At 72.3% G+C, this 44,246-nt stretch carries 42 protein-coding genes; 18 read left to right on the plus strand and 24 right to left on the minus strand.

The features are described from left to right. Nucleotides 1-210 precede the first annotated feature (210 nt). Nucleotides 211-405 (plus strand): DUF5999 family protein, encoded by a 195-nt coding sequence (locus ACFZCP_RS11120; RefSeq protein WP_362700371.1) that lies wholly within the window; start codon nt 211-213, stop codon nt 403-405. Nucleotides 406-411: 6 nt separating this feature from the next. On the opposite strand, the gene ACFZCP_RS11125 is transcribed toward ACFZCP_RS11120, so the two are convergent. Beyond that, the gene (locus ACFZCP_RS11125; RefSeq protein WP_362700369.1) at nt 412-810 is read right to left on the minus strand and encodes a RidA family protein; all 399 of its coding nucleotides are present in this window, start codon (nt 808-810) and stop codon (nt 412-414) included. Then, nucleotides 807-1,943, minus strand: a complete 1,137-nt coding sequence (locus ACFZCP_RS11130) for an acyl-CoA dehydrogenase family protein (protein ID WP_391426111.1) — start codon at nt 1,941-1,943, stop codon at nt 807-809. The genes ACFZCP_RS11125 and ACFZCP_RS11130 overlap by 4 nt, the downstream gene beginning before the upstream one ends. 178 nt (nt 1,944-2,121) lie before the next feature. Between ACFZCP_RS11130 and ACFZCP_RS11135 the strand changes: the two genes are divergently transcribed. After that, nucleotides 2,122-3,714: an AMP-binding protein gene (locus ACFZCP_RS11135; RefSeq protein ID WP_391426113.1), complete on the plus strand. Its 1,593-nt coding sequence runs from the start codon at nt 2,122-2,124 to the stop codon at nt 3,712-3,714. Nucleotides 3,715-3,729: 15 nt separating this feature from the next. After that, nucleotides 3,730-4,542: a PaaX family transcriptional regulator C-terminal domain-containing protein gene (locus ACFZCP_RS11140; protein ID WP_391426115.1), complete on the plus strand. Its 813-nt coding sequence runs from the start codon at nt 3,730-3,732 to the stop codon at nt 4,540-4,542. 22 nt (nt 4,543-4,564) lie between these two features. On the opposite strand, the gene ACFZCP_RS11145 is transcribed toward ACFZCP_RS11140, so the two are convergent. Genes ACFZCP_RS11145 through ACFZCP_RS11155 form a run of 3 tightly spaced genes read right to left on the minus strand, consistent with a single transcriptional unit; the run spans nt 4,565 to nt 8,312 of the window. Next, complete coding sequence (locus tag ACFZCP_RS11145; RefSeq protein WP_391426117.1) at nt 4,565-5,068, minus strand: hypothetical protein; 504 nt, start codon at nt 5,066-5,068, stop codon at nt 4,565-4,567. A 49-nt stretch (nt 5,069-5,117) separates the two neighbouring features. Further along, on the minus strand, nt 5,118-7,478 hold the full coding sequence (locus ACFZCP_RS11150; protein WP_391426119.1) for a bifunctional salicylyl-CoA 5-hydroxylase/oxidoreductase: 2,361 nt from the start codon (nt 7,476-7,478) through the stop codon (nt 5,118-5,120). 6 nt (nt 7,479-7,484) lie between these two features. Beyond that, on the minus strand, nt 7,485-8,312 hold the full coding sequence (locus ACFZCP_RS11155) for an enoyl-CoA hydratase family protein (RefSeq protein ID WP_391426122.1): 828 nt from the start codon (nt 8,310-8,312) through the stop codon (nt 7,485-7,487). Nucleotides 8,313-8,608: 296 nt separating this feature from the next. Here ACFZCP_RS11155 and ACFZCP_RS11160 point away from each other — a divergent pair, with 296 nt between their 5' ends. After that, nucleotides 8,609-9,061: an ATP-binding protein gene (locus ACFZCP_RS11160; protein WP_362700357.1), complete on the plus strand. Its 453-nt coding sequence runs from the start codon at nt 8,609-8,611 to the stop codon at nt 9,059-9,061. Here ACFZCP_RS11160 and ACFZCP_RS11165 read toward each other — a convergent pair. From ACFZCP_RS11165 to ACFZCP_RS11175, 3 genes are all read right to left on the minus strand, one after another. Then, the gene (locus ACFZCP_RS11165; RefSeq protein WP_391426125.1) at nt 9,021-10,466 is read right to left on the minus strand and encodes an amino acid permease; all 1,446 of its coding nucleotides are present in this window, start codon (nt 10,464-10,466) and stop codon (nt 9,021-9,023) included. The two genes, ACFZCP_RS11160 and ACFZCP_RS11165, sit on opposite strands and share 41 nt — an antisense overlap. Before the next feature lie 139 nt (nt 10,467-10,605). Then, nucleotides 10,606-11,637, minus strand: coding sequence for an ornithine carbamoyltransferase (argF, locus tag ACFZCP_RS11170; protein WP_391426128.1), 1,032 nt, complete (start codon nt 11,635-11,637; stop codon nt 10,606-10,608). A gap of 86 nt (nt 11,638-11,723) precedes the next feature. Then, nucleotides 11,724-12,947, minus strand: a complete 1,224-nt coding sequence (locus ACFZCP_RS11175) for an arginine deiminase (protein ID WP_391426130.1) — start codon at nt 12,945-12,947, stop codon at nt 11,724-11,726. 130 nt (nt 12,948-13,077) lie between these two features. On the opposite strand from ACFZCP_RS11175, the gene ACFZCP_RS11180 reads away from it, so the two are divergent. Then, nucleotides 13,078-14,265, plus strand: a complete 1,188-nt coding sequence (locus tag ACFZCP_RS11180) for an SPFH domain-containing protein (RefSeq protein ID WP_391426132.1) — start codon at nt 13,078-13,080, stop codon at nt 14,263-14,265. Further along, a complete protein-coding gene (locus ACFZCP_RS11185; RefSeq protein WP_391426133.1) occupies nt 14,262-15,149 on the plus strand; it encodes a hypothetical protein in 888 nt (295 codons plus the stop codon). Before ACFZCP_RS11180 ends, ACFZCP_RS11185 begins: the two co-directional genes overlap by 4 nt. A 225-nt stretch (nt 15,150-15,374) precedes the next feature. On the opposite strand, the gene ACFZCP_RS11190 is transcribed toward ACFZCP_RS11185, so the two are convergent. The 6 genes from ACFZCP_RS11190 to ACFZCP_RS11215 form a co-directional block, all read right to left on the minus strand. Then, nucleotides 15,375-15,914 carry a DUF5825 family protein gene (locus tag ACFZCP_RS11190; RefSeq protein WP_391426135.1) on the minus strand — a complete coding sequence of 180 codons (540 nt, stop codon included), beginning with the start codon at nt 15,912-15,914 and terminating at the stop codon, nt 15,375-15,377. After that, nucleotides 15,911-17,767 carry a RiPP maturation radical SAM C-methyltransferase gene (locus ACFZCP_RS11195; RefSeq protein ID WP_391426137.1) on the minus strand — a complete coding sequence of 619 codons (1,857 nt, stop codon included), beginning with the start codon at nt 17,765-17,767 and terminating at the stop codon, nt 15,911-15,913. Before ACFZCP_RS11195 ends, ACFZCP_RS11190 begins: the two co-directional genes overlap by 4 nt. Before the next feature lie 198 nt (nt 17,768-17,965). After that, the gene (locus ACFZCP_RS11200) at nt 17,966-20,569 is read right to left on the minus strand and encodes a polynucleotide kinase-phosphatase (protein WP_391426139.1); all 2,604 of its coding nucleotides are present in this window, start codon (nt 20,567-20,569) and stop codon (nt 17,966-17,968) included. Beyond that, a complete protein-coding gene (locus ACFZCP_RS11205; protein ID WP_391426141.1) occupies nt 20,566-22,032 on the minus strand; it encodes a 3' terminal RNA ribose 2'-O-methyltransferase Hen1 in 1,467 nt (488 codons plus the stop codon). Before ACFZCP_RS11205 ends, ACFZCP_RS11200 begins: the two co-directional genes overlap by 4 nt. A gap of 77 nt (nt 22,033-22,109) precedes the next feature. Next, nucleotides 22,110-23,048 (minus strand): hypothetical protein, encoded by a 939-nt coding sequence (locus tag ACFZCP_RS11210; RefSeq protein WP_391426143.1) that lies wholly within the window; start codon nt 23,046-23,048, stop codon nt 22,110-22,112. A gap of 283 nt (nt 23,049-23,331) precedes the next feature. Further along, complete coding sequence (locus ACFZCP_RS11215; RefSeq protein ID WP_362700334.1) at nt 23,332-24,255, minus strand: LLM class F420-dependent oxidoreductase; 924 nt, start codon at nt 24,253-24,255, stop codon at nt 23,332-23,334. 237 nt (nt 24,256-24,492) lie between these two features. On the opposite strand from ACFZCP_RS11215, the gene ACFZCP_RS11220 reads away from it, so the two are divergent. Beyond that, nucleotides 24,493-24,657: a hypothetical protein gene (locus ACFZCP_RS11220; protein ID WP_391426145.1), complete on the plus strand. Its 165-nt coding sequence runs from the start codon at nt 24,493-24,495 to the stop codon at nt 24,655-24,657. A gap of 121 nt (nt 24,658-24,778) precedes the next feature. On the opposite strand, the gene ACFZCP_RS11225 is transcribed toward ACFZCP_RS11220, so the two are convergent. Continuing rightward, nucleotides 24,779-24,955 (minus strand): hypothetical protein, encoded by a 177-nt coding sequence (locus tag ACFZCP_RS11225; protein WP_391426147.1) that lies wholly within the window; start codon nt 24,953-24,955, stop codon nt 24,779-24,781. Nucleotides 24,956-25,021: 66 nt separating this feature from the next. Here ACFZCP_RS11225 and ACFZCP_RS11230 point away from each other — a divergent pair, with 66 nt between their 5' ends. The 4 genes from ACFZCP_RS11230 (at nt 25,022) to ACFZCP_RS11245 (ending at nt 27,024) form a co-directional block, all read left to right on the plus strand. Continuing rightward, nucleotides 25,022-25,549, plus strand: coding sequence for a hypothetical protein (locus ACFZCP_RS11230; protein WP_391426149.1), 528 nt, complete (start codon nt 25,022-25,024; stop codon nt 25,547-25,549). A 314-nt stretch (nt 25,550-25,863) separates the two neighbouring features. Continuing rightward, on the plus strand, nt 25,864-26,211 hold the full coding sequence (locus ACFZCP_RS11235; protein WP_391426151.1) for a hypothetical protein: 348 nt from the start codon (nt 25,864-25,866) through the stop codon (nt 26,209-26,211). Continuing rightward, nucleotides 26,208-26,414: a hypothetical protein gene (locus ACFZCP_RS11240; RefSeq protein WP_391426153.1), complete on the plus strand. Its 207-nt coding sequence runs from the start codon at nt 26,208-26,210 to the stop codon at nt 26,412-26,414. The genes ACFZCP_RS11235 and ACFZCP_RS11240 overlap by 4 nt, the downstream gene beginning before the upstream one ends. A gap of 73 nt (nt 26,415-26,487) precedes the next feature. After that, complete coding sequence (locus ACFZCP_RS11245) at nt 26,488-27,024, plus strand: hypothetical protein (protein ID WP_391426155.1); 537 nt, start codon at nt 26,488-26,490, stop codon at nt 27,022-27,024. Nucleotides 27,025-27,067: 43 nt separating this feature from the next. Here ACFZCP_RS11245 and ACFZCP_RS11250 read toward each other — a convergent pair whose 3' ends face one another. Further along, nucleotides 27,068-27,268: a hypothetical protein gene (locus ACFZCP_RS11250; protein WP_391426157.1), complete on the minus strand. Its 201-nt coding sequence runs from the start codon at nt 27,266-27,268 to the stop codon at nt 27,068-27,070. A gap of 78 nt (nt 27,269-27,346) precedes the next feature. Next, nucleotides 27,347-28,021 (minus strand): Scr1 family TA system antitoxin-like transcriptional regulator, encoded by a 675-nt coding sequence (locus tag ACFZCP_RS11255; protein WP_391426159.1) that lies wholly within the window; start codon nt 28,019-28,021, stop codon nt 27,347-27,349. A 162-nt stretch (nt 28,022-28,183) separates the two neighbouring features. On the opposite strand from ACFZCP_RS11255, the gene ACFZCP_RS11260 reads away from it, so the two are divergent. Beyond that, entirely contained in the window at nt 28,184-28,978 is a 795-nt protein-coding gene (locus ACFZCP_RS11260; protein WP_391426161.1) for a hypothetical protein, read from the plus strand. 59 nt (nt 28,979-29,037) lie between these two features. Here ACFZCP_RS11260 and ACFZCP_RS11265 read toward each other — a convergent pair whose 3' ends face one another. The 5 genes from ACFZCP_RS11265 to ACFZCP_RS11285 form a co-directional block, all read right to left on the minus strand. Next, entirely contained in the window at nt 29,038-30,609 is a 1,572-nt protein-coding gene (locus ACFZCP_RS11265) for a recombinase family protein (protein ID WP_391426162.1), read from the minus strand. A gap of 471 nt (nt 30,610-31,080) precedes the next feature. Further along, complete coding sequence (locus ACFZCP_RS11270; protein ID WP_362700330.1) at nt 31,081-31,566, minus strand: DUF6099 family protein; 486 nt, start codon at nt 31,564-31,566, stop codon at nt 31,081-31,083. Between the two features lie 210 nt (nt 31,567-31,776). Further along, nucleotides 31,777-32,121 carry a nucleotide pyrophosphohydrolase gene (locus tag ACFZCP_RS11275; protein ID WP_362700328.1) on the minus strand — a complete coding sequence of 115 codons (345 nt, stop codon included), beginning with the start codon at nt 32,119-32,121 and terminating at the stop codon, nt 31,777-31,779. Continuing rightward, complete coding sequence (locus tag ACFZCP_RS11280) at nt 32,118-33,407, minus strand: AAA family ATPase (protein WP_391426165.1); 1,290 nt, start codon at nt 33,405-33,407, stop codon at nt 32,118-32,120. The genes ACFZCP_RS11275 and ACFZCP_RS11280 overlap by 4 nt, the downstream gene beginning before the upstream one ends. Nucleotides 33,408-33,516: 109 nt before the next feature. Beyond that, nucleotides 33,517-33,906, minus strand: a complete 390-nt coding sequence (locus ACFZCP_RS11285) for a cell division protein SepF (RefSeq protein WP_362700324.1) — start codon at nt 33,904-33,906, stop codon at nt 33,517-33,519. 225 nt (nt 33,907-34,131) lie between these two features. Here ACFZCP_RS11285 and ACFZCP_RS11290 point away from each other — a divergent pair, with 225 nt between their 5' ends. Next, nucleotides 34,132-35,904 (plus strand): hypothetical protein, encoded by a 1,773-nt coding sequence (locus tag ACFZCP_RS11290; RefSeq protein ID WP_391426168.1) that lies wholly within the window; start codon nt 34,132-34,134, stop codon nt 35,902-35,904. 145 nt (nt 35,905-36,049) lie between these two features. On the opposite strand, the gene ACFZCP_RS11295 is transcribed toward ACFZCP_RS11290, so the two are convergent. After that, entirely contained in the window at nt 36,050-36,565 is a 516-nt protein-coding gene (locus tag ACFZCP_RS11295; RefSeq protein ID WP_391426171.1) for a YceI family protein, read from the minus strand. Nucleotides 36,566-36,674: 109 nt separating this feature from the next. Between ACFZCP_RS11295 and ACFZCP_RS11300 the strand changes: the two genes are divergently transcribed. The 4 genes from ACFZCP_RS11300 (at nt 36,675) to meaB (ending at nt 42,289) form a co-directional block, all read left to right on the plus strand. Beyond that, nucleotides 36,675-37,187 (plus strand): MarR family transcriptional regulator, encoded by a 513-nt coding sequence (locus ACFZCP_RS11300; protein WP_391426172.1) that lies wholly within the window; start codon nt 36,675-36,677, stop codon nt 37,185-37,187. Between the two features lie 109 nt (nt 37,188-37,296). Then, nucleotides 37,297-39,105 (plus strand): methylmalonyl-CoA mutase family protein, encoded by a 1,809-nt coding sequence (locus ACFZCP_RS11305; protein ID WP_391426175.1) that lies wholly within the window; start codon nt 37,297-37,299, stop codon nt 39,103-39,105. Then, on the plus strand, nt 39,105-41,279 hold the full coding sequence (gene scpA, locus ACFZCP_RS11310; RefSeq protein ID WP_391426177.1) for a methylmalonyl-CoA mutase: 2,175 nt from the start codon (nt 39,105-39,107) through the stop codon (nt 41,277-41,279). Before ACFZCP_RS11305 ends, scpA begins: the two co-directional genes overlap by 1 nt. 5 nt (nt 41,280-41,284) lie before the next feature. Next, a complete protein-coding gene (gene meaB, locus ACFZCP_RS11315; RefSeq protein WP_362700314.1) occupies nt 41,285-42,289 on the plus strand; it encodes a methylmalonyl Co-A mutase-associated GTPase MeaB in 1,005 nt (334 codons plus the stop codon). Between the two features lie 87 nt (nt 42,290-42,376). Here the strand turns inward: meaB and ACFZCP_RS11320 are convergent, their stop codons facing one another. After that, on the minus strand, nt 42,377-43,117 hold the full coding sequence (locus tag ACFZCP_RS11320; RefSeq protein WP_391426180.1) for an alpha/beta fold hydrolase: 741 nt from the start codon (nt 43,115-43,117) through the stop codon (nt 42,377-42,379). Nucleotides 43,118-43,467: 350 nt separating this feature from the next. On the opposite strand from ACFZCP_RS11320, the gene ACFZCP_RS11325 reads away from it, so the two are divergent. Beyond that, on the plus strand, nt 43,468-43,908 hold the full coding sequence (locus ACFZCP_RS11325; RefSeq protein ID WP_391426182.1) for a hypothetical protein: 441 nt from the start codon (nt 43,468-43,470) through the stop codon (nt 43,906-43,908). The last annotated feature ends 338 nt before the right edge of the window (nt 43,909-44,246 follow it).

Genomic DNA, 44,246 nt, shown 5'->3' on the forward strand with positions numbered 1-44,246 from the left:
TGAAGCCTCCACTGGTACCGGCTGGCCCCGCCGCCGGGCGTGACCGTCACTCCATCGGTGGCGCGTCATGGAACCGTCCGGGAGTTGTCCGCAAGTTGTCACGCTTCACCGCAGGCGGTTCCGGGGTGTTCACGACAGGAGGATGGTCTGGGTGTGCGGGGCCGCGGCCGAACCCGTCGGCCCCCCTCACATCCGATGTGGAGGTGCGCCATGTGCTCCTACCGAACCTCGTGCTCCGCGTCCGACCCCGGTACCCCGCACCCCGTGGCCGCCCACCCCGAGCAGGGCTGGACCCTGCTGTGCGACGGCTCGATCGTCTTCGACGACACCGGGGAGCTGCACCCCGACGGCAGCGTGGTCCCGCCGCGCCGGGTCCCGGCCGGGCGGCTCCCCGTGGCGGCCTGACACCGGCTACGGCAGCACCGCGAAGCCGTCCAGCTCCACGAGCGCCTGCTCGTCCCACAGCCGTACGACCCCCACGACCGCCATCGCCGGATAGTCCCGCCCGGCCAGCTTCCGCCAGATGCGGCCCAGTTGGCGGGCGTGGGTGCGATAGTCGGCGACGTCGGTCGCGTAGACGGTGACCCGGGCCAGGTCGGCGGGGGTGCCGCCGGCCGCGCCGAGCGCCGTGAGCAGGTTGGCGAGCGCCGTCTCGAACTGCTCGGGCAGGGTGGCGCCGGTGACCTTGCCGTCGGTGTCGAGGGCCGTCTGGCCCGCCAGGAAGACCACGCGGGAGCCGGCCGCGACGACGGCGTGCGAGAACCCCGTGGCCGGGGAGAGCCCGGGCGGGTTGATGCGCTCGGTCGTCACCGGGCCTCCCCGTTGTGTGTCATGGCGTACAACTCCTTCGCGATGATGCCCCGTTGGACCTCACTCGCCCCCTCGTAGATCCGTGGGGCGCGGACCTCCCGGTAGAGGTGTTCGAGAAGATGGCCGCGGCGCAGGGCGCGGGCGCCGTGCAGCTGGACGGCGGCGTCGACGACGTACTGGGCGGTCTCGGTGGCCAGCAGCTTGGCCATCGCGGCCCGTCCCGGCACACCGGGGGCGCCGTCGTCGTAGGCGGTCGCCGCCGCGTACACCATCAGCCGGGCCGCCTCCGTGCGCAGGGCCATCTCGGCGACCTGGTGGGCCACGGCCTGGAGGTCCATCAGCTTGCCCCCGAAGGCGTCCCGCCCGCGGGTGTGCTCCACGGTGGCGTCCAGCGCCGCCTGGGCCATGCCGACCGCGAAGGCCCCGACGCTGGGCCGGAAGAGGTTGAGGGTGCCCATGGCGACGGCGAACCCGCGGTCGGTCTCCCCCAGCACGTCGTCCGCGGTGACGGGTACGGCGTCGAAGTCGAGGGCGCCGATGGGGTGCGGCGAGATCATCTCCAGGGCGGAGCCGGTCAGTCCGGGCCGGTCGGCGGGGACCAGGAAGGCGGTCACCCCGCGGGCTCCGGCGCCCGGGGTGGTGCGCGCGAAGACGGTGTAGAAGTCGGCCTCGGGGGCGTTGGAGATCCAGCACTTGGCACCGGTGAGCCGCCAGCCGTCGGTGCCGTCCGGCTCGGCGGCGAGGGCGAGGGCGGCCGCGTCCGAGCCCGCCTCCGGCTCGCTCAGCGCGAACGCGGCCACCGCTCTGCCGTCGGCCACCCGGGGCAGCCAGTGCTCGCGCTGGGCGGCGCTGCCGTGCGCGTGCACCGGGTGGGCGCCCAGCCCCTGAAGGGCGAGCGCGGTCTCGGCCTCGGTGCAGGCCCGGGCCAGGGACTCCCGCATCAGGCACAGATCGAGGGCACCGGAGGTGAACAGGCGGGTGAGCAGCCCGAGGTGGCCGAGTTCGGCGAGCAGCGGCCGGTTGACGCGGCCGGGCTCGCCCTTGTCGGCGAGCGGGCGCAGCCGCTCGGCGGCCAGGGAGCGCAGCTCGGCACACCAGGCGGCCTGCTCCGGTCCGAGTGAGAATGCGGTCATCTGCCGGTCCTCCCTCCGAGGCGGATCGCCGTGACCCGTCCCCGTCGCCCTCCGACGTTATCGCGCACAGTTGACTGCCGTCACCAACACGATACGCTCGATGTGCGAGCCCACCAGGACGCCCGTGGTCATCAGGACGCCCGTCTCGACGCTTGTCACGGCAAGGGGGCGAACCGCCATGCACGTCTCGGCCCACGTCGACACCTTCGCGCGCGACCATCTGCCCCCGCCCGACGAGTGGCCCCGGCTGTGCTTCGACCTGCCGGAGCTGAACTACCCCGAACGGCTCAACTGCGCCGCCGAACTCCTCGGCCACGCCGGGGCCGCCCGCCCCGTCTTCCACACCCCGGACGGCCCCACCTGGACCTACGGCGAGCTGCGCGCCCGCGTCGACCGCATCGCCCATGTCCTCACCGCCGAGCTGGGCGTCGTACCGGGCAACCGGGTCCTGCTGCGCGGTCCCACCACCCCCCAGCTGGCCGCGTGCTGGCTGGCCGTGCTGAAGGCGGGCGCGGTCGCGGTCACGGTGCTCGCCCAGCAGCGTCCGCACGAACTGGCCACCGTGTGCGAGATCGCCCGGGTCCGGCACGCGCTGTGCGACATCCGGGCCGTGGACGACCTCGCGAAGGCCGAGACACCCGGGCTGCGCATCATGACGTACGGCGGTGACGGCCCCGACGACCTGCTGCACCGGCCGGCGCCCGGCACCCCGTTCCCCGCGGTCGACACCGCCGCCGACGACATCGCCCTGATCGCGTTCACCTCCGGCACCACCGGCCGCCCGAAGGGCTGCATGCACTTCCACCGGGACGTGCTGGCCATAGCCGACACCTTCTCCCGGCATGTGCTGCGCCCCCGCGCCGACGACGTCTTCACCGGCAGTCCCCCGCTCGGCTTCACCTTCGGCCTGGGCGGTCTGGTGATCTTCCCGATGCGGGCCGGTGCCAGTTCCCTGCTCCTGGAGCACGCCGGGCCCCGGCAGCTGCTGCCGGCGATCGCCGGGCACCGGGTCTCGGTCCTGTTCACCGCACCGACGGCCTACCGGGCGATGCTCGACGAGCTGGGCGGGTACGACCTCTCGTCGCTGCGGCGCTGCGTGTCGGCCGGCGAGAACCTGCCCGCGGCCACCTGGCGGGCCTGGCACGAGCGCACCGGCATCCGCATCATCAACGGCATCGGCGCCACCGAGCTGCTGCACATCTTCATCTCCGCGGCCGACGAGCGGATCAGGCCCGGCACGACGGGCGTCCCGGTGCCGGGCTGGCAGGCGCGCGTGCAGGACGCGGCCGGCAAGGAGCTGCCGGACGGCGAGCCGGGTCACCTCGCGGTCCGCGGCCCGGTCGGCTGCCGCTACCTTGCCGACCCCCGGCAGCGGGAGTACGTGCGCGGCGGCTGGAACGTCACCGGCGACACCTACGTCCGCGAAAGCGACGGCTACTTCCGCTATGTGGCCCGCGCCGACGACATGATCATCTCGTCCGGGTACAACATCGCCGGGCCGGAGGTCGAGGACGCGCTGCTGCGCCACCCGGACGTGGTCGAGACGGCGGTGATCGGACGGCCCGACGAGGCGCGCGGCCAGGTGGTGGTGGCGTACGCCGTGCTGCGGGACGGCGCCCGGCGCGACCCCGAGGCGCTGCGCGCCTTCCTCACCGGCGAACTCGCTCCCTACAAATGCCCGCGCGAGTTCGTCTTCCTCGACGCGCTCCCCCGCACGGCCACCGGGAAGCTGCAGCGGTTCCGTCTGCGCACCCAGGGTGACCAGCAGTGATGCCGACGACCTAAAATGATCAACGTGTCCGAGCAGCACGCCCCCAGGTCCCTCATCGTCACGCTCTACGGGGCGTACGGCCGTTCCCTGCCCGGCCCGGTGCCCGTCGCCGAGCTGATCCGGCTCCTGGCCGCGGTCGGGGTGGACGCGCCGTCCGTGCGGTCGTCGGTGTCCCGGCTCAAACGGCGGGGCCTGCTGCTGCCGGCCCGCACCGGGAGCGGCGCGGCCGGCTACGGACTCTCCCCCGAGGCACGCCAGTTGCTGGACGACGGCGACCGCCGCGTCTACGCGAGCGCACCCCCCGGGGACGAGGGCTGGGTCCTCGCGGTCTTCTCCGTCCCGGAGTCGGAGCGCCAGAAGCGGCACGTGCTGCGCTCCCGGCTGGCCGCTCTGGGCTTCGGCACGGCCGCGCCCGGGGTGTGGATCGCCCCGGCCCGCCTGTACGAGGAGACCCGGCACACCCTGCGCCGCCTGCGCCTGGACCCGTACGTCGACTTCTTCCGCGGCGAGCACCTCGGCTTCGCCCCCACCCCCGAGGCCGTCGCCCGCTGGTGGGACCTGACCGCGATCGCCAAGGAGCACGAACGCTTCCTGGACGCGCACGCCCCCGTCCTCAACGCCTGGCAGCACCGCGCGGACACCCCGCCCGAGGAGGCCTACCGCGACTACCTCCTCGCCCTCGACTCCTGGCGTCACCTCCCGTACACCGACCCCGGCCTCCCCACCCCCCTGCTGCCGGCCGGCTGGCCCGGGGTGCGCTCGGCGGAGGTGTTCCGGGCGCTGCACGAGCGGCTGCGGGACGCCGGAGCCGGGTTCGTGGGGGTGTGAGGGTGCCGAGGGGCCGGGACGGTCACACGCAGCAGGAGCAGTACAGCCGCGCACCGGCCGCCCTGGCCCGGCGGGCCATCGCCACGAACGTACGGACGCTCTCCTGCGCGTCCAGGTAGTCGGCGAAGCGGATCTCCTCGATGTCGAACCACTGGAGCGCGAGCATGGGCACCGCGTCCTCGACGACCCCGGCGAGGGTGTCCCGCCAGTTGTCGGGAAGCTCCTGGAGGATGCGGTCGCTGTCCCAGGGGGACGCCGTGCCCGGCGCCGGCTGCCGGCCGTAGGGCCACTCCACCGGGTCGGGCCAGACCAGTTCCGGGTCCTCGACGCTGCCGAACGGTATGCCTGCGGCGAAGGAGACCAGCTTGCCCAGGACGACGTTCGGGTCCAGGCCCTTCACCTCCAGCCGGTCCGCGCACTCCGCGTCCAGCGCCCCGCCGTGCAGCCAGTCCCCGTCCGGGCCGATCGCCCAGTCGACCGCCGTGGCCCGGTCGGCCGCCCAGAAGTAGTCGTACACCACGCTCATGATCTCTCCGTCGTCTCGCCGTCTCGCACGCGAGTACAGCAGACGGGCCTCAGCCGCCGAGCGTCAGGCGGGGTTTGGGGGCATCGGTACGTCCCGTCCGGGGGCGGCGGCTGCCCGCCCGGTAGGGGACGGGCCAGGTCACGGCGGGGCCCTCGTACCCCTGCTCGGCGGCCGCGTGCAGGGTCCAGTGCGGGTCGTAGAGGTGGGGGCGGGCGAGGGCGCACAGGTCCGTGCGTCCGGCCAGGATCAGGGAGTTGACGTCGTCCCAGGAGGAGATCGCGCCGACGGCGATCACCGGGATGCCTGCCGCGTTGCGGATGCGGTCGGCGAACGGCGTCTGGTACGACCGGCCGAACGCGGGCTGTTCCTCGGCCACCACCTGCCCGGTGGACACGTCGATCGCGTCCGCGCCGTGCGCGGCGAAGGCCCGGGCGATCTCCACCGCGTCCTCGGCCGTGGTGCCGCCCTCGGCCCAGTCGGTGGCGGAGATCCGGACGGTCATGGGCCGCTCGTCCGGCCACACCCCGCGGACGGCGTCGAAGACCTCCAGCGGGAACTTCAGCCGTCCCTCCAGGGAGCCGCCGTAGGCGTCGGTGCGGTGGTTGGTGAGCGGGGACAGAAAGCCGGAGAGCAGGTAGCCGTGGGCGCAGTGCAGTTCGAGCAGGTCGAAGCCGGCCCGGGCGGCGCGCCAGGCAGCCGCGGCGAACTGTTCGCGGATGTCGGTGAGCTGGGCGCGGGAGAGCTGACGCGGGGTCTGGCTGCCCGGCCGGTAGGGCAGTGCGGAGGCGGCCACCAGCGGCCAGTTGTCCTCGGGCAGCGGCTCGTCCATGCCCTCCCACATCAGCCTGGTGGAGCCCTTGCGGCCGGAGTGCCCGAGCTGCACGCCGATCGCCGTGCCCGGCGCCTGGGTGTGCACGAAGTCGGTGATCCGCTTCCAGGCCTCGCCCTGGCGTCCGGTGTAGAGGCCGGTGCAGCCGGGGGTGATCCGGCCCTGCTCGCTCACGCACACCATCTCGGTCATCACCAGGCCCGCCCCGCCGAGGGCACGGGAGCCGAGGTGGACGAGGTGGAAGTCGCCGGGGACGCCGTCCACGGCCGAGTACATGTCCATCGGGGACACGACGACCCGGTTGCGCAGGGTCAGTCCGCGCAGCCGGAACGGCGTGAACATCGGGGGCGTGCCGGCCGGGCAGCCGAACTCGCGCTCGACGGCCCGGGTGAAGCCGGCGTCGCGCAGCCGGAGGTTGTCATGGGTGACGCGGCGGCTGCGGGTGAGCAGGTTGAAGGCGAACTGGCCCGGCGGCTGGTCGAGATACAGCCGCAGGTCCTCGAACCATTCGAGGCTCGCCCGGGCGGCACGCTGGGTGGAGGTGACGACGGGTTTGCGCTCCTCCTCGTAGGCGGCCAGCGCCGAGAGGATGTCGGGCTGCTCCTCCAGGCACGCCGTCAGGGCGAGCGCGTCCTCCACGGCGAGCTTGGTGCCCGAGCCGATGGAGAAGTGGGCGGTGTGGGCGGCGTCGCCGAGGAGGACGACGTTGCCGTGCGACCAGCGCGCGTTGACCACCGTGCGGAAGGTGGTCCAGGCGGACTTGTTGGAGCGCAGCAGGCGTCCGCCGAGCGTCTCCGCGAAGATCTTGGCGCAGCGCTCCACCGATCCGGCCTCGTCCAGGTCCTCGAAGCCTGCCGCCCGCCAGACCTCCTCGCGCATCTCGACGATGACGGTCGAGGCGTCGGCCGCATAGGGATAGCCGTGCAGCTGCATCACGCCGTGCTCGGTCTCGGCGATCTCGAAGCGGAAGGCGTCGAAGGCGACGTCGGCGGCGAGCCAGATGTAACGGCAGCGGTGCGTGGTCACCTGGGGGCGGAACACCTGGGCGTAGGTCTCGCGGGTGGCGCTGTTGACGCCGTCGGCGGCGACGACCAGGTCGTGGCTCTCGGAGAGCCGGCCGGGGTCCGGTGCCTCGGTGCTGAAGCGGAGCTGCACGCCCAGGCTGCGGCAGCGGTCGTGCAGGATCTCCAGGAGCCGCTTCCTGCCGAGTGCGGCGAAGCCGTGTCCGCCGGAGCGCCGGCACACGCCGCGGTGCACGATGTCGATGTCGTCCCAGCGGGTGAAGTCCTTCTGCAGGGCCTCGTAGACCACGGGGTCGGCGTGTTCGATGCCGCCGAGGGTCTCGTCGGAGAGGACCACTCCGAAGCCGAAGGTCACGTCGGGGGCGTTGCGTTCCCAGACGGTGATCTCCCTGGTGGGATCGAGCCGTTTCAGGAGCGCCGCGGCGTAGAGGCCGCCGGGGCCTCCGCCGATGATCGCGATGCGTCGGGGGTGGCCCGTGTCGTTCTGCGGGTGCGGGTGCGTGGCGGCTTGTCGCGCGGTTCCCCGCGCCCCGGAGGTCGGTTCAGCCGAGGTCGGCACAGAAGGTCACCTCCCCCGCCACTTCGGCGGGCGCTTCTGCGTGAACGCCGCGTGGAACTCCGCGTAGTCCTCGCCGTTCATCAGGAGGGCCTGGGTCGAGGCGTCGAGTTCCACCGACGCGGCGAGCGGCATGTCCAGCTCGGCCGTCAGCAGGGCCTTCGTCTGGGCGTACGCCAGGGCCGGGCCGTCGGCCAGGCGGCGGGCCAGGGCGGCGGCCGCCCCGTCCGCGCTGCCCTCCTGCGTCAGCTCGCTGATCAGGCCGATCCGCTCGGCCTCGGGTGCGCGTACCGGATCGCCGAGCATCAGCAGGCGGGTGGCGTGGCCGAGGCCGACCACCCGGGGCAGCAGGTAGGCCGCGCCCATGTCGCCGCCGGACAGGCCGACGCGGGTGAAGAGGAAGGCGAACCGGGCCGTGGGGTCCGCGACCCGGAAGTCGCAGGCGAGGGCGAGTACGGCGCCCGCGCCGGCCGCCACGCCGTGCACGGCGGCGATCACCGGGAACGGGCACTCCCGGATCGCGCGCACCACCTGTCCGGTCATCCGGTTGAAGTCGAGCAGCTGGGCGGTGTCCAGGGCGAGGGTGGCGCCGATGATCTCGTCCACGTCGCCGCCGGAGCAGAAGCCGCGCCCCTCGCCGGCCAGCACCAGGGCGCGGACCGACCGCTCCCGGGACAGCTCGGCGAGCAGGTCGCGCAGGTCGGCGTAGGCGCCGAAGGTGAGGGCGTTGAGTTTGGCGGGGCGGGCCAGGGTGACGGTGGCGACCCCGTCGGCGAGCTCGACCCGCAGGTGTTCCCACTCGGGGGTACGGGCGGCGGAGCCGGTGAAGGGACTCATGACGTGCGGCCTCCTAGGGGGGCGGTGCCTCACGTTGCGCTGTCCCATGACGCTATCACCCGTTTGTGACTGTCGTCACGAGGGCACGACAACGGTGTGCCCGTGTGGCCGGGTCCCGTCACGCGCGTCACCGATCGTCCACAGCGCGGTAACAGTGGCGACGGCCATGCGAGGCGGGCCGTTCGGCGGGGTAGGCCGACCGGTAGCGGGGCCGCAGGTCCCGTACGGAACCCGACGACGGTCCTCGTGGCCGGGCCCGTACCATTCCTACAGTTGAAAGCAGGACATCCTGCTCCATGAACGGACTCGCCTTGCACGAACGCCCCGCCGGACCGGCCTCCTGGCGCATCGCACTGCCGCACACCACCGCGGCCGTGCCCGTGGCGCGTGCTCTGGTGCGCTCGGCCCTCGCCGAGGTGGAGCACCCGGCGTGCAGCGACACGGCCGAGCTGCTCACGGCCGAGCTGGTCGCCAACGCGGTGGAGCACACCGCCGGGCGCGGCCCGATAGAGCTGGTGGTGGAGCTGCTGCCCACCGGCTGCCAGGTCGAGGTACATGATCCGGACCCGGCGCCGCCCGGCCATCTGACGCGTCCGGTGATCGAGCAGCCCGACCCCTGGCAGGAGGGAGGGCGCGGCCTGCTGCTGATCCGCGCTCTCAGTTCGTCCTGCGGTCACCGCCCCACCCCGTCGGGCAAGGCGGTGTGGTTCAGACTTCCTGCAATTCCTGCTCAGCGGCGTCCTGCGTGACCTCGCGGTCCGCCTTCGCCAGCGTGGAGTGCCGGCGCCCGTAGGCGACGTAGATCAGCGCTCCCACCACGAGGAACACCGCGAACTGGATCCAGGTCTGCCAGCCCGTCTCGTACATCAGGTACAGGCAGAAGCCGACGCCGAGCAGCGGGCCGACGGGGTAGAGCGGCACCCGGAAGCTGCGGGCGAGGCCCGGCTCGCGGCGGCGCAGCGCGATCACGGTGATGTTGACGACGGCCATGATGGCGAGCGTGCCGATGGTGCACAGGTTCATCACGGCGTCCAGGGAGGCGAAGGCCGCCGGGACGGCGAAGACGACCGCGACGATCAGCGTGCCGGCCACCGGGGTGGAGGTCCGCGGCGACACCTTCTCGAAGACGCGCGGGATCAGGCCGTCCCGGGACATCGACATCAGGATGCGGGTCTGGCCGTACATCACGGCGAGGACGACCGAGGCGATGGCGACGACCGCGCCGAAGGCGATGACCCCGCCGCCGACGGCGGAGCCGGTGACCTTGTTGACCACGTACGACAGGGCGGCGGGACGGCCGGCGACCTGGTCGCCGCCGATGGCGCCGATCGCGGCGAGCGCGACCGCGCAGTACAGCAGCGTGACCAGGCCCATGCAGACGAGGATCGCCACCGGGATGTCGCGGCGCGGGTTCTTCGCCTCCTCGCCGGCCGTGGTGATCGCGTCGAAGCCGATGTAGGAGAAGAACGCGGCGGTGGTGCCCGCGCCGATGCCGCCGAGGCCGGCCGGGGAGAACGGGGTGAGGTTGCCGTCCTTGAAGGCGCTGTAGCCGATGACGCAGAAGGCGAGCAGGATGACGAGCTTCACGGCGGCCATCGCGGCGGTGGCCCGGGCGCTCTCCCGCACCCCGCGCACCAGCAGCACGGAGGCCATCGCGATGACGATCACGGCGGGGAGGTTCATGATCCCGTGCTCGCCCGGCCCCGCGGAGAGCGCGTGCGGGAGCTGCCAGCCTGTGAGGCTGTGCAGGAGCTCGTTGACGTACTGGCTCCAGCCGACCGCGACGGCCGAGATGGAGACGCCGTACTCCAGCAGCAGGCACCAGCCGACCAGGAAGGCGGTGGACTCGCCGAGACCCGCGTAGGCGAAGGAGTAGGAGGACCCGGAGACCGGGATCGCGCCGCCCAGTTCGGCGAAGGACAGGGCGGTGAAGATGCAGGTGATCGCGGCGAGGACGAAGGAGACCACGACGGCCGGGCCGGCCTGGGCGACGGAGTCGGAGAGTCCGACGAAGATTCCGGTGCCGACGATGGCGCCGACGCCGAAGCAGATGAGCTGGAAGAGGCCCATCGTGCGCTGGAGACCGTGGCCCTCACGGTCGGCGCCGGATTCGGCTATCAGCGTGCCGGGGGACTTGATGCGGGGAGCGGGCATGCGGGTGGTGCTCGTTTCTGGTGGTGCGGGCGACCATCGGTGGGCCGCGGCGGCGGCTCCGGCAGGGGTGGTGCCGGGCCGCCGGTCAGGATAAGGCCTGGTGAGGCCGGTCAGGCAACGCTGTGTGACACAGGTCGGGTCAGGCCGGGCTCTGTGCCGCAGCCCCGGCCAGGGTGGCCACCAGGACCGCCTTGATCGTGTGCATCCGGTTCTCCGCCTCGTCGAAGACGACGGAGTGCTCGGACTCGAACACCTCGTCGGTGACCTCCAGCTCCGTCAGCCCGTGCCGTTCGTGGATCTCACGGCCGACGGCGGTGCCGAGGTCGTGGAAGGCCGGCAGGCAGTGCAGGAACTTCACCCGGTCGTTGCCGGTGGCGCGGAGCACGTCCATGGTGACGGCGTAGGGGCCGAGCAGGGCGATGCGCTCGTCCCAGACCTCCTTGGGCTCGCCCATCGACACCCAGACGTCGGTGGCGATGAAGTCGGCGCCGCGCACGCCCTCCGTCACGTCGTCGGTGAGGGCGATCCGGGCGCCGGAGGCGGTGGCGAGCTGCCGGGCCAGCTCGATGATCGTCTCGTCCGGCCACAGCAGCCGGGGCGCGACGATGCGGACGTCCATGCCGAGCAGCGCGCCGGTGACCAGGTAGGAGTTGCCCATGTTGTAGCGGGCGTCGCCGAGATAGGCGAAGGCGACCTCGGTCAGCGGCTTGTCGGTGTGCTCGGTCATGGTGAGCACGTCGGCGAGCATCTGGGTGGGGTGCCACTCGTCCGTGAGACCGTTGTAGACGGGGACCTCGGCGTAGGCGGCCAGCTCCTCGACGACGCCCTGGCCGTGGCCGCGGTACTCGATGGCGTCGAACATCCGGCCGAGGACCCGGGCGGTGTCCTTCACGGACTCCTTGTGACCGATCTGCGAGCCGGCCGGGTCGAGGTAGGTCGTGTGGGCGCCCTGGTCGGCGGCGGCGACCTCGAACGCGCAGCGGGTGCGCGTCGAGGTCTTCTCGAAGACGAGGGCGATGTTCCTGCCGCGCAGGTACTGCGTCTCGGCCCCGGCCCGCTTGGCGGCCTTCAGCTCGGCCGCCAGCTCGACCAGGCCGCGGAACTCCTCCTCGGTGAAGTCCAGCTCCTTGAGGAAGTGGCGTCCTGCGAGGGCGGTCGGGACTGTCGCCATGGGGGCGCTCCAGGGGTACGGGTGAAGAGACCTTGGAATTCTATACGACCTTCAGCATTAATATTCAGACCCCCCGGTCGGTTCGGTCACACCGCTTCGCGTTCGATGGGACAGCTCATACAGCGGGGGCCGCCCCTGCCCCGGCCCAGCTCGCTGCCCGGGATCTCGATCACCTCGATGCCCTGCTTGCGCAGATGCGTGTTGGTGGTGGAGTTGCGCTCGTAGGCGACGACGACACCGGGTTCGACGGCGAGCACGTTGCAGCCGTCGTCCCACTGCTCGCGCTCGGCCGCGTGCACGTCCTGGGTGGCGGTCAGCACCCGGATCTCACCGAGCCCGAGGGCGGCGGCGATGGCGCGGTGCATGTGCTCCGGCGGATGGTCGGTGACCTTCAGCTCCCGCTCGCCGACTCCCGGCTCGATGGTGTACGAGCGCAGCATGCCAAGGCCCGCGTACTGGGTGAAGGTGTCGCCGTCGACCATGGTCATCACCGTGTCGAGATGCATGAAGGCCCGCCGCTTGGGCATGTCGAGCGCGACGATCGTGCGCGCGGACCCGGCCGCGAACAGCTTGTACGCCAGCATCTCCACGGCCTGCGGGGTGGTGCGCTCACTCATGCCGATGAGCACGGCGCCGTTGCCGATCACCAGCACGTCGCCGCCCTCGATGGTGGAGGGGAAGTCGGCCTGCCCGCGGGACCAGACGCGGAACATCTCGTCACGGAACAGCGGGTGATGGCGGTAGATGGCCTCGAAGTGCACCGTCTCCCGCTGCCGGGCGGGCCAGCGCATGGCGTTGATGGAGACGCCGTCGTAGATCCACGCCGAGGTGTCACGGGTGAAGAGGTGGTTGGGCAGCGGGCCGAGCAGGAAGTCGTCCAGGTCCATGGCGTGGAAGCGCACGGAGGCCGGCTCCGCGTGGGCGTCCAGGAACTCCCGCTTGGTCATTCCGCCGACCAGAGCCTCGGCCAGCTCGCCCGGCCCCATCCCGTCGAACGCTGCGCGCAGATGGTCGGTGGCGAGGGGGCCGTACTCCTTCTCGTCGAAGACCCGGTCGAGGACCAGGGTGCGGGCCTCGGGGACGGCGAGGGTCTCGGCGAGCAGATCCCCGAAGAGATGCACGGCGACCCCGCGGTCGCGCAGGACGTCGGCGAATCCGTCGTGCTCGGCGCGCGCCCGGCGCACCCACAGCACATCGTCGAAGAGGAGGGCGTCCTTGTTGCTGGGGGTGAGCCTTTTGAGCTCGAGGTCGGGCCGGTGCAGGATCACCCGGCGCAGCCGTCCGACCTCGGAGTCGACGTGGTATGCCATGCCTCCATCCTGGCCATCCCTGCCCGCCTTCACGCGCTTCTTGGCCATTTCTGGCCCTTCCTGTTTTCGTCCCCTTGACGAGAACCGGGCTTCCGGATTATCGTCGCGATGACGAAAAGCGAGGGGTTCCATGGCCGACATCACCCGGCGCCTGGGCTGGCGCCATCTGCGCGGCGCGCCCACGGCGCACATCCGCCACCACCGTTCCGGCACGCTGGTCCACGACGGTCCCGGGCTCAGCTTCTGGTTCCGTCCGCTGACCGCCGCGCTGTCCGAGGTGCCGGTCGACGACCGCGAGCTGACGATGACCTTCCACGCCCGCACGGCCGACTTCCAGGACGTCTCGGTGCAGGCGACGGTCACCTACCGGATCGCCGACCCGGCCGTCGCCGCCACCCGCCTGGACTTCTCGATCGACCCGGACACCGGCACCTTTCGGGGCACCCCGCTGGAGCAGCTCGGCACGCTGCTCACCGAGACGGCCCAGCAGCACGCGCTGGACGTCCTGGCCCGCACACCGCTGTCGGCGGCCCTCGTCGACGGGGTGGCGGCGGTGCGCGAGCGGGTCGCGGCCGGCCTCGGTGCCGAACCGCGCCTGCCGGCCACCGGCATCGAGGTGGTGGCCGTCCGCGTGATGGCGCTGCGGCCCGAGCCGGAGGTGGAGCGGGCCCTGCGCACCCCGGCCCGCGAGCAGATCCAGCAGGAGGCGGACCGGGCGACGTACGAACGACGGGCCGTGGCCGTCGAGCGCGAGCGCACCATCGCCGAGAACGAGCTGGCCAGCCGCATCGAACTCGCCCGCCGCGAGGAGCAGTTGGTCGAGCAGAGGGGCACCAACGCCCGCCGCGAGGCCGAGGAGCAGGCGGCCGCGGACGCGGTGCGCGCCCGGGCGGAGGCGGACCGGTCGGTGACCCTGGCCAGGGCGGAGGCCGCACGGTCGGTCGAGCTGGCCGAGGCCGAGGCGACACGGACGGTGAGACTCACCGAGGCGGAGGCCGGGCGGTCCCTGAAGCTCGCCGACGCGGAGGCGGCGCGGTCGCTGAAGCTCGCCGAGGCCGAGGCCGCCCGGGCCGAGCGCATCGCCCGGGCGGAGGCCGAGGGTGCGCGCGAGGTCGGCGAGGCACGGGCGCAGGCACAGGCCGCCTGGCTGCGGGTGCACGCGGAGGCCGGTATCGACGGGACGGTGACCCTGCAGGCGCTCACCGCCACCCGCCTCGCGGAGAACCTGCCGCGGATCGACAGCGTGACCGTCTCCCCGGACGTGCTGACCGGGCTGCTGTCGAAGCTGGGCGGCGGCCCCACCGAGGCGGCGCGGTGAGCCTCGCGCCACGGGCCGTCCTGGTCCATCGCACGACGGAGTACGAGGAGCTGGTGGCCCGGCACGGCACACACGGCCAGGCCGCCTTCTTCCTCGCCTCCCGCGGCCGGGACGTCGGGGAGGTCGCCGAACGCCACCGGCGCGCCCGCCGGGCCCTGGCCGAGGTGACCTCCGCCGTACCGCTGACCTGGCGTCAGGCCCAGGTGGAGCGGTCCGACCTGGACCGCTTCCTGTTCGCCCCCGAGGACGTGGTCGTGGTGGTCGGCCAGGACGGCCTGGTGGCGAACGTCGCCAAGTACCTGACGGGCCAGCCGGTGATCGGCATCGACACCGACCCGGGCCGCAACCCCGGCGTGCTGGTACGCCACCGCCCTCAGGACGCGGCGAAGCTCCTGACGGCGCCGGACGGCACGGTGGACGAACTCACCATGGTGGAGGCCGTCGCCGACGACACCCAGCGGCTGGTGGCGCTCAACGAGATCTACCTGGGCACACCGGGCCACCAGACCGCCCGCTACCGCCTGGGCCTCGACGACGACGGGGGTGCCGTCGAGGCCCAGGCCTCCTCCGGGGTGCTGGTGGGGACCGGCACCGGCGCGACCGGATGGCTGCGCTCGGTGTGGCAGGAGCGGGGCAGCCGGCTCCCGCTGCCCTCCCCCACCGAGGACCGGCTGGTGTGGTTCGTCCGGGAGGCCTGGCCGTCACCGGCGACGGGCACGACGCTGGTCGCGGGCGAACTGGCGGCCTCGGCGTCCCTGACGGTCACCGTGGAGTCCGACCGGCTCATCGCCTTCGGCGACGGCATCGAGAGCGACGCGCTCCAGCTCACCTGGGGACAGACCCTCCGGGTCGGGGTCTGCGGACAGCGCCTGCGGCTGGCGTGAGCCCCGGGCCGCGGTGCGGGGGACTGCGCCTCCGGCCGACCCGAGCCCCGCGCTCGTACGCACAGCGGCTCCGGCCGGCGTGAGCCCCGTCCCGGTACACACAGCGGCTCCGGCCGGCGTGAGCCCCGCGCCGGTACACACAGCGGCTCCTGCCGGGCCGAGCCCGCGGTCGGGGGGTTTGCGGGCACCGGCTCCGGCACCCGCACCGGTCGGCCCGTCCCCTGCTCAGATCGCGGTGCAGGGGACGGGCCAGCGGCGGATGCGCGGGGGCAGGGACACCGCCCAGCCCTCGCTGACCAGGGCCAGCCGCTCGGCCGCCAGCAGGCCGACGGCCTCCCGGCCCGTGGGGTCCAGCAGGTCCAGGGGCGTGGGGTCGTGGAGCCGGTCGAAGGCGGCCAGCAGGTCCGGGTGATCGAGGGTGAGCCGAGCCGCCGTACCCGGTTCCCGGCGGTCCATGACCGTCACGAAGCCGGGACCGCGCCGGTGGTAGAGCGTGCCGAAGCCGTATCCGTCCCGCCAGGCCGACAACTCGGCACCTGAGCCGGGCAGTTCGTCCGGCGGCGGCAGATGCCGCAGGGCGCTCAGGTCGTACGCCGGCCGCCCCACCGCCCGCCAGGTCACCCGCAGGCCCAGGCCCGCGCACTCGCGCAGGAACCGCACCGCCCGGGCCGTCTCCCGCCCCTGCCCGCCGAGGTCCAGCGGCCCGGGCACCTCGACCCGGACGCCGGTGCGCCGGTGGGGCACGTCCGTGGGCAGCCCGCTCACCCGGCGGCCCCCGCGTCCTCGGCCAGGCGGACCGGCTCGCCCCAGGTGGGGAGCGAGACAAGGGTGGGACCGTCGCGGAAGAGCAGCCCCAGGGCCAGGGCGTACCCGGTCCAGGCATCGAGCGCACCGGCGGGCACGTCATGGCCGCGCTGTGCCAGCAGCCGGTGCAGGGCGGGGGCGCTGCGGCCGTCCTCCAGGAGGCGCAGCGCCTGTGCCCGCCAGCCGGTGAAGCGGTGCGTGGCGGGCGGGCGGCCGTGCCGCCGGTCCACCACGAGCAGCTCCTCGCCGGACTCCTCGAACAGCAGCCGGGAGTCGGCGTGTCCGGCCCGCCATGCGGCCACCGCGTCCTTGAGCCGCTGCTCGACGGGGCCGCGGACGCCCGCGTCCTCGGTGTCGAACAGGTAGACCAGGTCGGCGAGTTCGTCCTCGGGCAGGTCGTAGACGTGCTGGTACATCCCGGCCGGGCGGCGCTTGCCGAAGCCGAGCGCCGGGTCGGTGAAGTGGGGGCTGAAGCGCTCCAGCTGGATGCGGTGGGCGCCGCTCGGCGGCTGGAGGTGGACCAGGGCGGGGAGCTGGTCGATGACGGAGGTGTAGTCGTCCGCCGTCTCGCCGGGGAAGCCGTAGAGGAGGTTCCAGGAGCAGGTCAGGGCGTGGTTCTCGCACTCGCGCAGGGTGCGCACGTTGCGGGCGCCGGTGACGCCCTTGTCCATGAGGTCGAGGACCCTGCTGCCCAGGCTCTCGATGCCGGGCTGGATGTGCACCGTGCCGGACTCGCCGAGGAGCCGGAGCTGTGCGGGGGTGAGGTTGGACTTCACCTCGTAGTGCAGCCGCAGGTCCCAGCCGCTCTCGGCGACACGGGGCAGGAAGTCGCGGAAGTAGGCCATGTCGATGATGTTGTCGACGGTGACCACGTCGAGGAGGCGATGGCGGCGCACCAGCCGGCCGATCTCCTCCCAGAGCCGCTCGCCCGGCTTGGCCCGGAAGGCCATCGCCGAGCCGTTGAGCCCGCAGAAGGTGCAGTGGTGCTTCTCGCCCCACCAGCAGCCGCGGGCGCCCTCGACCACCAGCTTGGGGTGGACGTACTCCTGCACCGGGGAGGCCTCCAGGGCGGCCTGCCACTGGTCGTAGTCGGGCGAGGGGATGTCGGCGGGGGCCACGGTCCGCCGGGTCTCGGTGTTGGCCCGCGACCTGTGGCCGTCCCACCAGCACAGGCCGGGCACGTCGGCCGGCGCGGTGCCCTCCTCCAGGTGCCCCAGCAGGGCCGGGAAGGCGTACTCGGCCTCGCCGCGCACCACATGGTCCACGAAGGGGTGGTTGCGGTGCAGGGCGTGGCCCATGGGCCCCTCGCAGTTGCTGCCGCCGAAGACGACCGTCAGTCCGGGCCGCAGGCGCTTGAGTTCGCGGGCGAGCGCGAGGGAGGACACGTTCTGCATGAACGTGGTGGTGAACCCGACCACGTCGGGCTCGGCCGCCAGCACCTCCGCGGCACAGGCGGCGATGAAGCCGGCGGCGTAGGGGCGCATGGCGAGGGCGGTGTCGACGAAGACGTCCCGGTCGGCCGCGTAGTCCCGCAGCCTGGCCAGCCCCCATCCCGGGTCGTCGTACAGGACGCCGGAGAAGACCCAGTCACCGAGGCCGTGGAAGATCGCGTCGCTGCCGACGGCCACGCAGTCGCCCGGCCGCAGCCGGCCGCCGGAGTGTTCCAGCAGGAACTCCGCCCAGCGCAGGGAGCCGTGGAACTCGGTCACCCGGTCGCCGGGGCGGGACCGCCGCACGATCCGGTTCAGCAGGCCCAGTTGCAGGGAGGGCAGGTCGAGGGGGTGCCAGGGCATCGTGGCCAGGTGAACGCGCATGCTCAGCGGGTCGGCCGCTTCTCCAGGATCGCCGGCCGGCGGCTGGTGCTCCGCTCCTCACGGACCACGATCTTTCTGATCTCCATGTCCACCCTTCGCTCCGGACACGCGAACACCCTTGTGCCGCACGGCCGTCCACCATATGGACAGATGTGTGAGGGACACAAGGGTGTTCTGTGCCGGTCCGCAGACGTGGGGCTACAGGCGCGGGTCCACCGGCTCCGACTCCAGGGCGAGCACCCCGAACACCGCCTCGTGCACCCGCCACAGCGGCTCGCCCTCCGCGATCCGGTCCAGGGCCTCCAGACCCAGGGCGTACTCGCGGATCGCCAGCGACCTCTTGTGGTTCAGGAACCGCCGGCGCAGCTTGGCGAGGTTGTCCGGCCGGGTGTACTCGGGACCGTAGATGATCCGCAGGTACTCACGGCCACGGCACTTGATGCCGGGCTGCACCAGCCGGCCCTCCGGGCTGCGGACCAGCGCGCCCACCGGCTTGACGACCATGCCCTCGCCGCCCCGGCCGGTCATCTCCAGCCACCAGTCCACGCCGGCCCGGACCGACTCGGGGTCGCCGGTGTCGACGTACAGGCGCCGGGTGGTCTGGAGCAGTCCGGTGCCGTCGTGCTCCACCATCCGGTCGATCAGGGCCAGTTGCTCGTCGTGCGGCAGCGCGGCCAGGCTGCGGCCGCGGGCGGCCAGGATCTGGAAGGGGGCCAGGCGGACGCCCTCGAGGCCGTCGGTGGTCCAGCAGTAGCGGCGGTAGGCGTCGGTGAACGCGGCCGCGTCGGCGGCACGTTCACGCTGCCGCTCCAGCAGGCCGGTCACGTCGGTCCCGCGGGCCGCGGCGGCCTCCAGCGCGGCGAGCGCGCCGGGGAACACCGCGCCGGAGGCGGCGCCCACGGCCGCGTACTGGCTGCGCAGCAGGCCCGAGGCCTTCAGCGACCAGGGCATCAGCTCGGCGTCCAGCAGGAGCCAGTCCCCCGCGCCGGAGGTGCTGCCGGATGCGGCGAGTTCCTCCCACAGGCCCGCGTCCCCGATGGCCGAGCGCAGGCGGCCGAGGATCTCCTCGGTCACCTTCTCGTCGTCGAAGAACGGCCGCCCGGTCCGGGTGTACAGCGCCCCCGTGGGGCCTTTCCCGCTCTCGGCGTCGCCGGAGCGGGAGGTGCCCCCGTCCCCGAACCACCCGCGGGCGGCGTCCGCGTCCCGGAACACCAGGGCCACCGCCCGCGAGCCCATGTGCTTCTCCTCGCACACGACCCGCTCGACCCCGTCTGCCGCGTACTGCGCGAAGGCCTCGACCGGGTGCTCCAGGTAGCCGTCCACCTGCGAGGTCGCCGTCGGTGCCATGGTCGGCGGCAGATAGGGCAGCAGACGCGGGTCGACGGCGAAGCGGCTCATGACCTCCAGGGCCGCGGCCGCGTTCTCCTCGCGGACCGCGACCCGGCCGGCGTGCCGGGTCTCCACGGCCCTGCGACCGTGCACGTCCGCCAGGGCGAGCGGCCGTCCGTCCTGCCCGCCCGGCGCGTCGGCGCGCAGCGGCCTGGCCGGCTCGTACCAGACCCGTTCGGCCGGTACGTCGACCAGCTCGCGCTCCGGCCAGCGCAGCGCGGTCAGCTTGCCGCCGAAGACGGCGCCGGTGTCCAGGCAGATGGTGTTGTTGAGCCAGGTCGCCTCCGGGACCGGGGTGTGCCCGTACACGACCGCCGCGCGGCCCCGGTAGTCCTCGGCCCACGGGTAGCGCACGGGCAGCCCGAACTCGTCGGTCTCGCCGGTGGTGTCGCCGTACAGGGCGTGCGAGCGCACCCGGCCGGAGGTGCGGCCGTGGTACTTCTCGGGCAGGCCCGCGTGGCAGACGACCAGCCTGCCGCCGTCGAGGACGTAGTGGCTGACCAGTCCCTCCAGGAACCGGCGCACCTCGGCCCTGAACTCCTCGCTCTCGCCCTCCATCTGGGCGATCGTCTCGGCGAGGCCGTGGGTGTGCTGGACGTTGCGGCCCTTGAGGTAACGGCCGTACTTGTTCTCGTGGTTGCCGGGGACGCACAGTGCGTTCCCGGACGCGACCATGGACATCACGCGGCGCAGGACGCCCGGGCTGTCCGGGCCGCGGTCGACCAGGTCGCCGACGAAGACGGCGGTACGGCCCTCGGGGTGCACGCCGTCGGTGTACCCCAGCTCGGCGAGCAGCGACTCCAGTTCGGCGGCGCAGCCGTGGATGTCGCCGATGATGTCGAAGGGGCCGGTGAGGTGGGTCAGGTCGTTGAAGCGCTTCTCGGTGACGACGGTGGCTCCGTCGACCTCCTCGACTCCGCGCAGCACGTGCACCTTGCGGAAGCCCTCGCGCTCCAGCTGCCTGAGCGAGCGGCGCAGTTCGCGGATGTGGCGCTGGATGACCCGGCGGGGCATGTCGGCGCGGTCGGTGCGGGCCGCGTTGCGCTCGGCGCACACCTCCTCGGGCACGTCGAGCACGATGGCGATGGGCAGCACGTCGTACTTCCTGGCCAGCTCGACGAGCTGGCGCCGGCTGTCCTGCTGCACGCTGGTGGCATCGACGACGGTACGGCGGCCGGCGGCCAGCCGCTTGCCCGCGATGTAGTGCAGGACGTCGAAGGCGTCCCGGGTCGCGCTCTGGTCGTTCTCGTCGTCGGAGACGAGACCGCGGCAGAAGTCGGAGGAGATCACCTCGGTGGGCTTGAAGTGCCGCCGGGCGAAGGTGGACTTGCCGGAGCCGGAGGCGCCGACGAGGACGACCAGGGAGAGGTCGGTGACGGGGAGGGCCCGTCCCCTGTTCTGCGTCTCGGTCATGCTGCCTTCGCCTCCTTCTCGGTGTCGTTGCGGTGGAACACGGCCATCTGGGTGGGCGGCCCGACCTCGGGGTCGTCCGGCCCGACGGGTACGAACTCCGTGCCGTATCCGTACCGTTCGGCGACCGCCGCCGACCAGGCACGGAACTCCTCGCGGGTCCACTCGAAGCGGTGGTCGCCGTGCCGGACGTGGCCGGCGGGCAGGGTCTCCCAGCGGACGTTGTACTCGACGTTCGGGGTGGTCACCAGGACCGTCCTCGGGCGCGCGTGCCCGAACACGGCGTACTCCAGGGCTGGCAGCCGGGGCAGGTCGAGGTGCTCGACGACCTCGCTGAGCACGGCCGCGTCGTATCCCTTGAGCCGGTTGTCGGTGTAGGCGAGCGAGCCCTGGAAGAGCTGGACGCGCGAGGCCTGCCGCTCGCCCATGCGGTCCAGCTTGAGCCGGCGCGAGGCGATGGTGAGCGCGCGCATCGACACGTCGACGCCGACGATCTCGGTGAACCGGACGTCCCTCAGCAGCTCCTGCACCAGCTGGCCCTGGCCGCAGCCCAGGTCCAGGACCCGGGCGGCACCGGATGCGCTCAGGGCGGCGACGATCGCCTCCCGGCGCTGCACGGCCAGCGGGGCGGGCCTCTCCTCCGTCTCCGTCTCCTCCTCGACCGCGTTGTCGATCGCCTCGACCTCGCTGTCGTCGGCCTCGGCCAGGCGCACCAGCTCCAGCCGCTCCATCGCCTGCCGGGTCAGCGACCAGCGGCGGGAGAGATAGCGGCTGGTGATCAGCTTCTGCTCGGGGTGCCGGGGCAGCCAGCCCTCGCCGGCCCGCAGCAGCTTGTCGACCTCGTCGGAGGCGACCCAGTAGTGCTTGGCGTCGTCGAGGACCGGCAGCAGCACGTAAAGGTGGCGCAGCGCCTCGGCGAGGGTCAGCGCCTCGGACTCCAGGACGAGGCGGACATAGCGCGAGGCGCCCCACTGCGGGAACTCGGTGTCGAGCGCGACGGGTTCGGCGGTCACCGCCCAGCCGAGCGGCTCGAAGAGCCGCCCCACCAGCTCGGGTCCGCCGCGGGCGGGCAGCGCGGGGATCTCGATGCGCAGCGGCAGGGGCGTGGCGGCCCGCTCCGGGCGGGCGTTGCACACGCCCCGCAGGGCGCTGGAGAACACGCCGCTCAGGGCGACCGCCAGCAGCGAGGAGGCAGCGTAGGGGCGGTCGTTGACGTACTGCGCGAGTGCCGCGTCGGGTGCTCCGCCACGGCCCTTGCCCTTGCCCCGCCGGACCAGCGCGACCGTATCGACCTCCAGCAACAGCGCGGCCGTGCAGCGCTCGGCGTCCGCCTCCGGGTAGAAGACGTGCGCGGTGCCGTAGGAGGTCGAGAACTTCTGCGCGTTGTCGGGATGCTTGTGCAGCAGGAACCCGAGGTCGGTGGCGGGGAGGGCGGCGTTGCCGCTCGTGGATATCGTCAGGAACACATGTCCCAGTATCCAGGGACCGGCACCGCCCTGACCACCCGTTTAGGAGCGGTGCCGGTGGGTGCGGACCGCCCTGCTCAATTCTCCTTCGCGATGACCGTCCGGGCGTTCCCGGCAGCCCGCTCCTGCGCCGCGCGCAGGGCGTCCAGATCCTTCCTGTGCCTGCCGATGACCGTCTTCTGGGCACGGGCCTCGATGGCGTGGACGGTGCCGATGTAGTCGGTGTCGAGCTTGCAGCGGGCGTCGGCAGCCGCTGTCTTCCGCTCCTTGCCCGACGGCTTCTGCGTCCCGAGCCATGCGCTGTCGAGCGAGGCCCCGTCAGGGTCGGGGTAGCGGAAACCCTGCTTCTTCATGCAGGCCGACCAGGCGCGGTCGGCCTTCTTCCAGGCCGGGTCCTTCCGTGCCGCCTTGTGGGACTCGCTCCACAGGGCGAGGGGCAGTGAGTAGTAGCCGGTGACCTTGATGCCGTTGATCTTCGCCGACCCGGGCGCGGAGCCGTAGATGTTCCGTGTGGCCTGTCCCAGGCAACCGCCCTCCGGAACGGAGTGCCCGTGGGCACGGTGGCTGTCGCCGGAGTCGAACAGTCCGGTGAGGGCCACATACTGGTCGGCCGGCCACTCCAGGGGCTGCGAGGACTCCTCCTGCTTGCGGTTGTGGTAGCCGTGCTCGGCTGCCTGGTCCGGATCGTCGACTCCGTAGGGGCTGTCGTCACTGATCGTGCCGAGGCCCGAGAGGGCTCCCTGCCGGACCGGGTACGTGGACTCCACGGTCTTGGTGTTCAGCGTCGAGAAGCCTGCGAAGCCGAGCCGGACCATGCACTTCTTCGCGAGGATCCACTGCGCCGCCCCGACGGCCTTTCCGTCCTGCGTCGACGGGTCCGTCAGGTAGGTGTGGAGCGGGAACGCCGCCATGGTGTTCAGGCTGCGGGTGTCGGCTGCGGCGTCGTCCTGGCCGACGAGCTGACAGGCCGACAGGGCCAGCAGGCCGGTGACGATGAGAGGGAGACCTTTGCGCACGCGGTCATCCGATCAGGCCCGGATCATGTGCGCCGTGAGGGAGGCCACAGTTCCGGCACCGGAAATCCACAGGACGGGCACACCGCCGTCGAACTCCTCTGCGCCGCCGCACGGGCCCGGCGGCCGGACCGGCGCTCGGGCCCGCTGCGCCGGCCGGTGGGGATGACCGGCTCGGGAGCTGTGGCGAAGGCCGTGGCTCCGGCCACCGGACGGTCACAGGTTCCCCGGACACCCGGCCCTCTCCGCCCGGAAGGGCCGGGGGCCGGGTGCACAGGGCCGGGCGTTACGACAGCTGCGACTGGACCTGGGAGGAGATCAGGTCCAGGTGGTCGAGGTCGTCCAGGTCGAGGATCTGGAGGTAGATGCGCTGCGAGCCGATCTCGGCGTACCGGCCGATCTTGTCGACCACCTCGGCCGGGGAGCCGGCCAGCCCGTTGGCCTTCAGCTCGTCCACCTCACGGCCGATCGCGGCGGCCCGCCGGGCGACCTCCTGGTCGTTGCTGCCGACACACGCCACCAGCGCATTGGAGTACGTCAGACCGTCCGCCCTGCGGCCCGCCTCCTCGGCCGCGGCGCGCACCCGGCCGAACTGCCGCTCGCTGTCCTCGACCGAGGCGAACGGGATGTTGAACTCGTCGGCGTAGCGGGCCGCGAGGCGCGGGGTGCGGGTCGCCCCGTGACCGCCGATGAGCACCGGGACCTTCGCCTGGGCGGGCTTGGGCAGCGCGGGCGAGTCGGTGAGGTCGTAGTACCGGCCGTGGAAGTCGAAGGTCTCGCCGGTCTTGGTCGCCCACAGCCCGGTGACGATCTCCAGCTGCTCCTCCAGACGCGCGAACTTCTCCTTCGGGAAGGGGATGCCGTACGCCTTGTGCTCCTCCTCGAACCAGCCCGCGCCCAGGCCCAGTTCCACCCGGCCGCCGGACATCTGGTCGACCTGGGCCACCTGGATGGCGAGCACGCCGGGCAGGCGGAAGGTGCCGGCCGTCATCAGGGTGCCGAGGCGGATGCGCCTGGTCTCGCGGGCGAGGCCGGCCAGGGTGATCCAGGCGTCCGTGGGCCCGGGCAGGCCGTCGGCGCTGCCCATGCGCAGATAGTGGTCGGAGCGGAAGAAGGCGTCGAAGCCGAGGTCTTCCGTGGCCCTCGCCACGGTGAGCAGGGTGTCGTAGGTCGCCCCTTGCTGGGGTTCGGTGAAGATTCGAAGGTCCATACATCCATCCTGCACGGCCCACGCCCCGTCAACCTCACTGGTACCGCCAGGCGCGGCGATCCCCGGTCGGGTGAAAATCGTCAACGGCGCCTCGGGGGCCCGGCGGGCCAGTGACCGGCAACGGCGGTGATCGTTGGGCGGTCGGAGCCGGGCCGTCCGGCACCCGCGCCGGGCGGCCGCCGTCCTCGCGCGTCATCGCCCCGGTCCTCCCCGGGGCCGGGGGCCGAGGAGGCCGTCATGTCCGAAGAAACCGTGGAGTCCGTCCCCCCGCAGGGTGGCTCCGCCGGCCGGCCGAAGGGGCTGCTGGAGCAGATGGAGGAGCTGATGGCGGCGCTGAACGCGGACCTGTCGGACCTCGAAAAAGAAGCGGGTTTTTCTCTGAAGAAATCCAAGGCGGAATAGCCCAGGTGGAGGGCCGTATCTTTATACATCGATTTTGCAAACGGCTACCCGAATGGTCCGCGATTCCAAGGCAGATCGGTCTGAGCGCCTATGGATCAACGGCCAGGCCAGAAAACCCAGTTCAGGGCCGGGCACCACGGCGGCGCAGGGCGTTCTTCACCCCCCAGTTGTCGGGCTCGCTGGCCGAGGACTCCCGGTCGATCACCCGGCTGCAGGCCGACTGGTTCAGCCGGGCGCGCAGCTCCGGCGGCCACGTCTCGATCGCTTCCGCGTCGGCCTCGGTCAGGCCGTCGGGCACCGGCTCCGGCTCGCGCTCACGGGCCCGGATCGGCTCGGCCGACTGCGCACGGGTTAGGCGTCGCAGGTGCGGGCACAGCTCTGGCCCGAGGAGGCGCTGACGCGTGAGGTCGTGCTCGCCGACGGCCGCACGGAGCGCTGGGCCACCGGCGGCCACTACCCGGCCCCCGGACAGGTCGCCCCGGCCTCGGGGGCCGAGGCGCTGCGCAGCCTGACCCCGGACGCAGCGGCCGTGTTCGGCCGGGCGGCCGTGGAGGTCGCCGCTGCTCCGGCCGAGAAGTTCGCCGGGTGCTGCCGGTTCTGCTTCGCCGACGTGTCGGCCCGGGTGCACGGCGGGCTGCGGCCGAGCGACACCCCGGCGTACCGGGTGCTGCTCGGGGAGCCGTGCCCGGCCGACAGGCAGCGCTGGCGGGCCGAGGCCGAGGCGAACCGGGCCACCATGACCCGGCTGCGGATCACCGAGGAGCGCATCCGCCGGGCGGCCGAACAGGAGCGCCCCGGACGGAGTTCCAGGCAGCCCGTACGGCTGCGGAGGCTGCCGCCTCCCGGCTCCGGAGCGCGACCCAGGCCATATCCACCATCGACCCCTCGATAGCCCGTCAGGCGGCAGCTCAGGTCCGGAGCCGGGCCGACTTCACCAACCGGCCGAAGCGCCAGTGGCCGTCATGGTGCGACTGCGACGCGCAGCACCAGTGCGCCCGGCACGCGGAGTCGGACCGCCAGGCGGCCCTGAAGCTTCAACCCTCCGGCGGTCGTCATGAGCACCCCGGCGGTGTGGGCCTGCGTCGGCGAGGGCCGGGGCTGGAGGCCTTGCCTGTACCACTTCAGCTTCCTGTCGGCAGTCGAGCAGAACCGCGTACTCACCCGGCTCGGCATCTCCAACCCCCGTCCGAAGAGGAGGAGTGAACCATGTCCGGTGAACTGGATCGAGAGCGCGAACAGATCGCGCAGGCACGACGGGAGGCGCTGGCCGACATCCAGCGCGCGTCGGCCGAGGCGTCGGCGGCCGTGGTTGGCGTGATCGAGCAGCAGACCGGCATCAGCCTCGGGGCCCCGGTCGGCTCCTCGATCATGGATGCGACCCCGGAGCAGATAGCCGACGCGGAGCGCCGCGCCCGGCACGCCCTCGCCGCCGTCGAGCTGATCCGCCGGTGGCACTGGGACTACGCCCGGACACTCGGGGAGCTGGTGCGCGAGCTGCCCGAGGACGTGCGGGAGCGGATCGCGGACAACTTCATCCAGGCGGGGATCAGTTGACCACCCACCGGCCCCGGGTCAACCCCGGGCAGCGGCGGATTCTGCGCGACTTCGTCGCCGCGCACCCGGGCCTGACGCGCCCCGAGCTGCTGGCGGAGGCCGACCGCGTCCGGATGCGGATGCTCATCACCGACGGGCGGACCGAGCTGGTGCACCGGTCGATGGTCCGGCAGGACGAAGGCGGACGGTACTGGCCCGCCTGAGCTGAGGGAACGCCTTGCCGGCGGTTTAGGTAAATCGCTCCCTTCGGCGACGCGTGCCCCTCAGACTCGCCCCATGATTGTTGCGGCTGCTGATCCCTGGTGGGCCGACTGGCCCAAGTTCCTGCCCGGCTGGTTGGCGTTCGCCTGGACGCTCGGTCTCGGGGCCCGCAAGGTGTGGCTGCGCCGACACCATCTCGCCCTCGGCCCCGCTGCCGACGGACTGCGCGACGCCTTGGAAGCCTCCCGGACACGCTTCGAGGACATCATCTCGGCGGGAGGCCGCAGGGCCGACTGGTTCGAGGACGAGGGACGACGCGACACCGACCGGAAGATCGAAGACCTGGCGGAACGGCTCAAGGACGAGAAGCTGCGGACTGCGCTGACAGGTGTCGTTGCAGCGTGGCGCTCTGCCTTTGGGCACGCGCCGCCACGGCGCATCATCGGCGGCTACATGGAGGACTACCCCACGCCACGGCAAGAAGGAGAACAGGCAGCTGACGAACAGCGGTTCGCCCTCCAGGTTCAGGCCGCTCAAGCGGGCCAGTTGGATGCTCAGTCGGCCATGCGTCGCCTGAACGAGCTGGAGCGCCGCACCGTCGGCCGGTCCTGAAAGGAGCCCGGCCGGGCGTACCCGGCGGGCTTCCGGTGCTGGATCAGGAGAAGACCTCGCCGTCGGCGCGCTCGATGCGGAGCCTCACTGGACTCCCCGGGAGCGGAGGCGTCATGCCCGCTCCGTCCGGCACCGCGAAGGTACCTTCACGGCCATCCGGGAGCCGGAGCCGCACCTCCCAGGTGCGGGAGATCTCCTGCCACGTGTCCCTGTCCGAGATGGTCACGGTGCCGCTCTCGGACATGCGGAGCCCGTCCCTCCTGACGACTGTTCTGGCCTGGGTATGTTCTCTGGCCTCGCAGCCCTGACGCGTCAGGGGTTCTCAGACGTTGAGGTCGCGGCGTGCGACAGCGATGACCCGGTGAGCGTCGGAGCCGTAGACGGCGGACTCGCGCAAGGTGTTCCAGGTGCGGAGGTACGTGTTCACGCTGGCGTCGTCCTCGACCCACAGCTCGCTGTGCCAGGTCTCGACGATCACGCGGCTGTCGTCGTAGACCCAGAAGGCCGTCGCGGGCGGGATCTTGAGCGAGCAGCTGAACGGGATGATCCCCAGCTCGACCGTGTCCAGGCCGACGGCGCCGGACAGCCGGTCGAGCTGCGCGGCCAGGACCGACGGCGGACACACCAGGGCGCGCAGCGCGGCCTCCCACAGGGTCAGGTGGAAGCGCTTGGTGGGGTCGTACAGGGCTTCCTGGCGCTTCATGCGGGAGCGGACGGCGTCCTCGGTGTCCCGGGGCGACTGCTGGAGTTCGGCGTACCGGGTGAAGATCGACCGGGCGTAGTCGGGGGTTTGGAGGATGCCGAAGACCATGGAGGACTCCCAGCCCCGGAACACCGAGGCGTCGGTGTGGACACCTCGGCCATGTCGGCGGAATGCGCGGTCGCACAGCAGCCCGGGTACGAGGATCTGCACGGCCAGTGCAGGCAGACCCAGGACGTACCCCTGCCCCACGGTGGTGGGCTGCTGCTCGCGCGGCGGTGCAGGTGCACGTGTCACCGAGGGCGCCCCGAGGCGTAGCCCCACAGCACGACGCCCGGCCGGGCGTCGTCGTGTGTGCGGCTCGGGCCTCAACCCCATTGCCGGCTGACCACGTTGACGGGGGCTCCCTCGTCTTCCGGCACCCTTTCGTTGTCAGCGGCGACTGTCACAATTCCGTGCATGAGTGATGAGCTGGCGTCGCCCGACATGTCCCTGGCCCTCGACGCGCCACAGAATGCTCCCCTGGTGAGTGAGTGGCTTCTCGGGACGAGCGCCGTACTCGCGTATCACCTCGGGAAGACCGACACGGCGCGGATGATCGCCGACGTGTCGTCGATCGAGGTCCGGCTCTGGAACACCGAGTACAGCCAGGAGGGCTACCGGATCGTGCTCGTGGTGGAACCGAGCCTGTACTCCACCTACAACGAGCGAGAGTTGGAGAGCATCGCCGAGGTGATGCGAGACGTGGTCTGGGGGTCGAGCAAGTCCGTTGACGAGGTTGTCGCCCGGCCGTCGATTCCTCGCCTCGGCCCGGACTGGCGCAGGCAGATCAAGACCGCCGACGGCCCCAAGCCCAGCAACCAAGGCCGGAGGCAGCAGCTCGAACCCAGTCATCCGGTGGAGGACCAGCTCCGGTTCACTAACGAGTGGGAGCTGGACGTGTACCGGGTGCTCAGGGAACGACAACACGCGCTACCGGACAACGAGACGATCGGGATCATGCCGCTCGGTGGCATGCGGGTGCGCGGCTGGACCTTCGAGCCCGACCTGCTGGTCACCTATTGCGGATTCGCCGGTGTGATCGAGATCGACGGGCCGCAGCACAAGGGCCACGCCGGGCGTGACCACAGCCGCAGCCGTCTGTTCTTGCACTCCGGCGTGAAGGTGGTCGACCGGCTGAACGTGGAGGAAGTGAAGAGCCGGGCCGAGGTGGAGAAGTTCGTGAACGACTTCCTCGCGCAGCTCAAGCGCTAGACAGCACGACGCCCGGCCGGTTAGGCAGCCCGGCCGGGCGTCGTCGTGTGGTGGATGGGTCAGGCGTTGCCGGTCCAGTCGATGCGGACCGAGGCGGGGTCCAGGCCACCGGCCGCCACACCCAGGGGGCGGCCCCGCCGACCGGGCATCAGCGTGACCTCGGCCAGCAGCGCGAGGAGCTTGCGGCGGCGCTCCAGGCTGTACGTCTGCCGCCACCAGGCCAGTGCATCGGCCGGGTCTGCCTTGTGCCGCCGCACCAGCTCCGGCAGATCGATGTCGGCGAGCGGGCCGGGCTGCGCCGCAGAGGCTGCGGCCGTGGCCGCCTCGGTGATCTCCTGCTCAACGGCGGCGATGCGTTCCTTGATCTTCCGGGACGCGGCCCGGTACTCCAGGGGGTCCGCCTCATCGTCCTCGGCGAAGGTCTCCGCCAATACCTCCAGCCGAGTCGTCAGGATCGTGTGACGAGTGTTCAGCTCCTCAATGGACGGTCCCTCCGGTGCCTCCGGAACCGGGGGCCAGAACGGGTCGTGGGTCTTCTCCGAGACGATCTCGGCGAGGATCGTCCGCTCCACAAAGTCGTCGACAGGTTCGGCGGTACGGATCAGGTGCGCACTGGACGTGCAGCGGTACTGCTGGCGCTGTCCGGCCCGAGCACCGCCGGGGCGGACCACGGCGCCGCAGCCGTCCCGGCCGCACCGGTACAGGCCCGAGCCGAGGTACTTGGGCTGTCGGCCGTCGTCACCGGCCGAACCCGAGCGACGGGACGGGTCGTTGAGCACGTTGCGCAGGGCCAGCCACACGTCGTAGTCGACGATCGCGTCCCACTGCGCCGGACCGGCGTCCTCGCCCCTGTGCGCGATCCGCCCGGCGATCCGGGGCGACAACAGCACTCCACGCAGCGACTGAATAGTCCACGTCTTGCCGCGCGGGGTGGGGATCTTGCGCTCGTTCCAGTCACGACAGATGCCCGTCAGGGTGCGGCCGGTCTCCGGGTCGGCGGCATAGGCGAGGACGGCACTGGCGGCTTCACGGATCAGGGCTGCCTCCCCCGGGTCCACCTCCGGGACCTGGGGCACCTGGTCCTTGGTCGCCTTGGGCTTCACGGCGCGGAACCCGAAGGTACGCGGGCCACCAGGATTGATCCCCGCCCGGCGGTTCGCCTCGTGCTTGGCCTTCATGCGCTCGACGGCGTGCTCCACCTCGTGCGTGCTCACGCTGGCGAGGATACGGGCGACCATGCGGCCGGATGCCGTGGCCAGGTCCAGCTCCCCCTGCTTCACGGGGCGGATGAGGACGTGTGTGCGCTCCACGATCCCGATGAGCGGTTCGAGGTCGCGGGCTTGCCGGTACAGGCGGTCCGTGTGCCAGACGAGCACGGCGTCGGCCTCACCGGCGGACAGCATGTCGAGCAGCTCCGCGTAGGCGGGGCGCCGGGCGCGGTCACCACTCTTGCCGATGGCGGTGCGGTCGTCGTCGGTCTTCACGCCGACGATCCGCCAGCCGAGTTCGGCGGCAAGCTTGCGGCAGGCTTCCTGCTGCCGGGTGACGCCCTCGGCCTTGCCGGAGGGGTCATGCGAGATGCGTGTGTAGACGACGGCTCGGAGCTGCCGTTCGGTCCCGTTTGTGGCCATGCATCAAAAATACGCCCTGAAAGGTAGGTTGGACCGTCAGCGCTGGATGCGGATCTGCAGTCGGCCGGGGGTTCGCGGTGGGCGTCGGCCGAAGAGGGCGAGCTGGGGTGACGTTCCGCCGCACCGGGGGCTGCCGCCCCCAGACCCCCGCTTCGGCCTGAGCGGCTGCGTCCGCGAACGCCGGACGGGCCGGGGGTGTGGCCGCCCGTCCTCGGGGGCCACGCAGGCAGGGGGTGTGGTCGCCGCTCTCGGAGCCCTGCACGGGCCGGGTGGGTGGCGTGGCCGCCCCTCCTCGATCGCGGGTCGGGCCGGGGGGGGTGTGTGGTCGCCGCCCGTCCTCGGACACCGCACGGGCCGGGTGATGCGGCTGGTCTTCCTGGAGTGCCGGCAGGGCCGGGCTGGGTGCCGTTCGCCTCCGGAGTGCAGGGCGTCGGCCCGGGTGGCCGACGGGTCGTCGGCGTGGTGTCCGCCTCAGACGCCGGTCGGACTGTCCTTCGCGTTCTCCGGTAACGCCTCCTCGCGTGCCGCCAGCTTGCGCAGCATCTCCAGGACCCGGTCCCGGGACTCGTCCGCCGCGTCGATGGCCTCCATGCACTGCCAGTACGTCGCCTCGTCGGCCGCGGTGCTGGCCATGCCGACCAGGGCCATGCCGACCTCGCCGAGCAGGCCGTCGAGGCTGAGGAGGGTGTGCCGGGCGTCCTCCAGCTCGGTGAGCTGGGCGGCGCGCAGGTCTCCGGGATCGAGTTCCGGAGGGTCCAGGACGCCGCAGCCGCGGCCGGCCAGCTCGGTCAGCCCCAGTGCCTCGCCCCGCAGCTCCGGCGGCCCGGAGACCGCGAGCCGGCTGCCGATCGCCTGTGCCAGGGCCTGTGCCTGCCACACCTCCGCCATGATCTCGGGCCCGTCGGCGCCACCCGCCAGGGCTCGCCTGCTGGTCAGTATGAGCCGCACCGCTTCCATGCGCTGCCCCCGTCCTGTCAACCGTGCGTCCCCGCACGTCCGTCCGAACTCCCTTGTCCACTACCCAGAGTGAGGTACCGTGGGACGAAAAGCCAGAGCAAGACGGAAATCTCTGGACAACAATTGGGATTCGGCGGGGAGTTTGAATGCAGAGAGTAATAACGGAGCATGGCACTCCGGCCCTTCGGGGCGGTGTGCCGCGCCACCGCGTCAGGGCGTGTCGTCCGGTGCCGGGGCCGGGAAGCGGTGCTCGTTGCGGTCGATCTTGTCCGACAGGGCGGTCAGCGGGTCGATGCCGAGGACCTCGCAGAGCTGGAGGAGGTACGCGAGGACGTCCGCGACCTCGTCCGTGACGCGGTGCGCGGTCTCGGGGTCTCCCATCACGCGAGCCGACTCCTCCGGGGTCAGCCACTGGAAGATCTCGACGAGTTCGGAGGCCTCCACGCTGAGGGCGGCCACGAGGTTCTTGGGGGTGTGGTAGGGCTGCCAGTTGCGCGCGGCGGCGAACTCGGCGAGCCTGCGCTGGAGTCCGGCCAGGTCAGAATGTTCCGTCACGGGGTCAGGTGTACCACTGTGACGCCCCGGGCCCGCTCGGCCCACGAGGCGTCGCTCACCGCGCCCACGCAGCGGATGTGCCCGCGCTCGCCCATCCGGGCCGCCGTCCGCAGGAGTTCCAGGCGCTGGCCCGGGTCGAGGCCGCGGTCGAAGCCGTCGGCGAGCACCGTGAGGCTGCGCAGGGCGTCGGGCACCTCTCCGGGCTCGTCGACGTCCAGGACGCCGGGCCCGGTGAACAGCACCAGGGCCAGAGCGACATAGCGCAGCTCGCCGTCGCCGAGCCGGGCCAGGTCGGTGCGCAGGCCGTCGCCGCGGTCCAGCAGTGCCCGGACGGTGCCGTCGGCCACCGGCTCGGCGATCAGGTCGGCCACCGGGCCGGCGCAGCCCGCGCGCAGCGTCTCGACCAGCTGGGCGTGCCGGCGTCCGCACTCGGTCCGGGTGCGCCGTAGGACGTCGGCGAGGTTGTCGCAGCCGGGCATGAGCCGTCCCGAGCCCGCCGGAACGGGGATGCGCATGTACTCGGGGCGCGGGTCGCAGGCGAAGACGGAGCGCAGGGCGACGACCATCTGCTCGGCGGCGGCGAGCACCTGCCGCTGCCCGTCGGTCTTGCCGGCCACCCTGAGCGGCAGCAGGGCGGTGCCGAGGCGGTCGTCGGGCAGCGGGGCGCGGGTGACCGGGGAGGCGCCCGCGGTGTGCCAGGCGGCCTGTACGGCCCGGCGTCCGGGATCGCGCAGGGCCGTCTCCAGCAGGACGACCCCCCGGGCCGTCAGCCGTTCGCCCACGATCCGCAGCTCGGGCTCGGCCTGGACGGCCACGTCGAGGCGGACCGGCCCCTCGGTGCCGTCGGCCGTGCACCCGATCCGGAACCCCCGCCGTCCCTCGCCGTCGGGCCGCGCCCGCTCCGGCACACAGGCGACCGGGTCCGGGAACACCTCCGCGAGGGGCGCCCCTCCCCCGAGCCTGGCGAGCGCCTCGTAGGCACCGAGTGCGGTCGACTTCCCGGACCCGCTGGGTCCGGCGATCAGGGTGACGGGACCCAGCGGGAACGCGGCACGCCGGTGCCCGGCGAACGCGGACAGCCGCAGCTCGGTGATGCGGGCGCGGACGTCGACGGGGGCGGGGGCCGGCGTGGGGGCCCGGGGCACTGGCACCGCGGGCGTGGAGAGCGCCGGCACCGCAGGGGCGGGAGCCGCCGGCACTGCGGGGGCCGGGGGCGTGGAGGGGGCGGGCGCCGCAGAGGACCCGGACGGCACGGAGGGCTGGGCGGACGCGGAAGACACGGGCATATGCGGACGGTAGGTCTCCATGGAACCGGTGAACCGTTTTGTCCGCCGGGCCTTCCTACGATCGGGGGACGGCCGGTGCCCGCGCACCGGCCGCACACCGTCGCCCGGCTCAGCCGCCGGACACCCCCGCGTCCTCCATCAGTCCGCTGACCTCCGTACCGGGCGGGGTCAGCAGGAACACATTGCGGTCGACCCGGTGCATCCCGCTGCCCAGACCGAAGACCACGCCCGTACTGAAGTCGAGGACCCGCTTGGCGACGTCGCCCTCCGCGCTCGACAGGTCGAGCAGGACCGGCGCCCCTGCCATCAGCGTCTCGGCGACCTCCCTGGCGTCCGCGAAGATGTTCACCCTGAGGACCACGAACCGCCGGCGGGTCTCGGTCTCCGCGTCGGGCAGCGAGCGGTGGTTCACCGCGGACGGCCACGCGTCCCTGCCCCGCAGCGGCACGACCTGGGCGAGCCCTTCCCACTGTTCATCGGTGACGTCGTAACGGCTCACCGGCTCCCCCCGACCTGACTCGCACTCATTGCCTGCACCAGCCAATTCTTACGCCAAGTCACCCGTTCGGCCCAACAACGACACGAAGCGCCACGGCCCGTCGGCATCTCCTTGCGCGCCACCGAGGGGCACATGTACGAATACGCCCGGTTCTTACCGCCCTCACACCGGACTCTTCACCTGGCGCCACACCCCGCTCACCGGCCGCCGTTAGCGTCCGATGTCGTGCACTTGGCAGAAACACAGCAGGTGACACCCGGCCGGCGGACACAGTCGGCGGTGTCCGCCGTCCCGGGAGTCCGCACGGCGGCCGCGGCGGCCCCGGAGGCTCCCGCGCAGTGGCACCGGGTGCTGACCCTCCTCGCGGACATGAGCCTGTTCATCGGCACCCGGTCGGTGTGGAACCAGGCGGCCAGCCACCGGCTGGCCCTCGCGGCGGTGATCTCCGTCTGCTACGTCTCGATCCTGATCAGCGGTGTCCTCGCCCTGACGGTACGGCGGGCGCGCTCGCTGGCCCGTCTGGACCTGGTGGTGCTGGTGACCGCGGTCACGCTCACCGTGTGCACCTGGGCGCTGAACCACGCCGGTGGCGACGAGGCCGTCCTCACGACGCAGGCCGCGCGGGAGATGCTGGCCGGGCACCAGATCTACGGACAGCCGTGGCCCTGGCTGTTCCACACCAAGGGCGTCGCGCTGACGGCGACGATAAGCGGTGGTTACGACTACACGTACGGCTATCCCCCGCTCGCCCCGCTGCTGACCGCGCCCCTGCTGTGGCTGGGCCACGGCGGGCTCCCGGCGACGGCGGCGGCGACGCTCGCGCTGATCGTGTGCGCGGTGGTGCTGTGGCGGATGCTGCCGATGCCGTGGCGCTCGGCGGCGACGATGCTCTGCCTGGGCTTCAGCTTCCTGCCGACGTACGCGCGCCAGGGCTACCCGGCGATCGTCGCCCTGGCGCTGCTGGTGCCGGTGGTGGTGCGCTGGCCGCGGATCGGCAGCGGGGGCCGGCTGGGCGCCCCGGGGATCGCGCGGGCCGTGTGCCTGGGCGCCGCGTGCGCGACCCAGCAACTGCCCTGGTTCGTGACACCGTTCCTGCTGGCCGGCATCTACGCGGTGCGCCGCGGGGAGCTGGGCGGACGGGCGGCCTGGGCGGTGGTGCTGCGCATCCTCGGGATCGCCGCGGCGGCCTGGCTGCTGGTCAACGCGTACTTCGTGGTGCACGAGCCGGGCCCCTGGCTCGGCGGGATCGCCCTTCCGCTGACCCAGGGCGCGGTGCTGCACGGCCAGGGCCTGGTGGACATCTCGCTGTACTTCACGCACGGCAGCGACCGGCTCGACTGGTACGGCCACGCGAGCGTGCTCCTCGCAGCGGCCCTGCTGGGTCTGTTCGTGCTCTTCGTACGGCGGCTGGGCCCGGCCGCGACCGTGCTGCCGTGGTGCGCCTTCTACCTGGCGACCCGCTCCCAGGACGGCTACTACCTGATGATGACGCCGCTGTGGCTCGCCGCGGCGGTCACGGTGCCCCTGTCGGACTTCTCGCGCGCCTGGCAGCCGCGCCCCAGGTGGCTCAGGGGCCCGCACCGCCGCCCCGCGCTGGTGGGGGCAGTCGCTCTGCTGGTGCTGCCCGCACTGGTGAGCGCGACCCTCGCGGTGTCGGGACGGCCGCCGCTGCGGATGGACATCACGGCGGCCCGCCGGGCCACGGGGCACTCGCTGTCGGCCCTGACCGTGCGCGTGGCCAACACCGGGGACGCCCCGCTCACCCCGCACTACATGTTCACGACGGGCCAGGGCATGAGCAGGTACTGGTCCCTGGGGCACGGTCCGGCCACGATCCCCGCGCACACCACGGCGACCGTGGAACTGCGGGCACCCGGAGGGCGGTTCCCGCTGTCCGCCAAGCAGAGCGCCCGCTTCCGGCTGCGCGCCTTCACCGCGGACCCGCAGACGCTCTCCACCCTCGACGTACGGCCGGCCGATCTGGGCCGAAAGGGCTGAGCGAAAGGGCTGAGCGGGAGGGCTGAGCGGAAGGCCGAGCCACAGGGCCGGGCGGGAAGGGCCCACGCACCAGCCCGCCCTGCGACTGAACCGTCAGCGATCCGTGCGGCTGGACCGCATCAGCCATCGGTGCGGCCGAACCCCATCAGCCGTCCGTGCGGGTGAACCGCAGCCCGGCCGTCACCGCGGTCAGGCCGCGCATCATGCCCAGCTGGTTCCAGGTCACCCCGAACTGGTCCCGGTCCACGGTGAACTCGGCCTCCAGGGTGAGCGCCTCGGCCGTCGCCGAGGCCACGCGCGCGGTGAAGGTGAGCGGCCGGCTGACGCCTCGCACGGTGAGCTGACCGGTGACCCGGACGCTGTCGCCGTCGAGGCGGTCGGCGGAGCGGGCGGCGAAGGTGATCTCCGGGTGGTTGCCGGCGTCCAGGAGGTCGGCCGAGTGCAGGTGGGTGTCCCGCTTGGCGTTCCCGGTGTCCAGGGAGGCCACGTCGAGTCGCACGGTGCCGGTGGCCGAGCCGTCGGCGCGAACCTCGCCCTCGCCCGTGACGGCGGTGAAGGTGCCCTTGACGGTGACCAGGCCCCAGAAGGTCCTGTGCCGCAGGCCCACGGTGGACGCGGCCGGGTCGAGCTGCCAGATGCCTGTTTCGACGGCGACGGTCATGGCCGTCCTCCTGTTCGGGTGGGATGGTTCGGTCACACCATTGGTTCAAATTTGGATGACCTCACGCTAGCCCATCATCCAAATTTGGACAACAGGTAGACTCGAAGCCATGGCCGCCCGCGACGAACACCTCGACGACCAGCCCACTTGCCCCTCCGCCGGGGGCGGCGGGCTGCTCCCCGCCGAGCTGCGCGCCTGGATGCTCCTGCTGGCCGCGACGGGCGCGGTGGAGCAGCGGCTGCGGACGGTCGTGAAGGAGTCCCTCGACGTCTCGCACGACGAGTTCCTCATCCTGTGCCTGCTGGCCGAGCAGCCGCGGGGCGGCCTGCGCATGACCCGGATCGCGGAACTCCTCGGCCGCCCCAAGACCCGGCTGACCTACCAGATCGCCTGCCTCCAGCGGACCGGACTGGTCACGCGCGAGTCCGCGTGCGGGGACAGACGGGGCATCGTGGTGGCGCTCACCGACAAGGCCCGGCGGCTGCTGCAGGAGGCCTCCGGCGTGCTCGCCGACACGGTGCGCGAGGCACTCTCCCGGTTCGTCGGCCCCGAGCAGCGCGAGGCGCTGTCCGCGCTGGTCCCCGACTTCGCCGACGAGCCCCGACAGCCACAGGAACCGTAGGAAACCGGGCTCTTGAGGGCGTGAGCGGTCCAGGTCACTGACGCAAGGAGGGAAACCTCACAGGCCGCGATGTGCCGTCACTCACGGCTGCTGCCCTAGCATCCGAGCCATGACGGTCCTGCCTGACGACGGGCTCCCACTGGCCGCCGAGTTCCCTGACGCGACCCACGAGCAGTGGCAACGCCTGGTCGAAGGTGTGCTGCGCAAGTCGGGCAAGGAAGTCTCGGGTACGGCAGCAGAGGACGCCCTGTCCACCCTGCTCGAGGACGGGCTGCGCACCCGGCCCCTCTACACCGCGCGCGACGGCGCGCCCGACCCCGGTCTGCCCGGCTTCGCGCCGTTCGTGCGCGGCAGCCGCCCCGAGGGCGGCACCACGGGCGGCTGGGACGTACGGCAGCAGCACGCGACGCTCGTCGACGGTGCCGTCCTCGCCGACCTGGAGAACGGCGTCACCTCGCTGTGGCTGCTCGTGGGCCGGGGCGGCGTCCCGGTGTCCGGCATCGAGCGCGCCCTCGACGGCGTCTACCTCGACCTGGCCCCGGTGGTCCTGGACGCCGGCCGTGACACCGAGGCCGCCGCGGCCGCGCTGCTGCGGCTGTACGAGGACAGAGGCGTGGACCCGAAGGCCGTGCGCGGCAACCTGGGCGCCGATCCGCTCGGGTACGAGGCCCGCACCGGCTCCCCGCTGGACTTCGCGCCCGTCGCCGCCCTCGCCGCGCGCTGCGCCGAGCGGTTCCCGGGCCTGCGCGCGCTGACCGTGGACGCGCTGCCGTACCACGAGGCGGGCGGCTCGGCCGCCCAGGAGCTGGGCGCCTCCCTCGCCACCGGCGTGGCCTACCTGCGCGAGCTGACCGAGGCCGGCCTCACGGTCGAAGCGGCCTGCGCCCAGCTGGAGTTCCGCTACGCGGCCACCGCCGACCAGTTCCTGACCATCGCCAAGCTGCGTGCCGCGCGCCGGCTGTGGGCGCGGGTCGCCGAGGTCTCCGGGGCGCCCGGGGCGGGCGCGCAGGTGCAGCACGCGGTGACCTCGCCGGTGATGATGAGCCGCCGCGACCCGTGGGTGAACATGCTGCGCACGACGGTCGCGACGCTGGCCGCCGGGGTCGGCGGCGCCGACTCGGTGACCGTCCTGCCGTTCGACCACGCACTCGGCCTGCCGGACGCGTTCGCCCGCCGTATCGCCCGCAACACCTCCACGATCCTGGTCGAGGAGTCCCACCTGGCCCGGGTGATCGACCCGGCGGGCGGCTCCTGGTACGTCGAGCGGCTCACCGACGAACTCGCCCACGCCGCCTGGGAGTTCTTCCGGACGATCGAGCGGGACGGCGGCCAGTCGGCCGTGCTGCGCTCCGGCCGCATCCGCACGGACCTGGCGACGACCTGGGCCGAACGCTCCAAGAAGCTCGCCAAGCGGCGCGAACCCATCACCGGTGTCAGCGAGTTCCCGTTGCTGGCCGAGAAGCCGGTCGAGCGCGAGCCGGCACCCGAGCCGCCCTCCGGCGGGCTGCCCCGGGTGCGCCGGGACGAGGCCTACGAGGCGCTGCGCGCCCGCTCCGACGCCCATCTGGCGGCGACCGGCGCCCGCCCCCGGATCTTCCTGGCAACTCTCGGCTCCGCCGCCGACTACACCGCGCGGGCGACCTTCGCCGCCAATTTGTTCCAGGCGGGCGGCATCGAGCCCGTCACCGAGGGCGGTTTCGAGGACAGCGGCGCGACCGAGGCCGTGGTGTGCTCCAGCGACGCGCTCTACGCTGAACAGGCCGGGCAGACGGCCCGTTCGCTGCGTGCCGCCGGCGCCCGCCATGTGTTCCTGGCAGGACGCCCGGCCGACCACGCCGGCATCGACTCGTACGTCTTCGCGGGATGTGACGCCGTCGCCGTGCTCTCCGCGACCCTCGACCGCATGGGAGTGTCCTGATGGGAATCCCCGACTTCTCCGGCATCGAGCTGGGGACCCCGCTCACCGAGGGCGGTGACGGGGAGTGGCGCCGGGCCGTCGAGCGGGCGACCGGCGCCGCGCAGCCGCTGTGGGAGACCCCGGAGGGCATCGGGGTCAAGCCGCTGTACACCGGCCGTGACCTGGAGGGCCTGGACTTCCTCGGCACCTACCCGGGCATGGCCCCGTATCTGCGCGGCCCGTACCCGACGATGTACGTCAACCAGCCCTGGACGATCCGTCAGTACGCGGGCTTCTCCACCGCCCAGGAGTCCAACGCGTTCTACCGGCGCAACCTGGCGGCCGGTCAGAAGGGCCTGTCGGTCGCCTTCGACCTGCCCACGCACCGCGGTTACGACAGTGACCACCCGCGGGTGACCGGCGACGTCGGCATGGCGGGCGTCGCGATCGACTCGATCTACGACATGCGGCAGCTCTTCGACGGCATCCCGCTGGACAAGATGACCGTGTCGATGACGATGAACGGCGCCGTGCTGCCGGTGCTGGCGCTCTACATCGTGGCGGCGGAGGAGCAGGGCGTACCGCCCGAGAAGCTGGCCGGGACCATTCAGAACGACATTCTGAAGGAGTTCATGGTCCGCAACACCTACATCTATCCGCCGAAGCCGTCGATGCGGATCATCTCCGACATCTTCGCGTACACCTCGCAGCGGATGCCCCGCTACAACTCCATCTCGATCTCCGGGTACCACATCCAGGAGGCCGGTGCGACGGCCGACCTGGAGCTGGCGTACACCCTCGCCGACGGTGTGGAGTACATCCGGGCGGGCCGCGAGGCGGGCTTGGACGTGGACGCGTTCGCGCCGCGGCTGTCGTTCTTCTGGGCGATCGGCATGAACTTCTTCATGGAGGTCGCCAAGCTGCGGGCGGCGCGGCTGCTGTGGGCCAAGCTGGTCTCCCAGTTCGAGCCGAAGAACACCAAGTCCCTGTCCCTGCGCACCCATTCGCAGACCTCGGGCTGGTCGCTGACGGCGCAGGACGTCTTCAACAACGTCACGCGCACCTGCGTGGAGGCGATGGCCGCGACCCAGGGCCACACCCAGTCGCTGCACACCAACGCCCTCGACGAGGCGCTCGCGCTGCCCACCGACTTCTCGGCCCGCATCGCCCGCAACACCCAGCTGCTCATCCAGCAGGAGTCGGGCACCACCCGGGTCATCGACCCGTGGGGCGGCAGCGCCTACGTGGAGCGGCTCACCTACGACCTCGCGCGCAGGGCCTGGGCGCACATCCAGGAGGTCGAGCAGGCCGGCGGCATGGCGCAGGCCATCGACGCGGGCATCCCGAAGCTGCGCGTGGAGGAGGCCGCGGCCCGCACCCAGGCCCGGATCGACTCCGGGCGGCAGCCGGTGATCGGTGTCAACAAGTACCGGGTGGACAGCGACGAGCAGATCGAGGTCCTCAAGGTCGACAACTCCTCGGTGCGCACCCAGCAGATCGAGAAGCTGCGGCGGCTGCGCGCGGAGCGGGACGAGACCGCGTGCCGGGACGCGCTGGACGCGCTGACCCGGGCCGCGGACGGCGAGGGCAACCTGCTGGAGCTGGCCGTGCGCGCGGCGCGTGCCAACGCCACCGTCGGTGAGATCTCCGACGCCCTGGAGAAGGTGTACGGCCGGCACGCGAGCCAGATCCGTACCATCTCCGGCGTGTACCGCAACGAAGCAGGCGCGTCCCCGTCCGTGGACCGCACCCGTGCCCTGGTCGACGCGTTCGAGGAGGCCGAGGGCCGCCGGCCGCGCATCCTGGTCGCCAAGATGGGCCAGGACGGCCACGACCGCGGCCAGAAGGTGATCGCGACCGCCTTCGCCGACCTCGGCTTCGACGTCGACGTCGGCCCGCTGTTCCAGACCCCGGAGGAGGTCGCCCGGCAGGCCGTCGAGGCGGACGTGCACGTGGTCGGAGTGTCCTCGCTGGCCGCCGGTCACCTCACCCTCGTCCCGGCGCTGCGCGAGAAGCTCGCCGAGGAAGGCCGTGAGGACATCATGGTCGTGGTCGGCGGGGTGATCCCGCCGCAGGACGTGCCGACGCTGCTGGAGATGGGCGCCGTGGCCGTGTTCCCGCCCGGGACGGTGATCCCGGACGCGGCGTACGACCTGGTGCAGCGGCTCGCGGCCGACCTCGGCCACGACCTCTGATCCGCATGGCAGCGATCGATCTCGACACGTATGTGAAGGGCGTGCTCGACGGGAAGCGGGCCCTGGTGGCCCGCGCCATCACGCTCGTCGAGTCCACCCGGCCACAGCACCGGGCGCTGGCGCAGGAGCTGCTCACCGAGCTGCTCCCGCACAGCGGCCGGGCGCGGCGGATCGGCATCAGCGGGGTGCCGGGCGTGGGCAAGTCGACGTTCATCGACGCGTTCGGCACGCTGCTGACCTCGCTGGGCCATCGGGTCGCCGTACTCGCCGTCGACCCGTCCTCCACCCGCACGGGCGGCTCGATCCTGGGTGACAAGACCCGGATGGAACGCCTGGCGGTGGACGCGAACGCCTTCGTACGGCCCTCCCCCAGCGCGGGCACGCTGGGCGGGGTCGCGAAGGCCACGCGCGAGTCGATGGTGGTCATGGAGGCGGCGGGCTACGACGTGATCCTCGTCGAGACCGTCGGCGTCGGCCAGTCGGAAACCGCGGTGGCCGACATGGTCGACTCCTTCCTCCTGCTGACCCTGGCCCGCACCGGCGACCAGCTGCAGGGCATCAAGAAGGGCGTCCTGGAGCTGGCCGACGTGATCGCCGTCAACAAGGCGGACGGCCCGCACGAGCGCGACGCCCGGGCGGCGGCGCGGGAACTGGCGGGCGCCCTGCGGCTGATGCACGGCAAGGACGCGTTCTGGACCCCGCCGGTGCTCAGTTGCAGTGCCCGTGAGTCGGCCGGCCTCGATGTGGTGTGGGAGCGCCTGGAACAGCACCGCACGCTGCTCGACTCCACCGGGCGGCTGACCGCCAAGCGGCGGGACCAGCAGGTCGGCTGGACCTGGTCGATGGTCCGCGACGAACTGCTGGGCCGTCTGCACGCGGACCCCGCGGTGCGCGAGGCCGCTCCCGCCCTCGAACAGCAGGTCAGGGACGGCTCGTTGACGGCGACCCTGGCCGCGGAGCACATCCTGCGGGCGTTCGGCGGCAGCGCGCGGAACACGTCCGCCCCGTGACACGCCTTCGGCCGGGGCCGCACGGGACGGTGCGGCCCCGGCCGGAAACACCGCGCGACGGTGCAGGTCCCGTCGGCGGGGCGCCGCTCAGGTGCGGGCGGGGAGCCGGTCGGCCAGTTCGCCGATGACCCGGTCGGTCTCCTCGAAGAGGTAGAAGTGGTCGCCGGAGAACTCGACGGAGTCGAACGGACCGGAGGTCCACTCGCGCCATCGCGCGACCCCGTCCAGGGAGAGCCTGTCGTCCGCCAGACCGGCGAAGGCCGTCACCGGGCAGGTCAGCCGGGCCTGCGGCCGGGGCGTGTACTCGGCGAGCAGCCGGTAGTCGCCGCGCACCACGGGCAGGATCAGCTCCCGCATCTGCGGCATCTCCAGCAACTCCGGCTGGGTGCCGCCCAGTGCGATCAGGGCCGCGCACAACTCGTCGTCGTCCAGCAGATGCAGGTGCCGCACCGGCGGGCAGTCGGGGGCCTCGCGCGCCGACACGAACAGCCGCTCGGCCGGGTGTCCCGACTCCCCCATCGCCAGGACCAGTTCGTACGCCACGAAGGCGCCCATGCTGTGCCCGAGGGCCAGCCACGGGCGGTCGAGCACCGTGCGCAGGTCCGCGGCCAGATCCGCGGCGAGTGCCGGGATCGAGGCGGGCCAGGGGTCGCCGATCCGGTGCACCCGCCCCGGGTAGCAGGCGACGATCAGCTCCACCTCGGGCGGCAGCCGCTTGGCCCATGCGGTGTACACGCTGTACGAGCCGCCGGCGTGCGGCAGACAGACCAGCTGGAAGCGGGCCTCGGGGCGAGGCCGGGGGCGGCGCAGGGATGTGGGCTCCGTCATGTGCGGGTGGCGTCCCTTCTCTTCATGTCTTCCGGTCATTTTCCGTCGTCGGCCGGGCCCTTTCCTCGCGGGGTCGTACAAAAGCCGAACCCGAGCGTCCCGGGGTCGAGGGCCGTTGCCCCGCCGTCGACGCTGAGCACCGCGCCATGGACCGGCCTGTGCCGGTCCGAGGTGTGGGCGCCGCACTGCGGGGCAGGCTGGAATCGTCTCGTCGTGCGCCGGTCTGTCTCCTTTCCGCCGGATCGGCCCGGGAGTGGGTCTGGCCCCACCCACCCGTACGTCCAGGCCCATACCGTGGCCCTCCCCCGCTCCGTAGCGTCGGCATCACCACGAGACGGAGGAAGACAGACATGGCCAAGACCAAGGACTCCACGGTGAATGCGACGCAGCTCACGGACCCCGGTGTCCAGGGAGCCTTCGAGACGGTGAAGAGCTCCATCAAGCTCTACGGCGCTCTCACCGCCGCGGCGATCGTCGTGCTCGCCGTGGTCGCGACGACCGGTCACTCGGTGACCACGTTCATGTGGGTCCGGTCGGCCGTGCTGCTGGCGGTCGCCGTGGTGATCCACCGGATGGCCGTCACCGCTTCGCAGGGGAACCGAAAGGCCTTCGACCGCGTGGAGACCCTGACCGCCATCATGCCCATCGCGATCATCGGCGTCGACCTGATCCCGGGTGTCTGCCCGCTCTGGTTCGCCGTGATGCAGGGCATCTGCGCGCTGCCCGTCATCCGCGCCGCTGTCGTCACCCGCCAATCCACGCTGCGCGCCGTGTTCCCCAAGGGCGCCTGAGGGCAGTTCCCCGGGCAACGTTCCGTCCCGGCGGGTTCCCGCTGGTCAGGCCTCGACGCTCCCCATCTCAAGACCACCTTTCGACCGACCTGTTGGCGTATGCCGGTCGGAGTCGCCGGCACCGGGACCGGTTCCCGGGCCGCGGTGAACGCCCCACCCAGGAGGACCCCCCGAATGTTCCGACGTATTGGAACAACTGTCGTCCGTCATCCCGTCTGGACGATCGTGGCGTGGCTGATAGCGGCGGTGGCGATCGTCGCCACGGCTCCGAGCCTTCCCTCGAACAGTGACGAGAGCAGCTTCCTGCCCAAGAGTTACGAGTCCATCAAAGCGGCCAC

This window comes from Streptomyces sp. NPDC007971, from assembly GCF_042958635.1.
Lineage (GTDB): Bacteria > Actinomycetota > Actinomycetes > Streptomycetales > Streptomycetaceae > Streptomyces.

Coding starts and splice junctions, on each gene's coding strand:
- ACFZCP_RS11120 (WP_362700371.1), top strand. CDS start 211: ATGTGCTCCTACCGAACCTCGTGCTCCGCGTCCGACCCCGGTACCCCG.
- ACFZCP_RS11130 (WP_391426111.1), bottom strand. CDS start 1,943: ATGACCGCATTCTCACTCGGACCGGAGCAGGCCGCCTGGTGTGCCGAG.
- ACFZCP_RS11135 (WP_391426113.1), top strand. CDS start 2,122: ATGCACGTCTCGGCCCACGTCGACACCTTCGCGCGCGACCATCTGCCC.
- ACFZCP_RS11140 (WP_391426115.1), top strand. CDS start 3,730: ATGATCAACGTGTCCGAGCAGCACGCCCCCAGGTCCCTCATCGTCACG.
- ACFZCP_RS11145 (WP_391426117.1), bottom strand. CDS start 5,068: ATGAGCGTGGTGTACGACTACTTCTGGGCGGCCGACCGGGCCACGGCG.
- ACFZCP_RS11155 (WP_391426122.1), bottom strand. CDS start 8,312: ATGAGTCCCTTCACCGGCTCCGCCGCCCGTACCCCCGAGTGGGAACAC.
- ACFZCP_RS11160 (WP_362700357.1), top strand. CDS start 8,609: ATGAACGGACTCGCCTTGCACGAACGCCCCGCCGGACCGGCCTCCTGG.
- ACFZCP_RS11165 (WP_391426125.1), bottom strand. CDS start 10,466: ATGCCCGCTCCCCGCATCAAGTCCCCCGGCACGCTGATAGCCGAATCC.
- argF (WP_391426128.1), bottom strand. CDS start 11,637: ATGGCGACAGTCCCGACCGCCCTCGCAGGACGCCACTTCCTCAAGGAG.
- ACFZCP_RS11175 (WP_391426130.1), bottom strand. CDS start 12,947: ATGGCATACCACGTCGACTCCGAGGTCGGACGGCTGCGCCGGGTGATC.
- ACFZCP_RS11180 (WP_391426132.1), top strand. CDS start 13,078: ATGGCCGACATCACCCGGCGCCTGGGCTGGCGCCATCTGCGCGGCGCG.
- ACFZCP_RS11195 (WP_391426137.1), bottom strand. CDS start 17,767: ATGCGCGTTCACCTGGCCACGATGCCCTGGCACCCCCTCGACCTGCCC.
- ACFZCP_RS11200 (WP_391426139.1), bottom strand. CDS start 20,569: ATGACCGAGACGCAGAACAGGGGACGGGCCCTCCCCGTCACCGACCTC.
- ACFZCP_RS11215 (WP_362700334.1), bottom strand. CDS start 24,255: ATGGACCTTCGAATCTTCACCGAACCCCAGCAAGGGGCGACCTACGAC.
- ACFZCP_RS11220 (WP_391426145.1), top strand. CDS start 24,493: ATGTCCGAAGAAACCGTGGAGTCCGTCCCCCCGCAGGGTGGCTCCGCC.
- ACFZCP_RS11235 (WP_391426151.1), top strand. CDS start 25,864: ATGTCCGGTGAACTGGATCGAGAGCGCGAACAGATCGCGCAGGCACGA.
- ACFZCP_RS11245 (WP_391426155.1), top strand. CDS start 26,488: ATGATTGTTGCGGCTGCTGATCCCTGGTGGGCCGACTGGCCCAAGTTC.
- ACFZCP_RS11250 (WP_391426157.1), bottom strand. CDS start 27,268: ATGTCCGAGAGCGGCACCGTGACCATCTCGGACAGGGACACGTGGCAG.
- ACFZCP_RS11260 (WP_391426161.1), top strand. CDS start 28,184: ATGAGTGATGAGCTGGCGTCGCCCGACATGTCCCTGGCCCTCGACGCG.
- ACFZCP_RS11265 (WP_391426162.1), bottom strand. CDS start 30,609: ATGGCCACAAACGGGACCGAACGGCAGCTCCGAGCCGTCGTCTACACA.
- ACFZCP_RS11270 (WP_362700330.1), bottom strand. CDS start 31,566: ATGGAAGCGGTGCGGCTCATACTGACCAGCAGGCGAGCCCTGGCGGGT.
- ACFZCP_RS11280 (WP_391426165.1), bottom strand. CDS start 33,407: ATGCCCGTGTCTTCCGCGTCCGCCCAGCCCTCCGTGCCGTCCGGGTCC.
- ACFZCP_RS11295 (WP_391426171.1), bottom strand. CDS start 36,565: ATGACCGTCGCCGTCGAAACAGGCATCTGGCAGCTCGACCCGGCCGCG.
- ACFZCP_RS11300 (WP_391426172.1), top strand. CDS start 36,675: ATGGCCGCCCGCGACGAACACCTCGACGACCAGCCCACTTGCCCCTCC.
- ACFZCP_RS11305 (WP_391426175.1), top strand. CDS start 37,297: ATGACGGTCCTGCCTGACGACGGGCTCCCACTGGCCGCCGAGTTCCCT.
- scpA (WP_391426177.1), top strand. CDS start 39,105: ATGGGAATCCCCGACTTCTCCGGCATCGAGCTGGGGACCCCGCTCACC.
- meaB (WP_362700314.1), top strand. CDS start 41,285: ATGGCAGCGATCGATCTCGACACGTATGTGAAGGGCGTGCTCGACGGG.
- ACFZCP_RS11320 (WP_391426180.1), bottom strand. CDS start 43,117: ATGACGGAGCCCACATCCCTGCGCCGCCCCCGGCCTCGCCCCGAGGCC.
- ACFZCP_RS11325 (WP_391426182.1), top strand. CDS start 43,468: ATGGCCAAGACCAAGGACTCCACGGTGAATGCGACGCAGCTCACGGAC.